This is a genomic window from Paenibacillus sp. 01T424 (genome assembly GCF_056398745.1).
This window is the reverse complement of sequence record NZ_JBFTPZ010000047.1, coordinates 1-57,671: the sequence shown is the minus strand read 5'-3', so window position 1 is coordinate 57,671 and position 57,671 is coordinate 1. Positions and strand designations below refer to the sequence as shown.

The following is a 57,671-nucleotide window of genomic DNA, read 5'->3' as shown; positions in this document are numbered from 1 at the left end:
TCAGTTATGATTGTCAAAATTAAAGAAAGGGGTTCTTATGAAATTACCTGCAATTAAATTATTTGTAAGTTTGAATATTATGCTATTCCTGATTATGGGTTGTAATAGTAGTAATGAGGAGAGCGATGTTAATGAATTCTCCATCTATTTAGTTAAAGAACTATCTACAACTGATGCGATGAGTAAAGAGCTTAATGATCTACCTTTAGAAACTATACCTGTGCTTACAGCCAATGAAATGAGAACATATAATTGGATCGAACATGAATTCATAATGAAGGAAAGCATTAGTCTAGAGGAAAAGTTAGAAGGAAAAGTACCTGCAAGCGGTAAACCTTTTGTTGTAGTTGTGGGTAACGAAAGAATATTTTTAGGTAGTTTTTGGTCCAATTTATCATCTCTATATAGTCATGATATTGATATTCCAAAAATCTCTTCTAATTGGCTTAAAGGAAGTGATAAGGAAATATACCAAATTCGCTATGGAAAAAATCCCGATCCTAGAGATGATACTAAAATATTTGAGGTATTAAAAGGAATGGGGAAGATTGTTAATTTCTAACTACTGAGAATAAAGGTGAAATCCATGAATCTTAAGCTTGAAACGATTCAATCAACCAACGATAAGCTCAAAGCAACAGAGAGAGCACTTTCAAATAGTAAAAAACAATATGAAAAATTTCTCTATTCACGAGTGGAGGTGTGTAATTGAAAACTCTATATCTAATACTAGGTGGAATCATTAATTCATTTTTAGCGCAGATGTTTCCATACATTATAAAAATCAGTGCATCATGTATATATGTAATAGGTTATTTTATGGGATTTCATGATGGTTCTGATATGAGAGGTGAAGAAGATGTAATAATCGTCCTTCTACCCATAACTCTTTTATTATTAACTACATTTCTAGCTATTTTAATATTTAGCAATCGAACAATTTTCAGAAAAATAAATATAAGAAAATCACGGTTCGTTTTGTTCAGTTTTGTATCCTTTATACTTTTTTTTAGTTTAAGCATGATGATTTTTGACCCTCCTAATCTTACATAACGAAGAGATAGAATTGATAATTATGGAGGTTTAAAAGTATGGATGAAATAGTAGGAGAATGGTCTGCAGATGCTTTATTTGATCCGGGACCTAGTGATGAGATCATTTATTTTCTAGAACACGGAGATGGGTGGATAGAATACCTAAATTGGTCACTCTCCGCAATCGAAACATTTAGATGGTGGCGTAATGAGGAAGGGAGAATTAATATTAAGGGAGAAACCATCCATTCAAACTCTGAACCTCTGAGAAAGTCAAATAAAGTACATTCAAATTTATTAATAAGTATTCAACAAGGAATTACCACATTAGATAAACCCATAACTATCCTTACAGTAGAAAACGATAAGCTATATGAAAAAAATAAGTATGGCCTAGTGAATAAAACAATAGAAAAGGATTATTTGGCTAAAAGACTGCTACTTTTAAATAAAAGATAGTTTAACTGTGAACGACAGTTTGAGTTAATGGGTAAATAGTTAAAAAAAACAATGAGCAGTTTGTTGTGATACTGCTTACTTGTTGAGATGTCGGGGGAAAATATGAACGCTTTTGAATTGGAGAAGTTCGCTAAGCAATACAATTCTTTTGAAAAAGTACATGAGGGATTCTGGGTATATGTAAACTCTTGGCTTAGTGATGAGCCTGAAGAATTTGTTGAGGCATTTAACAGTAATGATATCTCAACTTCGACAAAGCTTTCAAATGAGAGAATAGCCCTAGTTATTAATTATCGATGGGACGATCCAATATATTTTGTTCAAACCACATTGAATGTTGAGATAAATGAGAGAGAAATTGCTCAGTATCATTTATTACAAACCCTTGATGGCGAAGATATGGATGATGGCCTCAGCTTTTCTAACGTATGTTTCGTACCAAGAAATATAGATTGAATACATTCCTCAAGTTATACGAGTAGGGAATGCGTACGGTGGCTAAGCATATCGTGGAGCGATATGCAGCTTATCCGGTGCTAATCGCAGTGTGCGCCGAAAAAATCAACTCGGATGAATAACGCCAGTATGATCAATCGATGTTAGGCATAAAAGAGGAATGAATGGAAAGGCTTCCGGAATGTTTCGGAGGCCTTTTATTCTGTTTGTGTAAAGTGCCAAATTGTAAAAACCGACTGATTTCATAAACAATGAGTACCATAGTTCAGCAATCGCAAGAATGAGGGGAACAGCAGGAAACAGAAGCCATCATGAGTCAACTGGCATGGTAATATCTTGTGAAGGTATATCTATAAATTTGGTTGTATACAATCAAATTGATATGATAAAAAAGTAATTTGTAATAGAGTTTGTATGCAAACTGTACAATCCATAAAAATGCAGTACAATGGAAGCTATGTGCAACTGATGAAAAAGTGATGACACGGTATTAGTCGGTGTCCATCAGCTTGGAGCGGCAAGCAATCCAGTGGATTTATTAATGATCTGCTTATTATTAAAAACATAATAGTAATATGATGAAGAGGGGGACTCCTTGATGACAAATAGTGGACTGAATCTTAAGGTTGATGGATTTATAGGTAAATCTAAAAAGTGGAAAGAAGAATATAAGAAGTTGAGAAATATCGTACTTGACTGTGAGCTGACTGAAGAATATAAGTGGATGCATCCTTGTTACACGTTTCAGAATAAAAACATAGTTTTAATCCACGGATTTAAAGAATATTGCGCGCTTCTGTTTCACAAAGGCGCCTTGTTAAAAGATCCCAATGGCATCCTAATCCAACAAACAGAAAATGTACAGGCGGCACGCCAAATTCGGTTCACCAGCGTTCAAGAAATAGTTGAAATGGAAGCTATCTTGAAATCCTATATTAATGAAGCCATTGAAGTTGAAAAATCCGGTTTGGAAGTGGTTTTTAAAAAGAATACAGAATACACAATTCCTGATGAATTTCAAAACAAATTAGATGAAATGCCTGCCTTGAAAAATGCTTTTGAAGCATTGACGCCGGGACGGCAAAGAGCGTACATTTTTTATTTTTCTGAACCCAAACAATCCAAAACTCGCGAGTCAAGGGTTGAAAAATATAAGCAGCAAATTCTGGATGGAAAAGGTTTAAACGATTAGGATGTATATTTGTTTTCCTGTTCAAAAGAAATAGAAGAACCCAGTCGCTAAATACCATTTAGCAGGACTTATAATGAAATCTAATGGCTTTTTAAACTAAACGGTAAAAGAGTGGTTTTATGTTCATTGTTACTGTGGAGATGACTCAGGAGCGAAAAGATCAGTTGCTTAACTGGATTGACTCATATCTGAAGGCTACATTGGAAAATGATAAGGGAACCCTAGCAGGGCTGAAATGGATGGTTGATAAGTTGGATTTAACTGACCTTCTCTACTCAGAGATGGCTGTAACAACTCCTATTATTATTAACCAAACGATTATTGATGAATGCAAGAAGAAGTTTGAAGAAAATTGGATTCATGCGTTATGGAATAGCGGATTTGCTTTGGCAGTTTTTGCGGTTTTGGATCTATTTAGCATTCAAATTGTGGAGTTTCCAACAGCAAAAAGAAACTAAAAATGCTTGAAATACATAGATGAGATTTGCGATTTGGAAAATGAATTAAAGATAGTGCTAAATATAAAATAGTTAATTATGATTTTGCAGATAAAGAACGGATACTAGCGTTGCTCCGCCAGCATAGGTATAGACTAAATTATTTGAACTTATCAGTAAGTTGGTTATAATAGGTTTATATAATTAAACGAATGAACGGAAGTGGAGTGTATGAGCCAAAATACTGAACATATTGTACAGCAATTTAAAGATTCCATTCCCTTGCTGGATGTCCTTACAGACGAAAAACGTCAAGCCATAATTTTGCTGCTTGCACAGCATAAAGCTGGACTTAATGTTAATACTATAGCGGATCAAATTGACTTGTCCCGGCCTGCCGTCTCCCATCATTTGAAGGTATTAAGACAGTCTGGTTATGTTAGTTACGAGAAAAAGAGCGTAGAAAATTACTATGTCCTGACTCTCCGCAAACCATTAGAGCAACTTAAATCTTTAATTGAGGCTATTGAAGCTCAGTGTAGCGGATCTTTGCAATCTTCAATGGAATAAAATGAATTTTTTCGCTTTATACGTTTATATGTTTAAACGAATGATCTTAATGGGAGTGATAATAATGAAGGCTATAACGATAGAGAGATATGGGAAAAATGTGCCCTTAATAATGATGGAACGACCAATGCCTACAATGGGAGAACATGATGTACTAGTAGAGATTTATGCGGCAAGCTTAAATCCTATCGATTTCAAAATAAAAGAAGGAAAAGTAAAATTACTGCTAACGTATGACTTTCCTTTAGTTCTCGGAAATGATTTTTCTGGGGTAGTAACCAAGGTTGGTGAACGCGTGAGCGCATTTAAACCCGGTGATGAGGTTTATGGAAGACCACGCAAAGACAGGATCGGAACGTTAGCTGAATATATTGCCATTCATGAAGATGATATTTCTCTTAAACCAGAAAATCTAAATTTTGAAGAAGCGGCGTCAATCCCACTGGTCGGACTTACGACATACCAAGCCTTTTACGATATTTTGAACCTTCAAAAAGGGCAAAAGATTTTGATTCATGCAGGATCTGGAGGGGTAGGAACATTTGCTATCCAACTGGCCAAATTGATGGGCGCTTATGTCGCCACAACAGCAAGTGATAAAGGCTATGATTTGGTCAACTCACTGGGAGCCGATCAAATCATTAATTATAAAACAGAGAATTTTGAAGAAATGCTTACAGGCTATGACGCGGTGTACGATACCTTAGGTGGGACAGCATTGGAAAAATCATTCCAGGTACTGAAACCAAACGGTAAAATAGTATCGGTCTCCGGCTTGCCCAACTCCAGATTTGGCAAAGAAGCAAAATTAGGCTGGTTGAAGACGGCCGTTCTATCCATTGTGAGCCGTAAAATTACAGCCCTAGAGAAGAAAAGCGGTACGAGATATCATTTCCTCTTTATGAAACCAAACGGAGCGCAATTAAAGATCATTAAGAAGTTTATAGAAGAGGGTCACATTATTCCGGTTATTGATAAAGTGTTTGATTTTAAAGATACAGGGCAAGCCTTTCAATACCTTGAAAGCGGAAGGGCTAAAGGAAAGGTAGTCGTTAAAATAAAGTAAGTTTTACCAAGTAAAATAGTAGAATGACAAAAGGCAGCCGATATCGGCTGCCTTTTCCGCTCAAGTACATATTCAATAGTAGGCTGTGGGGATCGGTTCGCTGATTGGATGTGGGAGGCATTATAGCACTTATCTCTTTGCGCTTCGCTTCTCATCCAACTGTTTCTGTATTTCGTTTCGCACCTCTTCGATACCTGCTTGTTTTAGCTCCTCGTTAAATTTGGGGAGGATTGTGTCAACATCAACAGTACCGGTCATAAGGCTTGGATAGTATTTTTTCCAAATCATCTCGATGTTATCGGTTTGGGCGGTCAGCTTAGATAGATCAGGCGTGAAGCCAAGAATGGTGGACTTGATTGCTTCAGCGTTGTATTTGCGGAATTGATCCCACTTATCGAGCGGTTCCGGGTTATCGCCGCCTATAGTTTTCAAGATAAACCAGTTACCCTGTGTATATTGTACTCCTGCATAGCTCGCTGGTGCATCCGGGATCAGGTTGCCTTGGCTGTCTTTGCCGGGAATGGGGATCGCTTGCCCATGTTCACCTAGCGTGTAATGCAATCCTTCAATTCCATAGTTAAATAGGTTTCGTATTTCAGGGTCTGTATTAAGCAGGTTCAGAAACTTAATAGACTCAACAGGATGCTTGGTGTTGGCATTAATAGCCATGATTCCTCCACGGACGGATTCCGTAGTGACGACACTATGGGTTACAGGATTCGATACAACCTTGTAGCCGCGATCCTTACTCCAATTCGTATCCGAGAGTGGGCCGCCGCCTGAGGATTTCCAGAATACCTGATCCCCACGCTTAAGTCCGCCAGGCTCCCGCAGTGCAGCATCCTTGTTAATGAAGCCCTCTTTATAATACCGTCGCATTGTGTCTAATATCTGCCGGGCTTCCTTTGTTTCAAAAATATTCACGACCTTAGAGTTAGGGTCCAGTGATTTCACCATTAACGGAACTTTATGATTCAAAATATACTCGTAGCCATAGAGAGCGAAGAAATTTTGTGAATCCCGATCTAATTCCATTGGTATATAGGATGGTTCATTCTGCTGAATCATCCGGAGCAATGGTTCTAGCGATTCCAGCGTATTATACTTGGTGATATCGATATTGTACTTTTTTACGATCGAAGCAGGGTACATCCAATGATCACGTACAGCCAGCTCTTTATTGGTCGGTACACCATAAATGCCTCCATCATTCATTCGTACCCCTTGCCAGAAGGTGGGGTCAATCGTGTCGTACAAATCCTTACCTAGACTCAAAAGATAGTCATCAAGTTTCAGCCATGCGCCGCGCATAGCGGTAGTTGCATAGTTGGGGGCAAAAGCAATGTCGAACGGGCTACCTGCGGATATGAGCGTGTTCAGCCGATCCTCATACTCCTGCCAACCAACCTTAATATAGGTGATGGTCACGCCAATTTTACGAGCCATAATTTCATTGATTTTATCATTTACGAGCTTCAGATCTTTGTCAGGCTCTCCAATTGTGTAATAGATCAGATTTACCGTGTCCCCATGATATTTATCATTGTTGTTTTTGCTAGCTTGCAGGGAGCAACCGGTTGTATACGCTGTGAGCAGCAGTATAATACTGAATGTTATGAAGATATATCTGTATCTAGAGCGCTTTTGCATCGATATCCGCCTTTCTGCCGAGTTCGTTGTTAACCTTTTCCCCGCAGATCAGAGGGAGATTTTCCGAAAAAGCTTTGAAAATGTGTATAGAAATAATTGAGATTGTTGTAGCCGACGGAAAGGGCGATAGAAGAAATTTTCTCATCTGTCGATTGAATTCGTTCTTGTGCGAGCAGCATACGGTAAGCCATTAGATATTCTGAAAATTTCATTTCGGATTCTTTAAGAAATAATTGTCCGAGATAGGTACTGTTCATCTGGAAACGTTCTGCCACTGATTTTAAAGTAATATTCTGAGCATACTCCGTCTTGATCATGAGCAAAATGCGGTTAACCAGCTTGGATAAGCTGTCATAACTTACACCGAGTACCGGGTCCTTGTTCAGGCTCTCGCAGCTAGCATTACCTATCGTACCATGGAGATCCTCAACAATAATTTTCTCAATCACTTGCTGCAGCTTTGTACGATCTAATGGCTTGAGCAGATAGTCTTTAACACCACAGCGAATGGCTTCTTGGGCATACTTGAATTCACTATAGCCGCTCATAATCACATATTTGGTAGGGATTTGGAGCTCATTAAGTCTATGAATCGTTTCATAACCAAGATCCTTGCCAACACAGACATCAAAAATAGCGACATCAGGCAGCAGGTCTACAACCTTGGACATGGCGGCTTCCGTAGATTCGCACGTATCTATTCGACTGAAACCGTATTGTTTCCAGTCGAGGATTCGCTTCATCCCCTCCAAAATCTGTGGTTCATCATCCATTATCAGCAGTTTGTACATGTTCAATCACCTCTTTTGGAATCCGTACAGAAATCTTAACTCCAGCTTCCTCATTATTTCCAATCTCTATAAAAAAGCTTTTCCCGTAAAAGAAGTGCAGCCTCGTGTAGACGTTGCGCAAACCGATACTCTCGGAAGAAGTATCATCCTGGTTGGATATTGTGCTTCGCACTGCATTTAAACGCTCCGCCCCAATACCACGCCCATTATCCACAAATTCCAATACATAATAATCTTCAGCTTCCCAGCCGTTAACGATATACAAATTAAACTCGTTGCTTGCGCTAAAGCCATGGATGAAAAAGTTTTCAGCCAAAGGCTGCATCCAGAACTTTACGGTAGGGATCGAGAGGAGCGCAGGATCTACATTGACCTGATAAAAAAAACGTTCTGGATATTTAAACTCCATAATTTCTAAGTACTTTTGCAACAATTCCAGCTCACTTGCAATCGAAATAATATTTTCCTTTTTGACGATTTCGCGATAGAGCGCCCCTAAGGTAGCAATGGCATCAGCGGTATCTCTGTCCTGATTAACTAAAGCAGTGGAGCGGATGACCTCTAACGTATTATAAAGGAAATGTGGGTTGATTTGATTCTGAAGCGCTTTCATCTCGGTTTCTTGCTGCTTTAGTTTAAGTAAATATTCATTGCGGATATGCTTATCTAACTGCTGAATCATATCATCTAGTTCCCTTGCAATCATGCCGTATTCATTTCGACGATAACGAGCAGGGCGATTAGGTGTGAAATTAGCTGATTTCACGCGACCAATCGATTGAATAATGCGGTGCAGGAAGCGGAAATCATCCCGCATATTATACACAATGAGCAGTAGTACACTTATCATGGTCGTTATTACGATCAGAAAGATGGTAAGCAGCATCCTGGCATGCTGCTTAATCAGCATGGATAAATCAACGATGCTAACGAACTTGAAATTGAACTTGGTGGATGGAAAGGTAATATAAAATATATGCTTGAACAAGCCCTGTGAAATAACGCCATGACTGCGTCCATTCGCCGCTGCGAGACGCGATAATTCCTCTAATTTCTGATCCTGCCCGCTGCCGATAAGGTAGACCTCACCAGAGGTACTGACTGCAGCAGCTTTTCCCAAACGATAATTTTGTATAGATTTAAAGACTTGATCGCTGCTGACCAAGAAGCGCAGCTCCCCTAATTCCTTAGAGCCCAGTGATGTATCCGATAGTTTCTTGCGATATACGAAGCCTTTTAGAATCGTATCGTGAAAAGCTTCGTCTGTATTTGGAAGACCGAATATGAAGCTTGCAATTCCGTTTTCGTTAAAGCGTACAACATTGCTATACTGATTGGTATGCAGACTAACCTGCGTAATTTCACCCTGCGCCCAGCTGTACAGGTAGGTTTTAATATCCTCTGGGAAGGATACCAACGGCTGTGAGAACTCGCTGTTTTGCAGACTATTGGTTAAATAGCCTTCAACACTGCTGTTCAAAAAGCTGCGAGCATCTTCCATTAGACTATGATTGGAGTATATACGCTGCATGTAAGCCTCAATTCGGTCAGCATCGTACTGCAGCTCATTCTCTACACCTGCGAACGCATTTGCAGCCTCTAAACGAGCATCACCAACCCACTGATTCAGCAGCATGACACAGGTCAGAATGCCAAGAGCGAGTCCGATAGTTACGACAAAGACGACATAGGCAATAAACTTGTAACGATAAATTTTGATTTGTAAAAAAGAGCTCATATGGCACCTCAATTGCAGCAGCTCGCCTTAAAGCAAGTGGTTTCCATACCACTTTATCATGATTAAGCGAAGCTTCATAGATAGCAAGAAATAAGCATCCCATACAGAGTGACTCAATAGGGGATGCTTATTTAACTTACTTAACTTACTTGAAGTAGTTATTAATTTGCTCTTGAGCCGCTTTCATAATCGTGTCCATGCCAGCGGACTTTAATTCAGCAGTAATTTTCGGAATCATTTTCTCCGGATCGGATGCGCCTGTAATGAGTTCATATTTGTATTTATCCCATACGGATTGGCAATTTGCCACTTCAGTCTGAAGATTGCTGATGTCCAGTGCGAAACCTAGCACAGTGGAGGATGTCGCTGCGTCATTCAGCTTTTTAACTTGATCCCATTGATCCTCAGGAGCACCTTTGGTAACTGCTAGATTAAAGAATGTACCTTGGGAGTATGCAGCCAGCGGCCAAGTATCAGAAGTACGCTCGATAACCTTTTCGCCATCCACATTTTTGTAATCTACGTCTAGCTCGCCGAATGCAAGCATATTGCGTAGTTTTGGATCAGTATTGACTAATTCGAGGTACTTCAATGCTTCTTTCTTATATTTCGAATTCGCAGAAATCGCATTCAGGGAGCCTTGGATCGTGCTTGTTGTATAAATAGGGCCAAAGTGTTGAACCATATCATATTTTTCAACAGCATCATTGATTTGCCAGCTTACTTCTGCACCTGGAAAAGCCTGGGCTGCAAAGAATGGTCTGCCTTTTTCATTCTCTGTTTTAGTCGGAGCATCTGGGTTGATGATGCCATCTTGGTACCATTTATGCAGGAGCTTCAGATCGGCTATGACATCAGGCTGTTCAAGAACAGAGACAACCGTGCGTGATGCATCGTCAGCTTTTACGCCAACTGGAGTGAAGCCTAGTGTTAAATCATCATAATTGTTAAAGAAACCATTCAAGCCTTCACCTTGCGTCATCGGCAATGGGTAGAAGCTCTTGCCTTCGCCGGACTTGATGTTGTGAAGCGGTTGATCAAGATCCTGCAGGGTTTTGATGTTGTTGATATCAATATTGTACTTTTGCACGTATTTATCATCGTACACCCAATATTGCGTTAGTGCCGAATCCTTATAAGTAGGAACGGAATAATATTTGCCGCCAATTTTTGTGCCATCCCAAACCTTTTCAGGAATCAATTTGTATAAGTCAGGCGCATCACTTTGAACTAAATCAGTGATATCGGCAAAAGCTCCCATAGCCACTTGCTTGCTGTATTTACCGCTGTTTGTGAACATAATGTCGAAGGGTTCGCCAGTATTTACAATTGTGTTGATTTTGGTATCCCATTCACCCCAGCTGGCTACTTTGATGTCAATTTTCACACCAATTTTTTCCGCTGTATATTCATTCATGGCATCAATCGCTTTGCCGAAGTTATTAGGCACTTGGCCGCCGATCGTCCACCAGATGAGTGTCGGAATATCCTTGCTTGGTGTTTCGCTGTCCTTTGGTGCGTCTGTCGTTGACGGAGCATTTGTTGCAGCTGGAGAGTTTGAGCCGGAGCAGGCTGCTAAGCCACTCACCAGTAGTGTGAGAATACAAAGCGTAGAGATGAACTTCCAAGATTTCTTCATTTCATTTCCCCCTTATTGAAGTTGTGTCACCGTAAGCGTTGTACAGTGATCTATCATAAACCAAGCAAGCTTGGTTTATTTCGTTGATTATCCTTTAACTGCGCCAATCGTTAACCCGGAAATGAAATATTTCTGGAAGAACGGATAGGCGAAGGCTACAGGCAGAACAATGATAATCGCTACAGCCATGCGGGCAGATTCCTTCGGCATCGTTGCGACGAGCACGGCATAGCTAACGCCCATACTTGCAGCGTTTTTGGCAAGCGCATCGACATTGCTCATCAAGCTGTTAAGCAGTGCCTGCAAAGAATATAGGTTCTGGTTATTGATGTATAACATCGATTGAAACCAGTCATTCCAATAAGAGAAGCAGAGAAATAGTCCAATGGTTGCAATGACCGGCAAGGAAATCGGCAGAATGATGGAGAAAAAGATTCGCAGCTGGCTCGCACCATCAATTTCAGCTGATTCAATCAGCCCGTCAGGAATCGTGCTTTTAAAGAAGGTTTTACAAATGATAACGTTAAATGAAGAGACGGCAAGCGGCAGAATAAGTGCCCAGACGCTGTCTTTTAGTCCTAATAGATTAGTATTAATGAAGTAGCTGGAAACCAGACCGCCATTGAATATCATGGGGATGAAAACGACCCAAGTTAGAAAGCCCTTCAGTTTGTAGTTTGGGCGAGAAAGGACATAGCCCATGGAGGTGGTAAGAAATATACCGAGCACAGTACCAACCACCGTAACAAGAGCGGATACGCCGAGCGCTCGCAAAATCATCGTTCCTTGCTTGATCACATAAGCGTATGCTTCGCCTGATAATGCAACCGGCAATATATGATATCCTGTCTCACGTATGGAGTCCTCACTGGAAAGTGAAATGGATAGCACTACAATTACGGGTATGACGCAGATCAGCGCCAAGACGATAAAGATCAGGTTGAAAAATAGGTTTACAACGTTGCTTGTACGGTTGAATTTCTCAAGGCCTGTTTCGTAAGTCCTTCTCGTTGACATGGTCTTACCTCCTTACATCATCGCGCTATCTGGATCGATTTTGCGAACAATCCAATTAGCGATTAGAATAGTTGCACAACCCAGAACGGACTGTACGAATGCGGCAGCAGCTGCCATTCCTAAGGTAGCGGATTTCAGTTGTTTATACACCATGACATCGATGGTGGTAGACACGTTAAACAATGAATTGGAATCTCGCGTGACCTGAAAGAACAAGCCGAAATCGGTGTAGAATATACGTCCAACTGACAGAATGAACAGCATGACGATAACGAGTTTGAGCATAGGCAATGTAATAAAGCGTGTTTGCTGCCAAATGGAAGCGCCATCAATTACAGCTGCTTCATAGTACGTGCTGTCAAGGCTTGTGATGGTTGCCAGATAAATGACCATGCCATAACCTAAGCCTTTCCATACATTTAAGAGAATTAGAATGTACGGCCAGTAAGCCGGCTCCATGTACCAGTTAACAGGATCGCCGCCCATGTTGACGAGCAATTGATTAAGAATCCCTTTATCAAAGCTTAGGAACGCCCAGCCTACAGCAGATACGACAACCCAAGATAAGAAATAAGGGAGGAACATCATCGTTTGATAGACTTTACTTGCTTTGCGGCTGTGGAGCAGCCCGATCATAATAGCGAAGAGAACGGGCAACACAATACCTAGAACGATAAAAATAATGTTGTATCCAATGGTGTTTCGAATAATGATCCAAGCGTCATTTGACTTGAATAAGAACTCAAAGTTTTTGAAGCCTACCCAAGGACTATTAAATACATTGCTCAAAAACCCGCCGCTAATTTTGAAGTTTTTGAAGGCAATAATGATCCCGAACATAGGTAAGAAACAAAACAGGATGTACCATATCGTTGTAGGCAATGCCAAGAGGGTGAGTTCCGTATCCTGCTTGTGCCAACGAATTCGTAAGCGCTTTCTTTTATCTTGAAGTTCAACTGTCGATTTCATGCCTTTTACTCCTTTCGGTGTCTTCTCGGATGTGTTGCACTTGTTAAGCTCATTGTATAATAGGAGGATTTGATGCTTCTAGATAACAAACTTGATACTATAGTCAACAAACGTTAGATTCGATCATTCTGTTTTACAGAACTTTAAGAATGGACTCTAGGCTTAATTCCAATATGTGTTAAAATAAATGGATAATTACGTGAATGGGCTTGAAAAGTTAAGTTAGGAGTGTGGATAATGGGTACATTTCTTTCAAATATCCAGGTTTTCACCGGTGTGCAGGATAGCACAAAGCTGCTCGAAGAACTGGTGCTTGCTGTAAGAAATAGGCTGGTAGGGGACGAATATGAGGAAACAGACAACGCTGAATCGGTTGACCGCTCCCTTATTTTGCAGATTTCCTCTGATCGGTGGATTTCCGTCTACGACCAAAGACTTGACGAACAGGACATGGATGCGATGGACACGCTTGGCACTTCCATCTCGGCATCTGCTGGAGTGCCTGCTATTGGTTCCCTCGTACACGATAGCGACTTGCTCTTCATGCGTCTGTACCGAAATGGCAGGATGGCCGATACGATAATCAATGACTTGGATCTATTTAATGAGATGTTCGAGGGGAGTCGTCCCCGAAAACGGAACGGGCTGCCTTCAAAATGGGCTGAGGTTTGTTCACCTGGTGTGAACCCTGCCGAACTAAAGGCGATTTGGGAGAAAGAAAGGGTCTTTGCTGAAGACGCGCTGGTGCTGGCGGCGGAGCTGCTGGATATTCCAACTGAAGCGGCAATGCGGGGTTATGAGACGGATTCAGATTTTAACCAACATAAGAAGGTACTTCATTTGCGCAGCAAGATTCGCTTCACAGATCATGTTGAAGAAATCAATGCACCCAAACTGGCATTCTCAAGCTGGAACTCCTTCGCAGCAGGGGATGTTGGCATTTCGTCAAAGGTTTTATACGGCCTAATTAATCAAGGGCAAGCCTTTACTGGACTTGATGTGCTGCTTTGGGGGACGGCTCTTGAAGAGAGGTTAATTGAACCAGGACCGGGGATTCTGATTTGCACGTCGAACCAATCCCATACCCGGCGTCAATGGAACAGTGAACCGCAGCCGTATGAGTTCGAAGTAAAACAGTCGGGGATGGAGCAGCTATCGCAAATTAAAGGATACCGCTATGAATATCCAGAAATGTCCTTTCCTGATGGGTATATACAGATGATGAATCCAGAGACAGCTGCCAAGCTAGGTCTCATGCGTAAGTGGATGGACAGTTTTAATCAAAATGGATATTCGTTTCAGCTTTCGTTTACAGGAAAAAGGGTGGGCAAATCCGATCTCTTCATAGCATTTTTTCCGAGAGAGATTGGGGAAGGCCAGCTCGTAAAAAGCTTGCCAGTATTTATTGGTGTAAAACCGGATAAAGGTTCAATTTAAAGAAAAAGATTGGTACGGACGGACGGCAAATGTAGTTAATGACGTCGATCCTGATCATAGTTCCTTTTGAAATAACCGGGATTGACCCCAGTTATGGACTTGAAAGTTTTGGATAAGTGATGAACATCAGTGAAACCGCAATATTCACTCGTCTGCTGAAGGGACATGCCTTCCTTCAACAGCTCCTGAGCATGCTGGATACGCAAGTTCAGTAAGTATTGATAAGGTGTCATATTGAATTGTTTCTTAAATAGTACTGTGAATCGAGAGGGAGAAAGGTCTGCTCTTTTGGCCATATCGCTAACATTGATAGGTTCTGAGATTCGAAACGCTAAATATGACGTAATCCAGTTCAAGAAAGGACGACGAGATGACGAGGCAGCTTGTGGCTTCATATAACTTTTGAAAATCACGGTCAGAAATTCATAAGCCAGCTGATTGGCTTCCATGATGCCTAGATAGGTTTGTGACTGCCAGCATTCGATGATCTTGAAGACGAGGTCACGCAGCTTAACGGAGTGCGGAGTTTTAAGTTTAAATGGAATGAGTAAGGAATCGCATTCATGCAATCTAGGTTGTGAATAGGTGGAGTAGGGGGACATGTCCAATTGTCCTGGTCGCGTGATAAAGCTCTTATCCTTCTCTGGATTATAAAAGAAATCCAGATGCACGTAAGGATTGATCGTATCGGTAATGCCTTTGATTGTATGTACGTCTCCGGGCTGAAGCAAACAGAGATCTCCTGCATTCAGGAGATGAACGTTACCGTTGACCTCGATTTCAAACGAACCCTCCTGCACGTAAAAAATGATATAATCCAGCAAATTGCGCTCGCCAAGGAAAAAGGGCGGACGGATCGCATAATCTGATTCGCGAACATAGGGAGCGATGGCGTAGTCCTCTAATCTCATCGTAATCTGCCTCTTTCATTATAAATAATCGTTTTATACATAAAAAATAGATCTTATATATACAGGATTAAAGCTTATATTCCATTAAGATGAAGGTAGATTGTTGTTCAAGTATACCATGATCTTAAGGGAGGTAATAAGCATGAAAAAGGCGTATAAGGGTACTAAAATGAGGGAAATAAGTTTTCCGCTTGGAGGAATCGGCAGCGGAAGCATCGGTCTTGCAGGCAATGGCCGGTTGGTGGACTGGGAAATATTCAACCGTCCGAACAAGAAGAGTTTCAACGGTTTTAGCCACTTCGCAATAAAGGCGGAGCGGGAGGGTAAAGTACTGGATGCGCGGGTGTTGAACGGCGATTTGCAAGCGCCTTACGTCGGTGAAAATCTTCGCGGCGCACCGCTGCATAGCGGATACGGATTCGGACCAGAAAGCCAGACGATGGCGGGTATGCCGCATTTTCGGGAAGTGGAGTTCAGGGGCGAATTCCCGTTGGCAGGCATGTCATTCGCGGAAATCGATTTCCCCGGGCGCGTCGAATTAGTGGCCTTTAATCCGTTCATACCGCTCCAAGAGGATGACTCTAGTCTTCCCGCGGCTTTTTTTGAGTGGGAAGTTGAAAATACAAATCATGAAACGATTGCATACACGTTATGCCTCTCGGCTGGCAACCCCATTCCGACGGAAAAGGTAAATCACCGATACAGCATGATGGAAGGCACCGAAGGCGAATGCATACACATGATTAAGCTAAGCTCTGACCAGCATGACGATGCGCTCGCTCAGTTCGGCGATATCACACTGTCAACTGATGCACCAGATGTCAGCTACCAAGAATTCTGGTATCGCGGCGGCTGGTGCGACAATCTCGAGATGTTCTGGCATGATTTCACGCAGCAAGGACATTTGCAAAATCGTCAGTATCCCGTGACTGAGCCGCCTTTGGTACGCAAAGACACGGCATCACTTGCCGCTCATATTGAGCTGAAGCCCGGAGAGAAGAAAAAGATTCGATTCACGATCAGTTGGAACTTTCCAAACGTGGAGAACTATTGGAATCCCAATCCGTTAGGCTCTAACAGCTGGAAAAATTATTATGCGACGCTGTTTGAGGATTCCAGCGCATGCGCGAAATATGCGTTTGACCATTGGGATCGTCTTTACAGTGAGACCGTAAGGTTCAAAGATGCGTTGTTCTCATCGACTGTGCCCGATGTCATCAAGGATGCGGTGTCCGCAAATTTATCCGTGGTCAAAACGGCAACAACACTTCGTCTAACCGACGGTTCCTTCTATGGATTCGAAGGCAGCATCGAAGATGCTGGCTGTTGCGAAGGTTCCTGTACGCATGTATGGAATTATGCTTATGCACTTCCCTTCCTGTTCCCACGCTTAGAGCGCAGCATGCGGGATTTAGATTTTAAATACAACAAACGCGAAGACGGGAGAATGTCATTCCGGTTAATGCTCCCGCTCGGACGCGAGCGGATGGATTCCCGTGCTTGCGCGGATGGACAATTCGGCGGTGTTATTAAAGCTTATCGAGATTGGAAAATATCGGGCAATACAGAGTGGCTTACGTCCGTCTGGCCAGAAATCAAGCAAAGCATTACGTACGCTTGGGCCGATACTAACGAGGACAAATGGGATCCAGATAAAACGGGCGTATTGTCGGGCAGGCAGCATCACACTCTTGACATGGAGCTATACGGACCGAATGCTTGGCTGAGCGGATTTTACTTAGCGGCCCTTAAAGCGGGAGCGGAGATGGCGGCATTCTTGGGTGAGAGTGAAACTGCTGACGAATTTGACAGCCTGTTTCAATCGGGGAAACGATGGATCGACGAGCATCTGTTCAATGGCGAGTACTACGTGCAACAAGTCGATTTATCGGATAAATCGCTGCTCGATAAATTCGACACGGATACCGTCAGCACGTATTGGAACAATGAACGAGGGGAAATCAAATACCAGATTGGGGAAGGCTGCGCCATTGACCAAGTCATTGCACAATGGCACGCTAATTTATGCGGTTTGGGCGAAATTTTCGATAAGGAACAGATGCGTACAGCTTTGAAGTCGTTGTATCGGTATAATTTCAAATCCAGCATGAGGCGGGAAGCGAATACTTGGCGCTTGTACTCTCTTAACGACGAGGGCGGACTCGTGATCTGCACTTGGCCAGAGGGCCGACATAAGCCGGCGATTCCGCTGACTTATAACTCGGAGACGATGACCGGCTTCGAATACCAAGCGGCTGCGCACATGATTCAAGAGAGTTTCATCGATGAGGGGGTTTCCATTGTTCAAGCGATCCGGGAGCGTTACGACGGCGAGAAACGCAATCCGTGGAACGAGATCGAATGCGGCAGCAACTACGCGAGATCTATGGCCAGTTACTCCTTGCTGCAAGCCTTCAGCGGCTTCGAATATGACATGGTCGAAGGCATGATCGGATTCAAACCTGTTCAGTCGGATGTGGATAAGTTTCGTACGTTTTGGTCGCTTGACATGGGCTGGGGCGTCTACGAGCAAAGCGAGACACAGACTCAGCTGCAATTACTGGGCGGCAAGCTGGTCGTAAAATCGATTGGATTACCCGAAGATAGAATCGAAACGATTAAACAAATCGAATTAGGCGATGCTAGTTTGGTTTATATCATCGTAGAAGATAGGATTCATTTTGAACCGCCGATTATCATTGATGCGGGAAACATGCTTGTAATTAAGCATGCTTAGAGGCAAGAGGTATGGATTTAACGAGTATGCAGAACAAATAACATCTGATTAGTTAATTTGTAAACAACATCCGATTACTACTTTGTCTGGCAGTACGTATTCTAATTATGTTATCTACTTCGGCAAAGTCGGCATCCATTCGTTAGCTGTATATGCGCTTTAACATCCAGACGAGCACTATTTTATGGGTTTATTCGAACTTAAAACTATAGCCACTGTTCTCAAAAACGGTGGTTTTTTGTTTTGCTATAAATTTGATTATCAAGTCTAGTATTCTGATATTTTTGAATGAACTAAGAATGAAAAACACTTGAACAACTCAGTGAAAAGTATAATATGGAAATGAAGCTATATTTAATAAGAACTTGGGGACTGCGTGAAGCAAGCTGGTAAGGTATCGTTGTGCAAATAAAGGAGGGGCGTGCATGAGGATGAGTCAAGACGCTGCTGTTAAAAGCCAATGGGTGGTGGAGGTTCGATGAGGATTGACGATCAAGAGTATATTTCGAGCGAGCTTCTTTTAATTTTGGAAGCGGTTGCAGATCAACTGATTCCAGGAGATGCATGGCCGTCGGCGACCGATGGAGGAGTTATAGCATACCTGAAACGTATTGCTGCTCAGGATACCGCTGCCTGGACGGATCTAATAGAACCAGGACTTCGTGCATTGGAAGCAGAGGCATTAGCTCTCCATGACCAACCTTTTTCGGAACTATCGCCTCATGAGAAGGATCGATTGTTGCGCGACGTTGAGCATGATTCTTTTGGCGGCTGGCCTGTTTCATCCAAACGTTTCTTTGACACTTTATTGTGTCTGGTCGTTGAAGGATACTATGGAAGCCCGGAGCTTGGCGGGAATAGTGAAGGCAGATCATGGGAAATGATCGGGTTTCGTCCGGGGACTGTCCCCGAAAGCATTGACACGGCCCCAGAAATAGATTTACCGCAAAAAAACTTCGATCAGCTTCGGGAGAATTATGATGTGGTCATCATAGGTGCTGGCGCTGGCGGCTCAGTAGCGGCGGCTGTATTAGCTGAATCAGGGCTTCAAATTCTCGTTATTGAGCGTGGAAGCTGGCTTCGTTACAGTCAGGTAGGCAGTGATCATTTGCGCAACCATCGCTTTAGCAAATATGGTCATAACACAGGACCAGGAATGGAAGGCAGCCCTCGTACGATTCTATTGGCGGGCGGAGATGAGCGAATTACGTCGCCTATTGATGGGGACTATCATAATAATGCAATGACGCTGGGTGGAGGGACACGGGTTTACGGAGCGCAGGCATGGCGATTTCATCCAGATGACTTCCGCATGGCGAGTCGCTATGGAATACCAGATGGGAGCTCGCTGAGCGATTGGCCGATTAGCTATGAAGAACTTGAACCGTATTACATGCAGGCGGAGTGGGAAGTTGGCGTCTCTGGTGATGGGAATGCCCATTCTGGACGCGGGAAGCGACGACAGGATTATCCAATGCCAGCGCTGTCACGTACGCTGGAGGCAGAACGTCTAGCAAGAGCAGCAGAAAAGTTGGGATGGGAAGCGGGTCCGGTGCCGCTGCTCATCAACTCCGTTGATAGGGATGGTCGGCCAGCTTGCGGCCGGTGCGGACAGTGTGTTGGATTTGCCTGCCCGACCAATAGCAAGAATGGCGGGCATAATACGATGTTAGTGAGGGCAATCGCAACTGGTAACTGCGACCTGATCTGTGATACCACTGTGGAGCGCATTGAAACCGAGGGTGGAAAACATGCTACCGGGGTTCGTCTCGTGCAGCAATTGGAGGGCTCAATCCAGCGACGGATAATACGTGCGGGGCATGTTGTAGTTGCTGCCGGAGCTATCGAAAGCGCACGCCTCCTACTCAACTCGGCAACGGAATCAGAACCGGATGGAATCGGCAATCGGAGCGGACAAGTAGGAAGAAACCTTCAAGGGCACGTCTACTCTGGTGCATACGGCCTCTTTGATGAACCGATTCAAGACGGTCTTGGTCCGGGAGTGAGCATTGCCACTTTCCGCTTTGACCATAGTAACGAGGGCATTATCGGGGGAGGGCTGCTTGCCAACGAGTTCACTCGGTTGCCGCTTATTCACTGGTATCGAGCACTTGCCCCGAATGCGGCACGATGGGGGAGCGCAGGCAAGGAAACCATGCGGCAGAGCTTCTTGCGCACCAGCCAAATTCAGGGGCCGATCCAAGAGATCCCGAGCGCGGAATCCCGAGTGCGGCTATCGAATGCGGTAAAGGATCGCTTTGGYATACCTGTTGCTCAGCTCTCGGGTAGCGTCCATCCTGAGTCGCTGCGAGCTTCAGCCATGCTGGGAGAGCAAGCAGAGAAGTGGCTCTGGGCTGCTGGGGCAAGTGAAGTTTGGCAAACTCGGGCAGGTGGCGGGCTTAGCGCCGGACAGCATCAGGCAGGTACACTTCGCATGGGCAATGACCCTTCTACTTCCGTGACTGATCCCTTAGGTCGTGTACATGGATACGACAATCTCTGGGTGAGCGACGGATCTGTTCACGTGACCAATGGCGGTGTTAACCCGGTGTTGACGATCATGGCTTTAGCTTTCCGTACTGCAGAGAACCTCGTGAAACAAGGGTAGCGAAAAATTATAGAAGCATAGTAACAAAAAACTGAATCATAAAAAGACTCGCTAAACCCTCGGATGGTCATCTTTCTATTAGAGAAGCGTAAGGGAAGAACTGCATCTGTGCAGTTCAAAAAAGGGAGGTAATCATGTCCATTATACGCCTTGCTACTCTGGAAGATATCGATGAACTTGTTCGAATGCGCTGGGAGTTCTCGGAAGAGGAGAACAGCGATAGTACACTAAACTACGAGGAGTTCCATCAGACTTGTTATGAATTCTTAGTTAAAGCAATGAAAAGCGGAGACTGGTATATTTGGGTAGCAGAAGACTCAGGAAGCATAGTGTCACATATGTATCTTCAACTCATTCATAAAGTACCGAGACCCGGTAAATCCCCGGACCCTTATTATGGATACGTGACCAACGTATATACGCGACCTGCATTTAGAAATCAAGGAATCGGCAGCGACATTCAATTGGCCATGGAGCATTGGTCAAAAGAAAATAAAGTCGAGTTCCTTTTGGTTTGGCCGAGCAGCAATAGTGTACAATTTTACTCCAAAAATGGCTTCTTTCGCTGCGATGAAGCGATGGAAAAGCATTTTTAATTTTATAATAAGAGCAGGAGCTGCGATAGCCTGCTCTTCTTTTTTTGCTCGATCAGAAAATAATCAGATTTCTCTATTCGTATTCGTCCACATCCGCTAAGATGGGTTAGTACTTAAAAAGATTGATAGCGGGGGTTCAGCACCCCAATCGAAAAGGAGCACTAACCATGATTAAGCAAGTATTAGGATTACAACAGAAAGAAGGATCTGCTGAAAAGAAGGTTACCTGGCTGGAATTGTTTTATGATTTGCTTTTTGTAGCGGCAGTTTCAAAAGCAGCTCATGTGCTGCTGCATGTCGAGAATGGCACCATTCCAGTAGAATACTTAGGGAAATTTGTTCTAATCTTTGTTCCAATCTGGTGGGCTTGGGTGGGGCAGTCGCTTTTTGTAAATCGCTTCGGACAAGATGTCTTGTCTCACAGAATATTTCTGATTCTACAATTATTTTTTGTATTAATAATGACCGCCAGCTTATCGGTTGATTTTGATCAATATTATGTTTCATTTTTAATAGGCTATATTGGTTTAAGAGCTATGACGGCCATTCAATATTTAGCGGTACATAAGACAGAAGAAGCACATAAAAAAATCACTGCTCAGTATTTAGGGAGTCGCTTTTGGATTGGTTTGGTCATATCTGCATCATCATTATTTTTTGACTCGTGGATACGTTATGCCGTTTTGTATGCGGGAATAGCTGTAGACATATTGCTGCCTTTAATCGGTCGAAAATATTTAGTGAAAAGCCCGGTAAATACTCATCATTTATTAGAACGGTTCTCTTTGTTTACCCTTATTCTGCTTGGCGAATCCGTAATCAGCATACTAGCCGTATTGCAGTCCAGCAACTGGACGTGGCAATCTATCTTATTTGCGTTAATTACTTTTGTGTTAATCATCGCTATGTGGTGGCAATATTTTGATAACGTCGAGAAGAAAGTAAACAAATCAATAGAGACTGCAGGACAAACGATCATTTATGGGCATTTATTCATTTATTTATCGATGTGTATGATCGCAGCTTCGATTCAGTTGTTATTTTTGAAACAATTAGATTATTTATTTATGTTAGGTTATATGTTTGGATCTGTATTGCTCTACTTTTTTTCAACCTCATTAGTTTTCCATAAGTATAGACATGAACATCAAAGATTGGGCATATCACATTTAATGCTTTTCTTAGGGCTGCTGATCGCTTTTTTTACATTGGATTTGTTTCTTGTACTTCCCAATTACATAATCATTGGAGAAGTGATGGTGTTTTTTGTTGTATATGCAAAATTAACAACGCAAAATGTACGAAAAACACAATAATACTTTGGTCAAAATTTTTAAAATAACAACTCTTTATGATGAGGCTGCCTGCACGGAGCAGCAGCCTCATCATTCAGGAAAATTCTATTATCATAGCCCTTGGAGGAAGATGGTTATCAAGCGATTTCTACTCATTACGCTGTTACTTTAAAGCCGCAGGTAATTTCACTGCGACTAACCTGTCTGGCGTCTGTATGATAAGGAATCCATCCTCTTTAAGGATTTGTTCATATTTACGCGCACCAGTTTTCACCCGAAACAGCGGTTTGCTAGTATCAAAATCAAGCGCGTGCATGATGCCATCGGTTTGGGCAAGATAGACTCCTTTACCATAGACCACCGTCAATGCGGATGGGTTGTCTCCAGTCCAGCTGAGGTCTTGTCCGTTAATTGTTTTCATGCTTGTGAGTAAACCATTCTGTGATTTGCCGAATAAAATGCGACCACGGTGAACTTTACTAAGAGGGTAAACTTCTCGATCATAAATGGGCTCACTGTAGGACTTTAGAGGTTTGCCTTCCGGTTTATAATTTTTGAAATCATATACCTCTATAATGCCATTATGATGAATATAAAAATCATTTCCATCAAAGTAGGTCGATATACGAGTCTCATATTTATCGCCCGAACCTTCGGCTATGCTCCAGCGATAAACACGGCTTCCTTTTATTTCACCCGTCTTTACATTGATAACGGATATTGTAATGCTGCGCTCAGGACTTTCATCTATCGGTTGACTATTATATTTAATAGAGTATGCAAGTCCGCCTTCAATCTTAATCGGAACGTTTTGATCTATTATCCCCCAAAGCTTTTTCCCTGTTTTCTTATCGATGGCATTAAGTTGATTATAGGTGTTTGATTCTCCATTTATTGTAAAAACACGCAATGCGACTTCTCCCGCATCCAGAAGTCCTGAATATCCGTATTCTGCAAGGGGCTCGCTATTTACCCAGAGCTGCTTTCCCGTCTTCAAGTGGACTGCAACGATATAATTGCTTAACAAGTAATACACTGTATCGCCGAAAACCTCGATCGCGTTTGGTTTCTCAATCTGGACGCTCGATGTCCATAGCTTCTTCCCGTTTGAAGCAGAAAGAGCATAAAGTCTCCCGTTATTCAAAACCCCGAATATATTTCCCCCATGATACACAAAGGTGGGTTGTACATCATCTTCAAAAGTCCATAAGATCTCGCCTGTCTGAGCGTTCAAAGCGATTAACTTTCTGTCTCTTAATGTGAAAACCTTGCCCTCACCTGCTACTGTAGAGTTAGTAGTTAAATAGTCGTCCCAATTATCGACCTTTACGGACCAAGCTTGCTGGACAATCGGTGACTGAATCCCAGGGTTTCCTATACCGAAGGATATTACAGGAGTCTCGGCATACACTTTATTCATTCCAATAGGGTCTGACGTTTGCCCGATCTGAATGGTTGTGAGCAAGATAGAAGCTGCAAGCAATGATCGAAATATTAATTTTCTTATCATGGATGAACCTCCTATTACTTTGATAAAAAATAACAGCCATGAGTACGGATCATTGCTGAACGGTGCTCATGACTATCGACTTGTCTGCTGCTTGCTATGGGCTGATGATACCTTTGGCCCGAGCGTCTTTCAGCCACTGCGGGTATTCATTGAATAGTCGATCATACAGATCTTCATCACTTACTTGGTCCAAATCATCCAGTGCAAAAAAATCGGCGTTATCGAGTACTCGTCCCCTCAAATCATCGAGCTTGCGCAGCACGCCGAAGTCGGCATTACCGAGGCCGACAAATTGCCAAAATATATTTTGACCGGAACTATCAATAAGAAGCTTCGAAATTTTCTTCGTTTCATAGATGCCGCCATCGCTGAAGAAGACAATGTAGGTTGGCATTTTTGAAGGCTCTTCTTGTGTATACTTCTTGATTATATCGGCCATAACAAGAGGTTCATTATTACCAGCGCCGAGGCCGCCAAATAGGCGAGGGGCCGGATATGTATTTTTAACGTAATTTTCGTATTCATTTTCGTTTACGCTCTTCATTCGTTGACTCTTCGAGGCAAAGAACCAGACATCCATCATGCCATCGTCATCCATGCTTGCAGCTACTGCAAGTACCCGCTCAAATGCGCGCTGCACCACGCCTTTTTCGTAGAGAGCATACATGGAGCCGGAGGCATCGAATATAACAGCTACGCGTGCTTTTTGCTGATCGATATTTTTTTTGCGAAGCGATATGGCCACCTTTTGCTTCAACAAATCAATTTTGTTCAAATTAATTTTAGATGGCGCATCACTTGCCGAGGAACTCGCTGCGCCTGAGCGTGCAGCTTTGATTTCGGATACAGCTTTGGAGCGTGCCTGATCGGCTTGAATCGTCGGAACTGCTGGCGATGGGGGACTGCTTGTATCTTCTTCCTCAGCAACGTTTACGCCATGAGCTTCTGCGAGCGGTTTCAAACCACCGTGGAAACCTTTGCCAACCGCACGAAGCTTAAAGCCGCTTGAATGCAGGTACAGCTCGGCGAGCACTAGTGAGGTTTCAGCATTTCCTTCTGTTATTTCATATACAACTTTTTTCACCGAGGTTTCGGCAGTGATTTGACATCCCTTTACATCTGCGAACGTTCCCGGTCCATCAAGGGTGATCGCAAATACGCATTTTTGAACCTTCGATGACTGGAGGGCTGTAAGATTAATGATAAATTCACTATTCCATTTGTCTTGTGGAGTGAATTGCACGATGCGCCCGGGATCCGCAGGCTGGTTATAAAATACGAAATAATCATCGGATGAAACTTTACCGTCAGAGCCTACCATAAAGCAGCTGACATCGAGATCTGCTGGCGAATGCTTGCAGGAAATGGAAACCTTCACCGTGGCCGCCTCGCCAAGTGGAGCATTAGCGCCTGTTATTAATTTAATCGTAGAAGTACTCATACGTTCACTCTCCTTGTCTCGTACTGAGAATGTGAGGGATAACCTGCATATTATGGAAACCTTACACTGTAATGGTTGAATTATATCATAGGTTTGAATAGAGAACTATTTTAATAGATAGGTGTAATTTAATAGATTATCCATGCTTAACAATCAATCTGCTTAGCTTGGTTTGGTGTCCGGTGAGAATGGGTTTGGTTGTTGGAATTTAAAATGTTGATTCTATGTGCTTCCAAGCTTTGCTCATTCTTTCTATCCCGACTGTTAAATCATCGTCAGTGAGGTGGGAAAAGCCGAGGCTTATACCAATCCGATTACGGTTCATTCGATCTTTCACCCACTCGACGCCTGCTTCCCTGCAAGCCTTCTCAAAAGCATCATAATCCTCTTGTGCTCCTGTCCACCAACCGAAAATATGCAAACCTGCATCTCCCTCAACCCAGCGAATCGGAATGGTCAATCGTTTCAACGCGTCGCGCAAAAGAGTGAATTTGTGGCTGTATATTCGCTTCATTCGTCTCAAATGCCGTTCATACAGCCCGCTATTCATGAACGAGGCGAGTGCCCGCTGCTCAAGAATTGCGCTTGGATGCGGCTCATATAACGCCTTTGCTCTAGCAAAGGGCACGACTAAAACTCTCGGCAGAACAACAAAACCAAGCCTTATATCCGTCATCATCGTTTTGGAAAATGTTCCTGTGTATATGACGAGATCAGCTGAAGTTTCCAAACTTTTGAGCGTCTCAATCGGTTTGCCTCGGTGGCGGAATTCACTGTCATATTCATCCTCGACGATAAATGCACTCTGATCAGCGGCCCATTGGAGCAGCTGCTGCCTTCGCTCCATGTTCAACACAGCCCCCGTTGGGTATTGGCGATTCGGTGTAACAAAAAGCAGCTTGGCATTCCATGGTTGCGGAACTAGTCCTTGATCGTCAACTTCACCTTCAATCAACATTGCTCCTGAAGCAAGCACAGCTTTCCGAATCCCATAATAACCGGGGCTTTCGGCTACGACGGCATCCCCAGAGCCTGCTAAAAGCTGTGTCAACAAGGCAATTGCTTGCATCGATCCGTTTACGATCGCAATTTGCTCCGAATTAGCAACAATACCCCGATAGCGCTGAAGATGCTTAGCGATGGCTTCGCGCAAAGTTTCCACACCAAGCGGCTTGTGTGCATCGATATTAGCTTTTTCTGTCATTTTCCTTGTTTCATCATACAGGCACCGATTCCAGTCTTCCTTCGAAAACGAGCTCATGTCGGTTATTCCCAGTTGAAAGGATATTTTCTCGGAACATTTTGATTGATCTGAACCATCATTTACTAATGTCTGATGGCTATCCGTCCCATCAATGTGGGTATCTGTTTCCCTGACATGAACTGCCATGCCTGCAATCCGCTCACCCCATTCAGACAATTGTATTTCTCTCTTGGCAAAAGGGAGCAAAGAAAGGTTCGTTGTCTGATAACTAACGTATGTTCCGCTGCCGGTCAAGGGAGCCACATACCCTTCAGCTGCGAGTGCTTCAAGTACATTCGAAACTGTACCGCGTGAAAATCCATACATCCTCGCTAGTTCCCGGCTTGAAGGAAGTTTATCCCCATGGACAAGCTTGCCTTCCATCAAAGCATCCCGCAGCGCATGGTACAACATCTCATATTTGGTGGTGTAACGTTCCTTATACGGCTCTAAAGCTAAATAAATAGTCATGTTTGCTTACCTGCCGTTTCTAAAGTGGTCTAATGAAATTTATCGAAAATGGATCTATTACTAATCCGATATGCATCATATAATGACAACAATCTCACATTTCAAGTAAACAAGCAATACGGAATCCATACCATAACAGAGATACTATTCTTATATAAAATCGGAGGTCACGGTAATGAATACAGAAAAAAACACATTGCAAGGCACGCGCGCAAAGCTGACCTTGTTGGAGGAGCATCATGCTGGCATGCTGCTGGAAGCGGCAAAGGACACACCGATTTGGGGTGTGTCTTTGAAAGGGATTTCTTCGTTAGCTGATGCCGAGCAGTATATTGGGCAAGCCAAAAAAGAAGAGGCGGCGGGAACCTGCATTCCTTTTGTTATATGGGATCAGGTACAGAATAAAATCGTTGGGAGTACCCGATTTTTCGATATTTCAGCAGAGCATCGCGGTTTGGAAATCGGCTACACCTGGATGAACCCCAGCGTTTGGCGGACAAGGGTGAATACCGAATGCAAATATTTGCTGCTGCGCGAAGCATTCGACAATCACAACATGATCAGAGTACAGCTTAAAGCGGATCTTCGTAATACGAGGTCACAGGCAGCTATTGAGCGCATCGGTGGCATTCGAGAAGGGGTGCTGCGCAACCATCGCGTGTTAAGTGACGGCTATATTCGCGATACAGTAATGTACAGCATTACGAATCAGGAATGGCGGTCGGTTAAGGCAAGGCTGGAGTCTTATCTCTCTAAATAAGAATGGAGTTAGACCTTTTCATTTGTAGATAATGAATAATTTCTTGACAGCTCACCTCGAGTCGGTATACATTTGTATACATAAACCGTTTGTATACAAATGTATACAACTTGAGGGGGAGTAACAATGCGCGAGGGAAGACACGGACACATAGGGCATCACGAACACAGAGGACACAGAGATCGGGGACATGAACACGACGGTAGAAGACATGAGCGTACTTCAAGCGCTCAAACCTTTCGCCGAGGCAGAGCGATTGCATTCCTGGAGAGACTTCAAACGAAGCGCTCAACTTTACTGCATCAACTGAATCAGCCAGAATACGACGCCATCAAACTAGTTATAAGTGGTGAATTAAAAGCTACAGATGCAATTATTCAGGAGTTTATCCAGTCGTTTGAGCTTCGCGAAGCAGCTCCTGAAAGCGACAATAACAATATTGGAGAAGATGAGAAAAATGACAGTAACTGAAGCAATAAGAACCCGCAGAAGTATTAAATCATTCAGCCCTCAGCCTATTTCCGAAAGTGATTTGATTTCTTGGCTAGAGACTGCCAGCTATGCGCCAAACCATCGCTTTAACGAGCCTTGGGAGCTCCTGTTTATTGGACCAGAAACAAGAACTAAATTAAATCATAAAACGGACTTTGGCAAAGCGCCTGTCGTTATTGGAGTATTGTCTAAACCAGGTTCGACTTCATTTGAACGCGACGAGAATGTTATGGCTGTCTCTYGTTTTGTACAGAACTTCTTATTAGCCGCTCATGAAGCTGGTGTTGGTGTGTATTGGGCTTCTCTGGGGGCTTTGGCTCATAACCGCACCATTTTAGATGTGCCGGAAGATTACGATGTTATTGGTGTATTGGGAATTGGTTATCCAGCAGAAGTTCCAAATGCTAAGCCAAGAACATCAATTGCTTCCAAGATTACGTATCTCTCTTAAAAATATACCTCTCTACAGTATTGCTTGTCTGTGGGGAGTTTTTTTGTCATTAGTGAATGATCTAAAGCAAGAAATATTCACTTTGACTAACCAATTCGTAACGTTATATTTAAAGCAATTCCACAAATTGAATTTCAAACAACAAATAATTAATATATAAAGGTTGTGATTCCATGCTAACACCAGTCACCCTTCGAGGGAATCTAGTCCATCTCGAACCAATGACAATGGACCACGTCGATGATCTCTGCTCCGCAGCCTCGGAAGATCGGTCACTTTATACGTATACGAATGTGCCAAATGGGCGGGTGGATACCGAACGATACATAGAGAGTGCATTAATGTCCTACGAGAAAGGCCGTGCAGTGCCATTTGTGGTCCGTCATATTGAAACAGGGCGTATTGTAGGAACTACAAGATTTCTGGATTTAGAAGTTTTCTCATGGCCGCCTCCATGGCCTCCAGGGGTTGCGAGTGGACCATCGCCTTCGGATGAGAAACCGCCAACCGTGGCCGAAATCGGCAGCACTTGGTATGCAGCATCAGTAATTCGTTCAGGAGTTAATACACAATCTAAGCTTCTTCTGCTTACCCATGCGTTTGAAACGTGGAAGGCGACTAGAATTTCGCTCAAAACAGATGCTCGCAATTTACGTTCTCGTTCAGCGATATTACGGCTTGGTGCTGCTTTTGAAGGTATTCGAAGGGCACATGTCCCTGCAAGTGATGGGGGTATTAGAGATACAGCTTATTATTCGATACTTGCCGAGGAATGGCCAGGGGTGCGAGGCAATCTTCACGAACGTCTTCAAAGAGGCCCAAATCGTTAGGGACTTGTACCAATTATATTCAATTGAAAAGTGATTTTTTATAATATAACCTCTCTAGCGTGAAGATACACGGTGTAGAGGTTTTTTGTGTTTTTGTAGTCAATAGCGTTGAACAAAAAGAGTGAGCTCATTTGTTGAGAAAATTTGGATTTAATGATACTCTAAATTTAGGCAGTGCCTAATTATTTTAGTTGCTGCCTAATGTGGTGTCGAGGGGTGTTTAACTTGCTTGAATGGATGCTCAGAAAAATGATGGCTGATCGAGGAATATGGACGGGTGCAGCACTGGCTCGCCTGCTGGAGGATAAGGCTAACTATAACCTTTCTGCTCCTTCAATCAGTGCTCTAATTTCAGGGAAACCGAAACAAATGAAGGCTGAAACGTTAGATGCACTTTGTACTGCATTAGAATGTAAACCTAATGATCTATGGGTACATACCCCAACTTTGCAAGTAAAGGAGGCTTAGTTTGTGACTATAAAAGCAATTCTGCCTTTTGGTGATCCTGTTCTTCGAAAGAAAGCTAAGCCAATTGAAAGTATTACTCCGAAAATTTTAAAGCTTTTGGATGATTTGGCTGAAACACTCTACGATTCGAATGATGGGGCTGGTCTAGCTGCTCCTCAAATAGGCATTCTAAGAAGAGTGATTGTTATGGATTGTGGCGATGGGCTAATTGAACTGATTAACCCGGAGATCGTCTATCAAAGCGGTGAACAAGTTGGCTCTGAAGGGTGTTTATCTCTTCCTGGATATTATGGCATAGTTAAAAGGTCACAACATGTGAAAGTGAAAACGTTAACTAGATCAGGTGAAGAGCTCGTTATTGAAGCAGAGGGTTTTCTGGCGAGATGCATACAACATGAGGTGGACCACTTAAATGGTGCGCTTTATATAGATCTTATCCAAGAGAATTCTTTTTTTGTAGAGGGGACGAATGAACGGGCAGATCTTATCGAGGCATGCAAGTTATCCTATACGAATTTGTAATAGAGGATTGTTAAAATTCAAAGTTATTTCAACCTAAAACGAGCCACTAGAAGCGATTCTAGGGCTCGTTATTTTTTTGGATATGACCTTCAAGTTGCGGGTTATCGTTAAGACAGGCTATTTGGTATTACAAGTGCTGAATCAGTTGCTTAACGAGCTTCTCCAAGTAAAGCTGGTCAACCTCGTCAAAACGATTAAGCTCAGGGCTATCTATGTCGAGAACGCCGAACAACTCGTCGTTTATAATAATTGGAATAACGATTTCGGATTGGGATGCGGCATCACATGCGATATGTCCCGGAAACTCATGCACATTTCCAACTCTGACAGTCACTCTTTGGCTGGCAGCTTTCCCGCAAACGCCCCGATGTAGAGGAATGCGGACGCAAGCGGGTAATCCTTGAAAAGGTCCTAGGACTAGTTCTTCGCCCCGATACACGTAAAATCCAACCCAATTAATACGATCTAAAAATTGATTAAGCAATGCCGATGCATTGGAAAGGTTGGCAATTACATCAGATTCACCCTCCAGCAAAGCTTGAAGCTGCCGGATGGCCAAATCGTATTTTTGCTCCTTTGATCCTTCGTATTGTTCTGGATGAAACATCGTTCGACTCCTTTATTGTAAATGGGATTAGTTTATCATTTTTTGTTGTACATCACATTTTAGCATACTCCCTAATAAGATTTAAACATTTCGAAATAACAGGCAAATGAAGCAGTGGAAATCAAATGGATTAATTTTCAATGGGAGAACGCATACTAACAAAAAGGAGTGATTTTTATGGAAAATAATAAAGACAATCCGAAAAAAGACTACAAGCCAGACATTACGAATTACGATTATGTTTGGGGCAGTGACCAAGATGAATATGTGAAAAACGACCAACCAGCTGACGAAGCAACAAAGCAAGAAATTGAACTTTCGGAAAAATGATTTAATGGCACGTATATTTAAATCATAAAAGAGGCTGTCCCTAAAGCAATTTTCGAATCATTCAGCCCCACTTATCATGTAATATTTTGGAAAAAAAGAACCTTCAGATTCACTTTCATAGTGGTTTTGAAGGTTCTTTTGCACATACTATGGGATTCACTCACTCAGGTTTACCCTGTTGGGATATCCCCTTTTCTAATTCGGCAAATATGCACTTCTACATTGTTCTTAATTATTTTCTATCCTGCATATTCGCAGGATAGCGGCATCTTTCTCACACTTACGTGTAGCTATACTGTATTCCCTACAATATAAGCGCTTTTAAAGTGCTAAAATGGCAGATCATATAGCAAGTTATTGCATAAATACAACATAAATCTCCAACACAGCTAAACATGGCCGAAGTTCCTGCTATTGTGCAGGATAGCTGGACGTTGATCGCTGAGAATAGTGTTGGAGACTTCTCAAAATAGCATCAAAACAAAGAAAAAGTGTAAGGATATGCGTTGTCGGTAAGACGAATGATTGAACCCGAAAGTATATTCGGGCAAATCAAGAATAACAGGGAATTTAGGCATTTTCTGCTTCGCGGCTTGCCAAAGGTAAGTCTAGAGGTCGGGTGGCTTTCGCTTGCCCACAATCTGATGAAGCAAGCAAAATAGAGCAGAACAGAAAAATAGACGTACAGGAATAGCGAATAGCTCTCCTGACGGCTATTTTTCATATTTCCTAATATTTCCGTTCAACGTGAGCTATCCCTTCAGCGAGCTAAACGCTGTTGGGACAGCCTCTTTTTTGCTATTTGCAACGATTAAAGATGATTTCGCCAATTTTTCGGTATCCTATGGAGTTGGGGTGAATCAAATCCTTAGACCAAAAGGTATTGTCTTCAGCTATTGGATGATTCCAGAAATCGATAGGCATTAATTTGAACACGCTGCTAAGTGAACGAACGACTTCATTTGCTTGCAGCAGCTGTTCTTTTATTACTCGTTTTTTTTCATCAGGCAAAGGCAATCTAGCTGTAAAGTCGGGAAGATTTCCGATTATAACAGCAACACCTGACTTGCTTAACCCATCTATCATGAGCTCCATTTCCGACTTATACTCATTGAAGTTCCAGCGGCCTTTTAAAATATCATTTGCGCCTGCGATTAGGCTGACTAAATCAGGCTCTAGTGCTAGAGCCTCTTCCAGCTGCTTTAAGCGAATCTCTTTGGTTATCAATCCACGTTTAGCCAAATTGGTGTATTTTAATGCGGGCTCATGCAGCTCGGCGAAGTGATGGACCCAGCTCTTTAATGGGGTCTCCTCAACTTCATCACCAATACCTTCCGTAAAGCTATCACCCATAGCTACAAAGTGTTTCCACATATCGGGCACCTCTTTCTATTTTATGTATACCTATAGTATAAGACATCGATGTAATGGAGTCGAAGACTAGATGAATCAAGCTATTGATTTATCTAGTCTTTTTTCTGTCCAAATGTTAAAAACGTCAATGTTGAAAGCACATGAAATCGCTTAACATTAAACTAGTGTTTGTATTGCATTTGAGCACAATCTTCTAAATAATGAAAAAGTGTATACGGTGAAGCTGCATCATCTGCAAGTGGAAACAAAAAACGAGTCTAAGCTGCTGCTTCATGGCAATCTTAGCAAAAATGGAGGCGGTACTTATCCGTACAGGGTTTAGCAGAATAAAGAGCTCACTGTTGCTTCGCTTCGCGTTATTGCTGGCATTGTTGCTGATTCCGATTATCTTGATTGGGAACAACTTTTATTCTGGAGGCAGGGAGCTGCTGCGAAGGGAAATATCCAACTCGATGGAGTCGAGGGTTGATGCGAATATACGTGCGATGGAGAAGGAAGTCGAACGGATTCAACTGCTRCAGTTTGAATTAATTAACGACGAATCGCTGAACAAGCTGGCGGTTATTCCAGACTACATGAATCAATATGACAAAAGCCAAGCTATATTAATGGTACAGGACAGGCTGTTTGCACTAAAAAACAGCAGCGTATATATATCGGATGTGTCCGTACATATTCCCTCCCTTAACCGTACGATTTCCGCTATGCAGGGAACGGGCGCGATGATGCATGAGCAATTTAATGCTACTAGTGAGCTGGCTAGAAAAAGTCCGGGAAAAGCGATCTATTTCCTCAATCATATTCCGTATATTGTACTTGTTCACGAGGTGCGTGGTTTGTACGAAGCGGAAAATGCGATGTATTCCATTATTGTGGAGCTCTCACCGAATGAGCTAAGCAAATCACTTTCCTCTTTAGAGAGCAGCGAGAATAGCGGCTCCGTTCTAAGCGATCCGAACGGAGATTTTATTATTCGCACTCATCATTATGAGAATCCCTACTTGGATCAGTACATCGATCAATATAAATCGGGTGCACCTAATGAATACGAGAATATTAGGAGTGTCGGCGAGGGAGATGATAGAGTGCTCGTATCCTCTCGGTTCTCTGAGCTTCTCGGGTTCTCACTCATTCATTTTGTTCCTGAGAAACATTTGTTCAATAATTTACATCGTTACCAGCAGCTGTTCTGGGTGTTAATTGCCGAATTCCTCTTCTTTATTATTGTTTTGTGTCTTTCCTTGTACCGTATGATCCATCGGCCGTTGCTTGCGCTTCTGCGCGCATTTAGGAAGATGGAGAAAGGCGAATTGGACGTAACGATTACCGAGAACAGCCGCAGCGAGTTCGGATATTTGCTCCAGGGCTTTAATAAAATGTCCCGTTATATGAGGGATTTGATTGAACAAGTATATACGCACAAAATATTAGTTCAACGAGCTGAGCTGAAGCATCTACAATCACAAATTAACCCGCATTTTCTATATAACAGCTATTTCACGCTGTATAACATGATTGCGGTAGAAGATCATGACAGTGCTAAGCAGTTCGCTTCACAGATGGGCAGCTATTTACAGTACATTACCCGCAATTCCTCAGATGAAGTACCGCTTTTCGAGGAGGCCAAGCATGCCACAATTTATGCTGAAATTCAGGGTAGGCGCTTTCGTCTGCGGATGAAGGCCAAGTGCGGCGAAGTTCCAACTGCTTACCTTGAGGTTAAGGTACCGCGCCTTATTCTTCAGCCCTTAATCGAAAACGCTTTCGAGCATGTATTTGATCATATAGAGGAAGGCGGACTTCTGTCTATCACTTTCGAAGAAGCAGAGGATTGTTTGTTCATTCGTGTGGAAGACAATGGCCTATTATTGGATCAGGAACGGCTGGAGACGCTAGAGAAGCTGCTGAGAACGGATGAAAGTACGATTGAAACGACCGGCCTTCTAAACATACACCGAAGATTGCGGATGAAATACGGGGAGCGAGGCGGACTTGTTGTGGAGCGCAGCCGCCTTGGAGGATTGGAAGTTCGTTTGACCATATGGAAGGAGGACAAGGAGTATGCTTAGATTGTTAATTGTTGATGACGAGCCCGATATTGCAGACGGCCTCTATACGCTGCTGCAGGAACGTTTTCCGATCGAGTTCGAATTATATAAGGCTTATTCTGGAAAGAGCGCTCTCGAATGGTTAAGGAGGGGAAGATTTGACATCGTAATGACCGATATTCGGATGCCTGTTCTAAGCGGTCTGGAGCTTCACAAGCATATTCGCAGGTTATGGCCTAGATGCAAATTTGTTTTTTTGACAGGGCATAGCGAATTTGATTATGTATACGAGGCTATCCATTATGACAATACCAGCTATCTTCTTAAGACGGAGGGCCATGAGAAAATTTTGGATACGATTGGCAAGCTGGCAGAGGATATCGCTGGAGAACAGCAGATTGAAGGTCTTATGGGCAAAGCGATGCAGCAGATGGAGCAAACGCTGCCGCTGCTTCAAAACGAGCTGTTAAGCGAACTGCTCTATGATGAATCATTTGATAGGCGCAGCAGATCCAATCAATTCGAGGAGCTCGGTATTCCGCTCGATCCGAAGCGTCCAGTTCTCCTTATGATGGCTAAACTGATCGGATTGGATTCTGGATCGCGGCAGTCTGGAAAAGCGCGGCTGCACGCAGGGATGAAGGTAATCGAGGAGCAGTATGGTTATTCCCACCTGCATATGAAGTATATATTTGTGGACAAGGAAACAATGGTCTGGTTCATACAACCGGCAGCCAGTCATCTAAGCGAACCGATTGAACTTGAACAATCTGCTTTGTGGAGCGACACTCGACTAGCGGTTAGGGAATATGCGGAGAATGCAGAGGCTGTCTTTCAGCTCTCTTTCCATATTTCACTATTTTTTCTGCTGGACAGGTCTCCTTGCGAGTGGGATGACATTGCCGACCGATGGGCGATGCTGGAGCATGAGTATCATCGTCAATCCGGTGATCGAAACGGTGTTGTTCAAGTTGAATTCGACGAGTCCGAGCTTTACCTTGCGAAGATGCTGCGCAAAACGGATTTGTTTGGCGAATATTTAGCAAACGGCCAAGCCGAAGCATTCGATTCGGCCTGGGCTCGCTTCAAAGCTGAGCCTATGCGAATGGAATCGGTTTACTCTGCGCTATCGCTTGTTTTCCTGCGCCATATTCATCGTTTTAATTTGCAGGAGCGCCTATCGGTACGCATTGATTTGTCGGTATTAATGCAGCCGGCAGCTGATCAAGTGAATCTGGCATCATATATGGATTATTATTATCGACTTGCAATGACGATTTTTGAGATGCAGCAGCAGGACCAGGCTGAACGCCGCGACCGAACCATTGATCTTGTGAAGAGCTATATTCACGATCACCTAGGAGAGGATCTCTCTTTGGTGCGTTTATCTGAGATTGTACAATGGAATCCGTCTTATTTATCCAGAGCTTTCAAAAAGGTGACAGGTACGAACGTGCTCACTTATATCCATGAGGCTAAGCTGAAAGAAGCGATGCGGATGCTGCTTCAACCAGATCTGAAAATTCATGAAATAAGTGCCGCGCTTGGCTTTATTTCACCGCCCCATTTTACACGATTCTTCAAGAAAGCAAGTGGTTATACCCCACAGGATTACCGATCGCTGGAAGAACGATGATGGATGGGCTTGCTCGGCAAATTTTTGCACAAAGGTAAAAAATAGATAAGCAGAAGTAAAGAAATGGCCTGTTACGGAAGTCGATGTAACGGGCTTATACTTTATTTATGCAAGTGATAGCGTTTACAACAAAAGGGGGATTAAACATGCAACACAAAAGCTTGAAGCGATATTTAATTCTCGCTACAGCAGTCATGCTTCTCTTAACATCAGCATGCAGCACTACGAATAACGGTGCGAGTGGAAACAAGGGCAAGCAAGAAAACACTGCAAACACAGGCGACAGCAAGGGCGCAGCGAATTCGACAGACAAACCAGCCGATGGTGTTCCGCTGGGCAAATATGAGCCTGCAATTGAGGTGACAACCGTAAGATCGCTGCCGCCGTCGATCAAGTTCGAGAAGGGCGACAGCATAGACAACAATATTTGGTATCGCTCTTATGAAGAGGAGCTGGGTATTAAGCTGATCAATAAGTGGAGCGTTCCACAGACACAGTGGCAGCAAAAAATGAATGTGACCATCGCRTCTGGCGATATTCCTGATATTTTGACGGTGTCAGCTAATGAGCTGAAGCGCCTTGTCGATGCCGATATGGTCGAGGACATGACGGAAGTATTTGAGAAATACGCTTCGGAGAAAACGAAGCAAGTCATAAGTAATGATGGAGGCAACGGAATGAAGGCCTCCACCTTCGAAGGCAAATTGCTTGCGCTGCCTGGTGTTACCTTCACAGGTACCGGTGCGCAGATGTTATGGATTAGACAAGATTGGCTGAAGAAGCTTAATTTGCCTGAGCCCAAATCGATGGAGGACGTATATCGCATTGCCGAGGCGTTTGCGAATCAAGATCCTGATGGCAACAACCAGAAGGACACGCTAGGGCTGGGCGGAATCCATAAGGATCTGAACTCCTTAATGGGCTTCTTCGAAAGCTTCCATGCTTATCCGGGACGGTGGGTCAAAGATGACTCAGGGCAGCTTATCTACGGTGACATTCAACCTGGCCTTAAGCCAGCGCTGCAGAAGCTGCAGGATCTGTTCAAAGCAGGTCTGATCGATCCAGAATTTGCGGTCAAGGATCAGTCTAAAGCATACGAATTAATTGCTGGTAACAAAACGGGCATGTTCTACTCAGGCGAGGGTGCCGTGTGGTGGCCTTTGACGGATCATTATAAGAAGGAAAAGTCGGATTGGAAGCCGTATCCACTCATTTCCTTTGACGACCAGCCAGCAAGTACCTCAGGCGGCATTCCGGTTGGGAATTATTATGTCGTTCGCAAAGGGTTCGAGCATCCGGAAGCGCTCGTGAAGCTGCTTAATTTTGCAGTAGAGAAGCAATATGGTCCGGAAGGACGTCTGGACGCCTATTGGTACGGGGGAGAAAACAAGGAAATTAATGTTGCGGCATTTGCAGCTGTTATCATAAGTGATCCACTGGAGCTGATAAATATTCACCGAGGTGTTCAGGAATCGGTTGATGCAGGGAAGTATGTAGATAATCCGATTGCCGATGTAAAGCATCATTATGACCTCTACCAGTTGTGGTTATCGGGGAAATTTATAGACAGCAACGAGGAAGGGCAGGCCTGGTCTTCCTATAAATGGGCTGGACCAGGAGGCGGTATGAATGTAGTCAGCGACTACGTGAAGGATAAGAAGTATCTGGTTGATGAATATTCGGGACCAAGCACGCCAACGATGACAGCCAAGAAAAGCACACTGGATAAGATGAAGCTGGAAGTGTTCACGAAAATTATTATGGGGCAATCGGATGTAAGCGAGTTCGATAAGTTTGTAGCGGATTGGAAGAAATTTGGCGGAGATGCAATTACGGCTGAAGTAAACGAATGGTATAAGGCTAAACAATAACCTGAGAAGGGAGAGGAAGCAGCTCGAATGGCTTGCTTCCTTTCTTACTCTATCAGCTTAGAAAGGAATGATCATGTTGCAAGCGGCGACCGTCAAAAGAAGACGATCTTGGAAGAAGCATCTACCTCTGCATCTTATGCTGGTGCCCGGAATTCTATTGTTAATCATGTTTCATTATATCCCTATGGCAGGAATCGTCATTGCCTTCCAGAATTTCATTCCTGCTAAAGGCTTCTTCGATTCCAAATGGGTGGGTTGGAACAATTTCGAGTTTATGCTCCAAATGCCTGGGATTGGCCAAGTATTATGGAACACCATTTTTATTGCTTTTCTGAAAATCATCTTCGGTCAAATTGCCCCTATTGTGACGGCATTGCTGCTTAATGAAGTGCGGAAATCATCGATCAAGAGATCGGTGCAGACTCTTATTTATTTGCCGCATTTCCTATCGTGGGTCATTCTTGGCGGCATTCTGATTGATATTCTCTCACCATCACAGGGACTACTGAATGAAGTGATTAGCTGGTTTGGAATGGAACCGCTATTTTTTCTTGGCAATGATAAGCTGTTTCCTTATGTGCTCGTTGTCACGGATGTGTGGAAGGAATTCGGGTTTGGCACGATTGTTTATCTCGCTGCGCTTACAAGCATTAATCCTACATTATACGAAGCCGCCATTATGGATGGGGCAGGCAGATGGAAACAAACGATTCATGTGACATTGCCAGGCATGCTTCCCATCATAGTGCTGCTGGCGACACTCGGGCTTGGGGGCGTGCTGAATGCTGGCTTCGATCAAGTATTCAATTTGTATAACCCGCTTGTCTATCGTACGGGAGATATTCTGGACACTTTTGTGTATCGACTAGGTCTTATAGATGCTCAATATGCGGTTGCGACAGCTGTCGGCTTGTTCAAATCGGTGGTATCTTTGATTTTTGTAGGAGCATCGTACTGGCTTGCTTATCGTATTGCTGGTTACCGTATTTTTTAAGGAAAGGAGAGACCGTTATGGACTTCAATGATTCACTGGGAAGAAAAGTTTTTCTTATCTGCAATAATGTTTTCCTTATTACGTTAGCTGTTGTTTGTTTGCTTCCTCTCATTAATATATTGGCTCTGTCGTTTAGCTCAAGCTCGGCGGCGACGGCTGGGGCGGTCAAGCTGTGGCCAGTTGATTTTACGCTGAGCTCCTACAAGTACGCTCTGTCCAAACCGGAATTTTTACAGTCGCTTTTTGTTTCTATTGTACGGGTTGTTCTGGGTACGATCATCAGTTTGTTGGTGGTTGTTATTTCCGCGTATCCGTTGTCGAAGGAACGGACGGAGTTTCCAATGCGAACCTTCTATGTGTGGTTCTTCTTTGTAACCATTTTGTTTAGCGGGGGATTAATCCCAACCTACATGGTCATTCGAAATTACCATATGCTTGATACGATCTGGGCACTTGTACTTCCAGGCGCTGTGGCGGTGTTCAACATCGTGCTGCTGCTGAATTTCTTTCGCGGTACACCGAAAGAAATTCAAGAGGCTGCACTTGTTGACGGATGTACCCATTGGCAGCTGCTTTGGAAAATGATGGTTCCGATATCGATTCCTGCACTTGCGACAATTCTGTTGTTTACATGCGTAGGACAGTGGAATTCTTGGTTCGATGGACTGATCTATATGAACTCGCCTATGAATTATCCGTTGCAGACGTATCTGCAGACACTTGTTGTAAGTACGGAATTATTTACGGCAGGGGGAAACCTGACAGCGGAAGATATGAAGGCGCTTGCTGAGGTATCAGACCGTACGACCAAAGCCTCGCAAATTTTTCTTGCAGCACTGCCTGTGCTTGTTCTCTATCCTTTTTTGCAAAAGTATTTCATGAAAGGCATCGTACTTGGCAGCGTGAAAGGTTAGATTTAAGAATTATCATGACTTCATATCGGGAGGAATGGTTTGTGATGAAGATGAAGCTGTTGCTTGTGCTCTTTTTGATAGCAACTTTTTTGAATGTTGGGGAGGCGCATGCTGTGAATCAGGAAAATAAGCAGAGCACTTCAAAAATCGTTACTTGGGATACGCCTGCTTGGCAGCAAAAAAACAATAGTTTTTCGGTTTGGATAAGAGAGAGCGGCCAGAAGACGTGGAAAGAGCTTTATGTTTATAACGTAAAAAACGGCGAGCAGAAGGAGCAAGATGTGCCAACGGATGCAGCCATGGTTAACGTAGACTTTTCAGGTACAGCAGAGTTTAAGGTAACGTATAACAAGGAAAAAATCAAAAATTATGAAATACGCCCTTCGGCTTATGGAATTAATGCTAAAAAAACAGAAGGGAAAACATTAACCTTTTCGCTCACGCAAAATAGCATAGCTCCATTAAAGCCCACCATTATGGTGAATGGCAGCTGGAGTGAGGGCAATTTGCATATCCTTTCAAACATGCCTGAGAACGATGCACCTTCACAGAATGCCGCAAACGTTTATGTTATAAATCCTGGCGACCCGATCCCGCTTTATTTGCCAACGGGAAAAGATACGTATTATTTTAAGCCGGGCGAGCACGAGCTGCCAAAAGGGATGTGGGTTGAGCTTGATCTCGAGGAAACTGTTCAACTGGAAAAATTTGATTTGGTACAGCAGCTAACCGACTCCCAGTGGTTTGCAAAAGGGCCCCAACGATTCGTGATTGAGGCCAAGGAGAGAAAAGACGACCCGTATGTAAAAGTCTACGATGGGTATGAGAATAATAAGGAAGGAACAGTCACCGATTTATTGAGTAATGTGAACGCGAGATATGTAAAGCTTGTCCTACTAGGTAATACCGGATCAAGTCATTATGTAATGACATCATTGGCAAGCGAATTTAAGCTTTATAAAAAGGGAGACGATTCTACAAATATTGCAAAGGGCAAAGCGGTAAATGGGGCATTCCCCAGTTACTCCAAAATGACTGACGGCAATGATTCTACTCATTATATGTCGTCTACCGGTTATGGCAATTGGCATGCAGGAGAAGCGTTTTATATCAGTCAGAGCGATACGACTGTTTATTTGGCACCAGGCTCGCTTGTCAAAGGGTCAATTTCTGCAGATGATTTGAGCAACATTACAATTAAAGGCCGAGGTATCATGTACGGTGGTGATCTTTTGCGGCCTAGAAATTACGCTGAGGGACGAAGCGGGGCGATATGGATTACGAGAAGCACTAATTCAAAGGTAGAAGGCATTACACTGATCGATTATCCGATGTGGTCAGTCGTTATGAACTTTACGGATCAAACGTCGATCAAAAACATAAATTTTTTCGGTTCGATGGTTAATGCTGATGGCATTCACCTCTCAGGCAGCAAAAATGCGCAGGTTTCAGGCGTATTCATAAGAACGACGGACGATAATTTTGTCATTTATCATTATGGAGAGAGTTCGAATATATCGGTGAAGGATTCGATTTTTTGGGCAGATAATGCCCGTCCGATATTGCTTGGGCTTGGCGATACGCCAAATGCGACGATCGATAAGGTTAACTTTGAGAATATCTATATTTTGAATCAACGAGGCGTATGGGATCTGAATAAATATAATGGTGCGATTCAAATTTGGGCAACAGGAGGGAACAAGATAAGCAATATTGCCTTTAAAAATATTCATATCGATGAGTTCGAAGCTCCGGGGGACTCTATGCTTTTTCAAATCAAGACAGATGAGATGGCTGCTGGAATTGCGCCTGGTTCTGTGAGCAACGTCTCCTTTAACAACATTATCTACCGCGGCAAGCTTCCACGAAAATCTCTTATTAGTGGCGTTGACGACAGCCATAATGTGAGCGGGATCGTATTTAACCGTTTTAAAATAAACAATACATTATTGTCTTCTACTAACATGAAACAGTTTATCGAATTTAAGGGGAAGTATTCGGATATAAAATTTAAATAGCATCAAAAAAACGGAAAATAAGCTGCTGACCTGCCTGTTATGGGCAGGTTTTTTTGTGTTTGCTATCAGGAAGGATGCATGCGTTCACGGAAAGCGGTAGGGCTAATTTTCTCATATTGTTTAAATAGTTTACTGAAATAAAAGGTGTCCGAGATTCCGACATCTTGAGAAATTTCTTGTACGGTTCGATTCGTGCTTTTCAATAGAAATTTGGCTTTTTGAATTTTTAACATGTTCGTATATTTGATGATGTTTGTACCTGAATATTTCTTAAAGATTTGACACAAATATTCATACGTACGATCCATGCTGCGTTCTATTTCTTCTTTTGACAGGTTGTCGGTGTATGCTTCATCTAATAGACGAACCAATTTGCGATAAACAACAAATGATTCGGGAATGTAACGCTGATTTTTGGATTCGACTAAAATGGATAAAGCAATGGATTCCAAAATTTGCGCAAATTGCAGCGTGGAGCGAAAGCGAAAATATACTTCTGGCTTAGAGAAGGTCTCCAGCAGCTTTTCGAATTGGGAAAGAAGCTCGTAGGGACGAGGGAATTGAAAATGCCGCGGAAGAATTAATTCATCGACATGCTCATATTCAAAGGTACGTAAATCCTGATGCTCCAGCAGCGAATAATCGATGCCAGATGCCAAGTCTCCGACTTCCTTCAGAGAAGGCGTGCAGGAAAATTGAACCCAGAAGAAATTCGCTTTGGGGTTCGTTTTTTTCCAGCTGTAATGCCGCTCCCATGGTTTTAAAATGAAGATGTCTCCGGAGTTCAGCTCGAGCTGTTCGGATTCCACTTGCAGGTAAATGGGCCCTTCGGCAACGACCATCAGTTCAAAAAAAGGATTGGAATGCTCCATCATATAGAGGTTATCATTGCCCTGTTGTATGCCAGCCCATCTCACATCAAGGCTCGCGAGCCTTGACATTGTAAAAAAAGACATGAAATCCCTCCCATACCTATTAAATAGGATCAATTAATTATAGGAGATTATGGTATCTCTGACAACACTATGAGCATACGGATATGAACCGATAGAATCGATGAAATGGAACGGTTTTTTTTAACATTATTTATTTTTAAACCTTAACAATGTCGATGTTTCTCGTACTGTTTCGTTGATAAACTCATTGATGTAACCACTATGAGAATAAGAGGTGCAAAGATGAAAATTTCATTAGACCAGTATAAGAACAAAGTGCGCGGATGTTGGATCGGGAAAAATGTCGGGGGGACGCTCGGAGCGCCTTTTGAATGCAAACGCGGGGTGCTGGATGTCACTTATTACACCCATGATCTGACGCAAGGAGTTCTTCCTAACGATGATTTGGATTTGCAATTGGTGTGGTTGAATGCAGCAGAGAAACACGGGAAAATGATTAATTCACGAATATTGGGCGAATATTGGCTGTCTTACATCGTTCCTAACTGGGCCGAATACGGTGCAGGGAAAAACAATATGCGGATGGGGATCGTGCCGCCGTTATCCGGTTATGTAAACAATAAATTCCGTGACAGCAATGGGGCGTTTATTCGCTCGGAGATATGGGCATGTCTCGCACCCGGCCATCCGGATATCGCTGTGAAATATGCTTTTGAGGATGCAGTTGTCGATCACAGTCACGAGGGTGTGTATGCGGAAGTGTTCTTCGCAGCCATCCAAAGCGCCGCTTTCGTAGAGAGCGATACGTATAAGCTAATCGACATCGGACTTTCATACCTTCCAGATGATTGCGGATCTGCAAAAGCGGTTCGGACGGTTATAGAATGTTATCGTTCGGGTATGAGCTGGCAGGAAGCTCGAATTCGTGTGCTGACAGAACTTCCTGGCAGCTTCGGTATTATCGGGATGACTCCGGAACTGTTGACGGATGAAGTCCCTGTCGGGGATATGGGCTGGGATGCGCCAAGCAACGTTGGAATTACAATCATCGGCTGGCTTTATGGAGAAGGCGACTTTGGCAAAAGTATTTGTATCGCGAATAATTGCGGTGAAGATACCGATTGTACAGCGGCAACACTTGGCGCCATTATGGGGATTATTGGCGAGCCTGAGCGTGTGCCGTCGGAATGGCTGGAGCCTATTGGGGACGAGATCAAAACCTTATGCATCAATCTGGGAGATCAAGGCTTAAAGATCCCGAAGACGGTGACGGAACTTACGGATCGCATATTAAAGCTGACACCGATTTTTCTTGGAAGCGAGTATTGTGACTATGTAAATGCGGAACGCGGATATACAATCGAGACTAAAGAGGATAAGGATTTATATAATTATCCGAAAAGAGTAAACTGCTGGGTTTATCGTGAAACCTCCGATTTGTTCAAGCAAAGCCCATTTATGGTCCAATACGACTTTCAAATCTTTTCGGTCTATTTGGATTATCAGAATGAACCCTTTGTATCGGAGGCTCAGCCGAAACGGTTCCGCCTTGTCTTGGACAACCAGCTGTTTATACAGCAGTGGTTAAGCGTCAAATGGYATTTGCCGGAGGGTTGGACCGTGTCTCCAGGACCGAATATTAGCGTACCGCTGGAGCAGTATCATTGCAATGTCGGCTATAACGAGCTTTTCTTCGAGTTGACGCCCAATGCATTAAAGGAGCCGCGGTATGATCTGATCGTCGAGATTACTTCAGCTGGACGGCCTACGAAGGGTCTAATTCCTATCGTTTTATTGAATGTGCCTCAAGCTGCCGGAGAAGAAACGGGATCTATTGCGGATTCAAAGGCTCCAGCAGCCCATATGATTCGATCAATTATTTAAACTAGCTGCTAAAACATAACCATAACAGCTTGGAGGGTATACATTGACAACTCCGATTGTAATTTGGCCAAAAGGTGCACCGCATCTGATTAGCGAAGAACCGCAGGGAGATCCAACATTAACTCCTTATTTGGTTGATAGTGATGTTCCTGCAGCAGCTGTCATTGTATGCCCGGGTGGTGCCTATGGCATGCTCGCAGATCATGAAGGCGAGCCTATCGCTCGATGGTTAAACAATCTCGGCATTTCTGCTTTCGTGCTGAAGTATCGGTTCGCGCCTTACAAGCATCCTGTTCCAATGCTTGACGCTCAGCGTGCCATCCGTTATGTACGTCATCATGCAAAAGACTGGAATATTGATGCGGAACGAGTAGGTGTGATAGGTTTTTCCGCAGGCGGTCATCTTGTGTCCACAGTTGGAACACATTACGACAGAGGGCGAATGGGGGATCTTGATCCAATTGAGAGGGAAAGCAGTCGTCCTGACTTGCTTATCTTATGTTATCCCGTTATCAGTTTTGGAGAGTTCCGTCATCATCATTCCATGGTCAATTTGCTTGGGGAATTTTCTTCTGAGGAGCAAAGACGTGACTTATCCAATGAGCTGCAAGTAACGGCGGATACACCACCTGTTTTTCTGTGGCATACGGCAGACGATGAGGCCGTTTCGGTGGAGAACAGCCTTCTCTTCGCACAGGCATTAAATAGGCATCATGTTCCTTGCGAACTGCATATGTTCGAGAGTGGTCCGCATGGTATGGGATTAGCCGAGAACGATGCAAGTGTCGGAACGTGGACATTGCTGTGCAGGGAATGGTTGAAAAAACGAGGCTGGAGAGTAGCGGGAAAAGCTCCATAAATATAGTTTACAACGTTGAAAACAAGCAACAGCTCCTATCGAATGATGATAAGGAGCTGTTGCTTGTTTTTAGTTGATTTCTAATAGATGGTGGCCGAGCTGGAAAAGGATCATGGTATTGTAGTACGCCCCGCCTACTCTTATAGACTTGATTTTCTCATTAATTAAACATTATTATATATTAAGTATATGAATATAATAGTGATAATGAAATAAAACCATGGGAGGATTATATGAAAAATTTTATTATTTTTGGAGCGAGTAAAGGACTCGGTGAGGCATTCGTTAAAGGATTACCGGAAGCGGGAGATAACGTATGGATAGTTTCCAGAAGCTGTCCGAATGGTTTGGGACTTAACGATGGTGTTCATCGCTATTGGATTGAAGCTGATCTAGCGTTGAATGAAGCAAGCGATAGAATTGCGAGTAGATTACATGATGTCGTCATAGACGTATTCATATATAATGTTGGGATATGGGAAAGCAAAGGATTTATGGATGACTATGATTTTGAGAAGGATGATCCTAACGAAATTGTTAAAATTATAAATGTAAACGTGACCTCTGCAATAACTTGTGTCCAGAAGCTGCTGCCGAATTTAAAAAAATCAAACAACGCAAAAATTTTCTTCATCGGATCTACATCAGGTCTTGAAAATAATGACAGTACACAAATTTCATTTGTTGCCTCGAAATTCGGATTGCGTGGAATAAGCAATTCTTTGCGTGAGCATGTGAAGAAGTACGGAATAGGTGTAACCTGTATAAATCCAGGCGAAATTGCAACTCAGATCCCATATGAAGATGGAATAGAGAAGGTTTTATCGGCTTATAATGGGACACAGATCCCCCTTCAGGATATTGTATCCTTGGTTAAATGTGTGATGAATCTCTCAAGGGCTTCCTGTGTGAAAGAAATAAATATTCCAGCCATGCTCAGCTCGAGTGTATGATTGTACGGACAAAGCATGTTAATGGGAGAAAAGAGATGACAAATCAAGATGAATATTGGAATTGATGCTGGCGGGACACTTATCAAAGTCGCATATATGAAAAATGATCTGCTCGAATTTGAAAAGTTTCCTATTGCTGATTTGGAGCATGTGGCATCTTGGATAAACGGATTAGATAACATTAAGATCTGTACGACAGGCGGTAAAGCCACTTTTTTGAGATCGTTATTAAGTCAAAAAGCTGAACAAATCGTTGAATTTGAAGCAACATCGAGTGGTGTGCGACATCTTCTTGCAACAAGTGGAATAACGGAGGAGTCATACATATTAACCAATGTTGGCACCGGAACTTCAATTCACCGTATAGACAAAAGCGAGCAGCAGCGCGTCGGCGGTACCGGGGTCGGCGGCGGCACCATGATGGGGCTATCACAGCTGCTTACAGGAATAACTGACTATGACAGCATTGTACCTTTAGCTGCTAAAGGTATACGAGATCGTATAGATTTGAAGGTAAGTCAAATTTATAAGGGGACAGTGCCCCCTATACCAGGAGATTTAACAGCCAGCAACTTCGGGAATGTTGACCCCATGGTATCGAAAGCAGATTTGGAAAAAGAAGAACTGCTAGCTTCTGTCATTGGAATGGTAGGGGAAACGGTGGCGACCGTTAGTGTTCTTGCGGCTGGACAATACGGCGTATCCTCTGTCGTATTCATCGGTTCGTCGTTTATTCGAAATGAATTTCTTAAAGATGTGGTACAAAGCTATACGAGGCTTAGAGGGGCAAATCCTATATTTCTCGAAAATGGGGAGTATTCAGGTGCCATCGGCGCTTTGCTGCATGTGAGTAAATAAACTCAGCTAGTAAGTATGTTATTTATGAAAACATGGTTCAACGAGACATCTATGATAGCGCTAACAAAAGTGCTTGCCAGTCCTCTGAAGTTGCAGTAAGTTAGTAGTATAAAGGAGGAATGAAATGATGGAACGGACTACTCTTCATTTACCCAGAAGTCAGCCGGAAACACAAGGAATACCCTCCGCTGCTGTAATTGCCTTTTTAAATACTGTAAAAGAGAAAAAGCTGGAACTGCATAGCCTTATGCTGCTTAGACATGGACAGGTAGTAGCAGAGGGATGGTGGAAGCCTTATGCATCGGATATTCCTCATATGCTGTTCTCGCTTAGCAAGAGCTTTACCTCAACTGCCATGGGTCTCGCTGCTGCAGAAGGGAAATTGTCGTTAAACGATGCGGTTGTATCGTTCTTTCCGGAGGATGTTCCAGCCGAGATAAATTCTAATTTAGCTGCGATGGAAATCCGTCATTTGCTGATGATGGGAACAGGCCATGATCAGGACACAACAAGTAAGCTTCAGCAGTGTGAAGATGGAAATTGGGTCAAGGCGTTTCTGGATGCTCCTGTAGAGCATGCACCTGGTTCACATTTTGTCTATAACAGCGGGGCTACATATATACTGGCAGCCATACTGCAGAAGGTGACTGGTCAAACGCTGCTTGAATATTTGCAGCCGCGGTTGTTTGAACCGCTTGGCATTGAAGGTGCGACATGGGAATCTTGTCCTCGGGGAATCCATGTTGGAGGGTGGGGGCTAAACATTACCACGGAGGATATTGCTAAGTTTGGCCAGCTATATTTGCAGAAAGGCTTGTGGAATGAACAGCGTCTGCTACAGGAAGATTGGGTTGATGAAGCGACGTCAGCACAAATATCCAATGGAGACGGTGGAGTGAGTGACTGGGCGCAAGGTTATGGCTACCAGTTCTGGCGATGTCGGCACGGAGTGTACCGCGGTGACGGTGCATTCGGTCAATTTTGTGTCGTGATGCCCGAGCAGAATGCGGTGCTGGCAATGACAAGCGGTACAAATGATTTGCAAGGTATTCTGGATGTGGTCTGGGATCACTTGCTCCCAGCAATGGAATCATCATCACTTCCTGCAAATCAGGATGCATATTCGAAGCTTGCGGATGAATTGCAGCAGCTAGCGCTACCGCTGCCGCAGCTGCCGCCGGATTCACCATTGGAAGCCATCATTGACGGCATTGAATATACGCTAGAACAAAACGAACCGCTTTGGAAAAGCATTTCTATATCCTTCGAGGCTAATAAAGCCGTCTTCCTTCTGAGCAAGGAGGATATTGAATATACGATTAAGCTTGGTCGAGGTGCCTGGGTAGAGGGAACGACGCCTCTGTTTCAGGGAGAATATCAACGCTTCGTTGGCAGCTTTGCCTGGGAGCAGGAAAACACGCTTCAGTTGACCTTGAGGTTAATCGAAACGCCTTTCTCTATTCATGTCCACATTCTATTTGATGGGGACAACATTGTATTAAGTCAAAACTCAAATGTATTAGCTGAAAAGTCTGAAATTCGTGGACGGAAAACGGAAGTGAAATAGTTAAAAGCCGCATTGAATGCGGCTTTTTTTTTTGAGATAACTGTGATTAACGTGACATTATTGATAAGTTGTTTGATATTTATCTTTTATGCTAGCTTCGGGAACAATCCGCCTTGTATGCGGTCCCCAGCTGCTAGACCCAATCCTTCCGTACAGCTGTGCGGCTTTCCGCTAAATATTGTGCCATCCGGCATGAAAATAATAGCAAGCGCGCGCCGCGGTTTATCAGTATGATTGGCATTCGCATAATGGAACGTCAACCCGTCATGAAAGGTACAGCTTCCGGCTTTCATACGCACGACCACCGCAGTGTTTCTATCCACGTCTTGAGCTCCTGCATCGGCAAATATATCATTTGGAGCAACTAAGTCGATGCTTTTTAAATTTTTTATTTTTTGCGATTTTGGAACAAACATCATACAGCCGTTGTTCTCATCCACATCATCCAGCGCGATCCAAATAGAGAATGCTCCGCTTTCCTGCATCGGCCAATATGGCCAATCTTGATGCCAAGGCGTTGGTTTGGAATCATTCGGCATCTTCAAGAGGGCATGATCATGAAATAAACGGATTCCTTCAAATCCAGTAAGCTGCTTGCCCATATCTGCAAAACGATTGCCTAACACGAACCGGGCCATCCCGCCATGATCTCTCCATGTGTTTACACGCTGATTCAGCACTTTGAAGTAAGAGCCGCCAGCTTGGTCCGTCTGAATGGAACGCCCTGTAGTATCACTCATTGTTTCTTCCAAATACGTCCTCAGTTCTTGCAGCTCGTCCTCGGAAAGCACATTATCCACTTGAACAAAACCGTTTTCCCGATAAAAAATGATTTGCTTTTCCGTCAAAACCCTCTTATCATTCAACATAACCATTCTCCCTTTTATAGAAAGTACTTAGGTTTACTTTACGACAGGGAGCCGTTCGAATTCTTGGATGATCTACAAAAAAAGTAGGACGATCTGCTAAGGAGGATGGACTTGAATTGTCTATTCTAAATGGAAATGCTTTTTTCGAGGACAGAGAGTTTCCTTTTTTTATACAGCGCTATCAAATTAAAAAAGGTGAGGTCATTCCTGCGCATACACATGATTTTGTTGAGCTTGTGTATGTGGTTAAGGGCGGAGCGCTGCATGAAATGGCCGATCAACGATATCCGCTAGCAACCGGTGATGTATTCGTCATAGAGCCGCAAACCTATCATGGCTACTTTAATACCGATGGGGAAGAAACGATCGTATACAATCTGCTATTTGAGAAGCAACTGCTTCAGAAGGAATTGGGCGTCCTGCTGCAAATACCCGCCTTCATCAATTTCTTTTATCTCGCTCCTTTTCTAAGGAAAAATGCCTCTTTTGTACCGTATATTTCATTGAACGAGCATCAGCGGGGGCAATTGGAATTTCTTCTCCAAAAAATTCACAAGGAGTTTTATGAAAAGCCGGTAGGTTATCAGCTCGTCATAAAAACAAATTGGATCGAGTGTTTGGTATTGTTAAGTCGTTATCAGGATAACAACGAGAACAATACTAATAGTCCGCTGCCGAAAGAGGAATGGATGAGTTCTATTTTGCATTTCGTAGAACAAAATTATCGACAGCCGTTATCGTTGAATCAGCTATCCCAAACCTGCGGCATGAGCGTATCATCCTTCACGGCAAAATTTAAGAAAGCGACAGGCATGAGCCTCATGGACTACAAGCATTCCCTTCAAGTCAGGCATGCTTGCGAATTGTTGAAGGATCATCGCAACAAGGTTGTACATGTCGCATATAGTTCCGGATTTCAAGATGTCAGCTTCTTCAATCGGATTTTTCGCAAACACATGAGTATGACGCCAAGACAGTTCCGCAATGGATTGTAGCGTTATTATGGCGGAATTGGTTGAATATCTGGAAGCAAGAGTGTAAGGTTAATGATGCTGGACTAACTGGCTGATCAGCATAAGAACAATAGTGGAGGTAACTTTATGAGTCAACGCTATAGAATTACAAGGACAATGCAAGAGCAGAACCATTTGGAGCAAAACATATCTTTGGAAGAGTGCAAAAGTTATTTTGCTGACAAACCTGATTTTTCGTATACATCCGTTTTCACTGTAAAAGGGGAAACTACGATGTCTATTGATGGTGATTTTTTTATGTGGAGCTATGGCGATATCACAATCCCGTTCAGGCATTATCAGGGAGATATATATGTGTCCGGAACGAATGAAGCCGTGATCCCTAAGATGATTGAGGTTGCGAGCGAATTGGGTGCGGACGTGGTGGAAGGGTAAGAAGCAATATTTTATGTAATATCGTGAAAAATAAAGCCTCCTATCCGTAAAGTAATTTTACTGGCAGGAGGCTTTTTTTAATTGATGATTGAATGGATAACTTTATTGTACAATCGTTTTTGCAATAAAGGCTAGATCAACAATATCGATGACGCCATCATGGTTGATATCTGCTTTTTTGATCGCATTCCAATCAGGGCTAGTTGAATTTTTGCCATAGCTGGCTGCTGCAATACCAAGATCACCAACGGTCACTTTTCCATCTGAATTCGTGTCTCCTGATGTTGGGACATGGACTGCGTTTTTAAATGCTTGCAGTGCTTGATTCAAGGCGGTAACCGCTTGATTAATTTCCGCTTGGTTTACAGCTTTATCGGCTGCTGCTTTGGATGCATGAATCGCTGCTTGCAAAGCGGCTTTGGAACCAACAGGGTATTGTCCTGGCGAACTGCCTTCTACAGCTGCTTGAACGGCTGCCTCTGATTGTGTAATTAAGGCATTCAAAGCTTCTTTGTTCAGCTCAATCGTGCTCGTGACTTTAACATTATGCGTGACAAGAGCAAGTGTGGTCTCCACGCCTGCTGAATTGGCAAGCTTCGCTTGTGAGAGAGTGATATTTGTACTTGATGACTCTTTAATTGCTTTCCAGTTTAATTTAAGCAATTCTCCATCGGCGGTGACAGCATGGTCTGCACCTTGACTTGCAAGCAAAATCCGAATTTGTCCGGGAACGTCCGTTTTAGAATCAATAACGATAAGACCATTCTTTATGGACTCCGCCGAAACAAATGCGAGCTTGTCGGCATCATAATCAAATGTGAGATCCTGAGCATAAATGGCATCCTCTGATTTAGTCGACACATGCGTTAACCCGTAATTTACTTCGAGGCTTTCGCCTAATGAAAGGTGTGAAGCACCTGTAAGTGTCCCCGTTAATTCGTCTTCAGCAGGGGGATTGAGGTTAGGAACATCGGCTTTATACATCGTCAAAAAGTCCAAATTCACATTGCCAATCGAACCATTATCAATACGATAACTGATCACATTTTTGCCAGCCTTTAAGCGTAAACGCTCAGAAGCGGTAAACCATTCATCCCAGCTGATCGCCGTTTTATCTGGGCCAATCGTTTTTACTTGTATGCCATTTACATATACATTGATGTTTGCTCTTGCGGGCAACTGTGTCGTAGGATTATTTGTAGATTCACCATCGACCTGCACACCATAAGCGTATCTAACACCCACGATGTAATCACCATCTTCAGCTGCATTCACTACAAAACTGGCTTCTGCACCAGCTTTTTTGGGCAGGTTAATATAACCTGTTCCTTGATAATTTGCATGACTGTTGTCTTTCGTAATCTCACCATAAAGAATAGCATCTTCAGCTTGATACATATCTCCGAGTCCTAAATCACCAGAAGGCAAGTCCTGCCATTCATATGGCGATACAGGGATACCGAAATGAGGTGTTCCATCTGCATTCCAACCAAATTTTTGAATATTGACCTGCCGCCACCAGTTGCGCCCAGTATCTTGATATACGCGCGAATGATAAATCATCCAATCTTCCTTGCCATCTGCCGATTTGACAAAACCTGCTCTGGCAGGGCCGGAAACATCATCTGTAGCAACGAAAATATCATTTGTGCGCGTCCAAGAATCCGGGTTCAAAAAATCGCCATCGGTATTCATAAAATAAGATAAACGATAGCCATTTGATGCATAATCACCTTCGGACATGGTAATAAATACTTTCCCATCCTTTTGCAATACACGAGGGCCTTCACCGCCGCCGCCTGGCAGGAAGGAGCGGTCTGCTGTAATGGTATAGGGGTTATCCATTGGCGCAATTGCCGGGCCAATAGGTTCGCCGGAGCCTAACGTGCCCCAAACTGCATACAGTTGTCCTTTGTAGTCGAAGACCGTGAAATCATTGGCTTGTTTATAAACGCCGTTTTCACCTGCATAAATGGCGCCTTTATCTACGTACGCTCCTTGCGGGTCGTCTGTCACAGATTCCAGAACCGTCGCCATATGCTTGTAATCAAACTCTTTTAAGTCAGCACAATAATAGATATACCATTTGCCATCAAAGAAGAAGAGTTCAGGTGCAAAAATCCGAGTTTGTGTTCCTTGGGAATCGAATACCATAATTTTTTCGCCTTGGTCTAACAGGGTACGAGACTTGGATACATAAACTTTATTGTTGGAGTCTAAATTGCTTGAAGAAACAAAGTAATAAAAACCATCTTTGTACGTGACAAAGGGGTCCTGTCCTTGATACAGCGGATTGTTAAATTTATCAGATACGGAGGAGCTTGTAACTCCCATCTCTTTCATAAAGTCAGAACGGGCAATCGATACGCTCTTAATGGCATCATCGAGCAAACCAACCTTATCTAAATCACTAATTTCTTTGTCATCAATAGTGGCAAGCAGCTCTACCGCAGTTATTTTTGCAGAGCTTAAGTTGTTTACTACGCTTTCTGCTACTTTGTCCGCAAAGTTTTCTGTTAAGTAATCTACCTTTTGAATTTCTGCGGTCAAATCAGCTTTTTTAGTCGTGAGTACACGATCTGTAGGCAAATAAAGTGCTGATTCAGGCACGACCTCTCTGCTTTGGCTAGCGCTTTCCCATTCCATCTTAAGCCAAGTGCCTCCCCAGCCTTGCAAGTATTCAACTTTAATATCGTAATGCTTGCCTGCTTCCAATGAAATGGAGGTGCTAACTTGTGGTTTTTCCCATGCCTGCTGCCAGAAGTCAATGATCAATGCTCCATTAACCCATAGTCTGAAACCATCATCACCAACCATATGGAAGGTGTAGTCTTCTGAATATTTTGGAACAATTGTACCTGTAAAACGTGCTGTATTGAAATCGGGTGTTCCTGAGAGCTGATTGAAGATGCTTGCAAAAGAGTCGCCGTTTAGATTGGAGACCGCTCTTTCTCCTCGAAAATCATTAAAATTAAAAATAGTAATATCTTCACGATTGTTAGGGTTCTTTTCACATTTAAAAAACTCGCCCAGCAATCCGTGACCGTCCACAGCTGCATTAGCAGCACGAGCATTTGCGGGTATAACAATCGTGCCTGCAAAAACAAACATAGCCAAAAGTATTCCTAGTACTCTTTTCATCGTTAAGCCTCCTGATTTCTCATTCTTATCATGCAAAGTAGGGAAGTATTGCTCCACAGCTGCTTCTCAAATTACCTCCTTTTCTCGTCCTATTGTTTGCTTCAAATTTACCATTTTTTATCGATTATAGATTTGTGAAATACGGGCTTTTTTTGCGTTTTTCTGTCCTTTTATTTATCAGATGGAAGGTTTGTGTTAAAGTATGGAATATTAGCGAAAGGTGGAGTAATGATGGAAATAGAAATTGATCAGAAGGGGAATTCCAAAGTTGCGATTATAGAGAGCACAGAAATTGTAGTAAGCGACGTGCAAGGGGCACTGGACTTGATGGCAACAGTGAATTATACAGATGGCTGCCATAAACTATTGATCCATAAAGCGAATATAACAGAGGAATTTTTTGATTTAAAAACAAAGCTTGCCGGGGAGATTTTGCAAAAGTACACGAATTATCACGTTAAAATCGCAATCGTTGGAGATTTTGATGGTTATGAAAGCAAAAGCTTGAAGGATTTTATTTATGAATGCAATAAAGGCAAGCAGGTTTTCTTTCTAAAAGATAAACAAGCTGCACTCGACGCACTGCACAATGTCAATTAATGCTATAAAGAAAAAGGCAGCCAAAGGTAATTGGCTGCCTTTTTCTCATGAAACAGCTAGCTGCTTCTGTTTCTTATTGCTACCGTGCCATCCGGATACGAGAACACCGAGTAATACAAGCGCTGCGCCGATATAACCTTTGAATGGCAATATTTCATTGATGAACACAAACCCGAACAAAGCTGCAAACAGCGGTTCGAGCGAAAAAATAAGCCCGGTTCGGATAGGAGTCGTATATTTCTGAGCCAAAGGCTGAACCACATAGCCAAATGCACTGCACACGATACTTAATACGAGTACGGCTACCCATCCTTCTGATGTATGAGGAAGTTTGGGCGTTTCGAATAGAAAAGAGAAGAACAAACCATAAGCACCTGCGAATCCCAATTGTAAAATGCCTAAGTTCAACGTATTCGTTGTTTTCGCCGCAGAATCGGTAATTAGAATATGTATGGCATACAATAGGGCCCCCATAATACATAAGAAATCTCCCGGATATATTCTCAGCTCGCTGTTTAATGTAAGAAATCCAATACCTATAATAGCAAGGCAAACCCCAATGACGAGGCTAAGCTTAAGTTTTTTCTTGAACACGGTGACATAAATTAAAGGGACAAATATAACGGTTAAGCTAATTAAAAATCCGGCGTTAGAAGTTGTGGTCGTTTTTAGACCAAACATAATGCCTGTAAATACACCAAATAATAATAATCCAAGCAATGCTGCATATTTTAACGTCTTCAGGTCGGTATGACGCAAGCTTTTGTGGAAGAGGGCGGCCGATAAAAGGAACGCAAACCCGCAGCGAAGAGCAATCAAATTAAATTCTTCAATCGAATTCAGTCCCAGCTTCATAAAAATATAGGATGAACCCCAACATAACGTAATCATTAAAATAAGAAAATCGGCTTTCAGCGGCTTCAATCTGTACCATCCTTTGTTTAGCAAGTGTTAGTAATCGAACCGGGTGGATACCAAGTACTAACACAGTATACTAAGGAAGGATTAACAAGTATATTGAATGTTTGTTATGATATACATTAGTAAATCTCATGTTAAAGGCGGGCTATCGATGAGTATAAATAAATACGAAGTTTTCATGAAAGTAGTTGAACAAGGGAGTCTGACTAAAGCTGCTGATTTGCTAGGATTCACGCAATCGGGCGTAAGTCATATGATCAAAAGCTTGGAAATAGAATTGGGTTTTGCCCTGCTGCTCCGAGGACGGTCGGGGATAAAATTAACGGCAAATGGAGAGCAGATGCTAAAGCCAATTCGTGAAATATTAAACTGGAACGAACAATTGAAGCAGGTCGTGTCATCGATTCATGGTTTGGAGGCAGGAACAATTCGTATAGGCACCTTTACGAGCGTATCGGTTCATTGGCTTCCTGGCATGATTAAGCAGTTTCAGAAAGAGTATCCGACCATTGAAATTAAGCTGATGGAGGGCGATTATCAGGAAATAGAAAGCTGGATTGAAGAAGGTCAAATTGACTGTGGCTTCATATCTATTCCAACTCGCGGCACATTTGAGGTTATTCCTCTAAAGAAGGACCGAATGCTGGCTATTTTACCGCTGGATCATCCTCTAAGTGAGCTGTCCTATTTGCCTTTAGCCAAACTCGAAAATGAGCCGTTCATCATTTCGAGTGAAGGTTCTGATTATGATGTCAGACGGGTTCTGGATCACGCATCGATTAAACCCAATATTAAGTTTTCGCTAGGGGATGATTTTGCGATTATTGCCATGGTGGAGAATGGGCTTGGCGTCAGTATCCTCCCTGAGCTTGTTCTTCAAGGGCGCGACCATAAGGTGTGCGTGATGGAACTCGAGGAGCGCAGCTACCGTTCACTCGGAATTGCCGTCCAATCCATGAAAAATGCATCACCTTCCGCAAGGCGATTCGTGAATTATGTCCAGCAATGGTTGGAGAATTGGGAGCAATAAGAATCAGGCTGATCGAACGAAAGAACAGGAAGATAGTAGAGTTTAAAGGAATTTCATAGTAAAATATACTAAAAATTAAATAACCGAGGGGGTTGCTGGCTG

Annotated in this window: 50 protein-coding genes and 1 pseudogene; 35 read left to right on the top strand and 16 right to left on the bottom strand. The window is 43.1% G+C overall.

The window, feature by feature from the left end; all coding sequences use genetic code 11:
- The first annotated feature begins 37 nt into the window (after positions 1-37).
- From AC1DPK_RS27750 to AC1DPK_RS27720, 7 genes are all read left to right on the top strand, one after another.
- Positions 38-562, top strand: coding sequence for a hypothetical protein (locus tag AC1DPK_RS27750; protein WP_477512297.1), 525 nt, complete (start codon positions 38-40; stop codon positions 560-562).
- Between the two features lie 529 nt (positions 563-1,091).
- Positions 1,092-1,493 (top strand): hypothetical protein, encoded by a 402-nt coding sequence (locus tag AC1DPK_RS27745; RefSeq protein WP_477512296.1) that lies wholly within the window; start codon positions 1,092-1,094, stop codon positions 1,491-1,493.
- 102 nt (positions 1,494-1,595) lie between these two features.
- Positions 1,596-1,949 carry a hypothetical protein gene (locus AC1DPK_RS27740; RefSeq protein ID WP_477512295.1) on the top strand — a complete coding sequence of 118 codons (354 nt, stop codon included), beginning with the start codon at positions 1,596-1,598 and terminating at the stop codon, positions 1,947-1,949.
- 598 nt (positions 1,950-2,547) lie between these two features.
- On the top strand, positions 2,548-3,141 hold the full coding sequence (locus AC1DPK_RS27735; RefSeq protein ID WP_477512294.1) for a YdeI/OmpD-associated family protein: 594 nt from the start codon (positions 2,548-2,550) through the stop codon (positions 3,139-3,141).
- Between the two features lie 119 nt (positions 3,142-3,260).
- Entirely contained in the window at positions 3,261-3,599 is a 339-nt protein-coding gene (locus tag AC1DPK_RS27730; RefSeq protein ID WP_477512293.1) for a hypothetical protein, read from the top strand.
- Positions 3,600-3,809: 210 nt separating this feature from the next.
- A complete protein-coding gene (locus AC1DPK_RS27725) occupies positions 3,810-4,148 on the top strand; it encodes an ArsR/SmtB family transcription factor (protein WP_339208387.1) in 339 nt (112 codons plus the stop codon).
- A 64-nt stretch (positions 4,149-4,212) separates the two neighbouring features.
- Positions 4,213-5,214, top strand: coding sequence for an NADP-dependent oxidoreductase (locus AC1DPK_RS27720; protein WP_477512292.1), 1,002 nt, complete (start codon positions 4,213-4,215; stop codon positions 5,212-5,214).
- A 129-nt stretch (positions 5,215-5,343) separates the two neighbouring features.
- On the opposite strand, the gene AC1DPK_RS27715 is transcribed toward AC1DPK_RS27720, so the two are convergent.
- The 6 genes from AC1DPK_RS27715 to AC1DPK_RS27690 form a co-directional block, all read right to left on the bottom strand.
- Positions 5,344-6,864: an ABC transporter substrate-binding protein gene (locus tag AC1DPK_RS27715; protein ID WP_477512291.1), complete on the bottom strand. Its 1,521-nt coding sequence runs from the start codon at positions 6,862-6,864 to the stop codon at positions 5,344-5,346.
- 29 nt (positions 6,865-6,893) lie between these two features.
- Positions 6,894-7,655, bottom strand: a complete 762-nt coding sequence (locus AC1DPK_RS27710; RefSeq protein ID WP_076270578.1) for a response regulator transcription factor — start codon at positions 7,653-7,655, stop codon at positions 6,894-6,896.
- On the bottom strand, positions 7,630-9,393 hold the full coding sequence (locus AC1DPK_RS27705) for a sensor histidine kinase (protein WP_477512290.1): 1,764 nt from the start codon (positions 9,391-9,393) through the stop codon (positions 7,630-7,632). Before AC1DPK_RS27705 ends, AC1DPK_RS27710 begins: the two co-directional genes overlap by 26 nt.
- A gap of 145 nt (positions 9,394-9,538) precedes the next feature.
- Positions 9,539-11,032, bottom strand: a complete 1,494-nt coding sequence (locus tag AC1DPK_RS27700) for an ABC transporter substrate-binding protein (RefSeq protein WP_477512289.1) — start codon at positions 11,030-11,032, stop codon at positions 9,539-9,541.
- 87 nt (positions 11,033-11,119) lie between these two features.
- Positions 11,120-12,049 carry a carbohydrate ABC transporter permease gene (locus AC1DPK_RS27695; protein WP_076270576.1) on the bottom strand — a complete coding sequence of 310 codons (930 nt, stop codon included), beginning with the start codon at positions 12,047-12,049 and terminating at the stop codon, positions 11,120-11,122.
- Between the two features lie 12 nt (positions 12,050-12,061).
- Positions 12,062-13,018: an ABC transporter permease gene (locus tag AC1DPK_RS27690; protein WP_076270575.1), complete on the bottom strand. Its 957-nt coding sequence runs from the start codon at positions 13,016-13,018 to the stop codon at positions 12,062-12,064.
- Between the two features lie 237 nt (positions 13,019-13,255).
- Between AC1DPK_RS27690 and AC1DPK_RS27685 the strand changes: the two genes are divergently transcribed.
- Positions 13,256-14,455: a hypothetical protein gene (locus AC1DPK_RS27685; protein WP_477512288.1), complete on the top strand. Its 1,200-nt coding sequence runs from the start codon at positions 13,256-13,258 to the stop codon at positions 14,453-14,455.
- 35 nt (positions 14,456-14,490) lie between these two features.
- Here the strand turns inward: AC1DPK_RS27685 and AC1DPK_RS27680 are convergent, their stop codons facing one another.
- Positions 14,491-15,366: an AraC family transcriptional regulator gene (locus AC1DPK_RS27680; protein ID WP_477512287.1), complete on the bottom strand. Its 876-nt coding sequence runs from the start codon at positions 15,364-15,366 to the stop codon at positions 14,491-14,493.
- A gap of 142 nt (positions 15,367-15,508) precedes the next feature.
- On the opposite strand from AC1DPK_RS27680, the gene AC1DPK_RS27675 reads away from it, so the two are divergent.
- The 4 genes from AC1DPK_RS27675 (at position 15,509) to AC1DPK_RS27660 (ending at position 22,623) form a co-directional block, all read left to right on the top strand.
- A complete protein-coding gene (locus tag AC1DPK_RS27675; protein ID WP_477512286.1) occupies positions 15,509-18,103 on the top strand; it encodes a GH116 family glycosyl-hydrolase in 2,595 nt (864 codons plus the stop codon).
- Positions 18,104-18,581: 478 nt separating this feature from the next.
- Positions 18,582-20,711, top strand: coding sequence for a GMC family oxidoreductase (locus AC1DPK_RS27670; RefSeq protein ID WP_477512285.1), 2,130 nt, complete (start codon positions 18,582-18,584; stop codon positions 20,709-20,711).
- Positions 20,712-20,845: 134 nt separating this feature from the next.
- Complete coding sequence (locus AC1DPK_RS27665; protein WP_477512284.1) at positions 20,846-21,307, top strand: GNAT family N-acetyltransferase; 462 nt, start codon at positions 20,846-20,848, stop codon at positions 21,305-21,307.
- Positions 21,308-21,474: 167 nt separating this feature from the next.
- Positions 21,475-22,623, top strand: a complete 1,149-nt coding sequence (locus AC1DPK_RS27660; protein ID WP_477512283.1) for a low temperature requirement protein A — start codon at positions 21,475-21,477, stop codon at positions 22,621-22,623.
- Positions 22,624-22,765: 142 nt separating this feature from the next.
- Here the strand turns inward: AC1DPK_RS27660 and AC1DPK_RS27655 are convergent, their stop codons facing one another.
- The 3 genes from AC1DPK_RS27655 to pdxR form a co-directional block, all read right to left on the bottom strand.
- Positions 22,766-24,112 (bottom strand): outer membrane protein assembly factor BamB family protein, encoded by a 1,347-nt coding sequence (locus tag AC1DPK_RS27655; protein WP_477512282.1) that lies wholly within the window; start codon positions 24,110-24,112, stop codon positions 22,766-22,768.
- 94 nt (positions 24,113-24,206) lie between these two features.
- On the bottom strand, positions 24,207-25,553 hold the full coding sequence (locus AC1DPK_RS27650) for a VWA domain-containing protein (protein ID WP_477512281.1): 1,347 nt from the start codon (positions 25,551-25,553) through the stop codon (positions 24,207-24,209).
- Between the two features lie 208 nt (positions 25,554-25,761).
- A complete protein-coding gene (pdxR, locus tag AC1DPK_RS27645) occupies positions 25,762-27,267 on the bottom strand; it encodes a MocR-like pyridoxine biosynthesis transcription factor PdxR (protein WP_477512280.1) in 1,506 nt (501 codons plus the stop codon).
- A gap of 175 nt (positions 27,268-27,442) precedes the next feature.
- Here pdxR and AC1DPK_RS27640 point away from each other — a divergent pair, with 175 nt between their 5' ends.
- From AC1DPK_RS27640 to def, 6 genes are all read left to right on the top strand, one after another.
- Positions 27,443-28,027: a GNAT family N-acetyltransferase gene (locus tag AC1DPK_RS27640; protein WP_477512279.1), complete on the top strand. Its 585-nt coding sequence runs from the start codon at positions 27,443-27,445 to the stop codon at positions 28,025-28,027.
- Between the two features lie 126 nt (positions 28,028-28,153).
- Positions 28,154-28,498, top strand: coding sequence for a hypothetical protein (locus tag AC1DPK_RS27635; protein ID WP_477512278.1), 345 nt, complete (start codon positions 28,154-28,156; stop codon positions 28,496-28,498).
- Positions 28,485-28,970 carry a nitroreductase family protein gene (locus AC1DPK_RS27630; protein ID WP_477512277.1) on the top strand — a complete coding sequence of 162 codons (486 nt, stop codon included), beginning with the start codon at positions 28,485-28,487 and terminating at the stop codon, positions 28,968-28,970. Before AC1DPK_RS27635 ends, AC1DPK_RS27630 begins: the two co-directional genes overlap by 14 nt.
- 173 nt (positions 28,971-29,143) lie before the next feature.
- Positions 29,144-29,800, top strand: coding sequence for a GNAT family N-acetyltransferase (locus AC1DPK_RS27625; protein ID WP_477512276.1), 657 nt, complete (start codon positions 29,144-29,146; stop codon positions 29,798-29,800).
- A gap of 225 nt (positions 29,801-30,025) precedes the next feature.
- The gene (locus tag AC1DPK_RS27620) at positions 30,026-30,268 is read left to right on the top strand and encodes a helix-turn-helix domain-containing protein (protein WP_076270562.1); all 243 of its coding nucleotides are present in this window, start codon (positions 30,026-30,028) and stop codon (positions 30,266-30,268) included.
- Between the two features lie 3 nt (positions 30,269-30,271).
- Positions 30,272-30,790, top strand: coding sequence for a peptide deformylase (def, locus tag AC1DPK_RS27615; RefSeq protein ID WP_477512275.1), 519 nt, complete (start codon positions 30,272-30,274; stop codon positions 30,788-30,790).
- 127 nt (positions 30,791-30,917) lie between these two features.
- On the opposite strand, the gene AC1DPK_RS27610 is transcribed toward def, so the two are convergent.
- Positions 30,918-31,397, bottom strand: a complete 480-nt coding sequence (locus AC1DPK_RS27610) for a GAF domain-containing protein (protein ID WP_339208422.1) — start codon at positions 31,395-31,397, stop codon at positions 30,918-30,920.
- A gap of 177 nt (positions 31,398-31,574) precedes the next feature.
- Here AC1DPK_RS27610 and AC1DPK_RS27605 point away from each other — a divergent pair, with 177 nt between their 5' ends.
- Both AC1DPK_RS27605 and AC1DPK_RS27600 read left to right on the top strand, forming a co-directional pair.
- Complete coding sequence (locus tag AC1DPK_RS27605) at positions 31,575-31,727, top strand: hypothetical protein (protein ID WP_339208423.1); 153 nt, start codon at positions 31,575-31,577, stop codon at positions 31,725-31,727.
- Positions 31,728-32,224: 497 nt separating this feature from the next.
- Positions 32,225-32,389, top strand: a pseudogene (locus AC1DPK_RS27600) (transposase); the annotation flags it as partial.
- Between the two features lie 136 nt (positions 32,390-32,525).
- On the opposite strand, the gene AC1DPK_RS27595 reads toward AC1DPK_RS27600, so the two are convergent.
- Positions 32,526-33,101 carry an SGNH/GDSL hydrolase family protein gene (locus AC1DPK_RS27595; protein WP_477512274.1) on the bottom strand — a complete coding sequence of 192 codons (576 nt, stop codon included), beginning with the start codon at positions 33,099-33,101 and terminating at the stop codon, positions 32,526-32,528.
- A gap of 272 nt (positions 33,102-33,373) precedes the next feature.
- Here AC1DPK_RS27595 and AC1DPK_RS27590 point away from each other — a divergent pair, with 272 nt between their 5' ends.
- The 6 genes from AC1DPK_RS27590 to AC1DPK_RS27565 all read left to right on the top strand — a co-directional run bounded on the left by AC1DPK_RS27590 (position 33,374) and on the right by AC1DPK_RS27565 (position 42,582).
- Entirely contained in the window at positions 33,374-35,170 is a 1,797-nt protein-coding gene (locus AC1DPK_RS27590) for a sensor histidine kinase (protein ID WP_477512273.1), read from the top strand.
- Positions 35,163-36,785: a helix-turn-helix domain-containing protein gene (locus AC1DPK_RS27585; RefSeq protein WP_477512272.1), complete on the top strand. Its 1,623-nt coding sequence runs from the start codon at positions 35,163-35,165 to the stop codon at positions 36,783-36,785. Before AC1DPK_RS27590 ends, AC1DPK_RS27585 begins: the two co-directional genes overlap by 8 nt.
- 146 nt (positions 36,786-36,931) lie before the next feature.
- The gene (locus AC1DPK_RS27580) at positions 36,932-38,656 is read left to right on the top strand and encodes an extracellular solute-binding protein (RefSeq protein WP_477512271.1); all 1,725 of its coding nucleotides are present in this window, start codon (positions 36,932-36,934) and stop codon (positions 38,654-38,656) included.
- 73 nt (positions 38,657-38,729) lie between these two features.
- The gene (locus tag AC1DPK_RS27575) at positions 38,730-39,650 is read left to right on the top strand and encodes an ABC transporter permease (RefSeq protein WP_139991467.1); all 921 of its coding nucleotides are present in this window, start codon (positions 38,730-38,732) and stop codon (positions 39,648-39,650) included.
- 17 nt (positions 39,651-39,667) lie between these two features.
- Positions 39,668-40,564, top strand: coding sequence for a carbohydrate ABC transporter permease (locus tag AC1DPK_RS27570; protein WP_477512270.1), 897 nt, complete (start codon positions 39,668-39,670; stop codon positions 40,562-40,564).
- Positions 40,565-40,608: 44 nt separating this feature from the next.
- Entirely contained in the window at positions 40,609-42,582 is a 1,974-nt protein-coding gene (locus AC1DPK_RS27565) for a glycosyl hydrolase family 28 protein (RefSeq protein ID WP_477512327.1), read from the top strand.
- A 65-nt stretch (positions 42,583-42,647) separates the two neighbouring features.
- On the opposite strand, the gene AC1DPK_RS27560 is transcribed toward AC1DPK_RS27565, so the two are convergent.
- Positions 42,648-43,538 (bottom strand): AraC family transcriptional regulator, encoded by an 891-nt coding sequence (locus tag AC1DPK_RS27560; RefSeq protein WP_477512269.1) that lies wholly within the window; start codon positions 43,536-43,538, stop codon positions 42,648-42,650.
- A gap of 222 nt (positions 43,539-43,760) precedes the next feature.
- On the opposite strand from AC1DPK_RS27560, the gene AC1DPK_RS27555 reads away from it, so the two are divergent.
- From AC1DPK_RS27555 to AC1DPK_RS27535, 5 genes are all read left to right on the top strand, one after another.
- Positions 43,761-45,362, top strand: coding sequence for an ADP-ribosylglycohydrolase family protein (locus tag AC1DPK_RS27555; RefSeq protein ID WP_477512268.1), 1,602 nt, complete (start codon positions 43,761-43,763; stop codon positions 45,360-45,362).
- A gap of 43 nt (positions 45,363-45,405) precedes the next feature.
- Positions 45,406-46,221 carry an alpha/beta hydrolase gene (locus AC1DPK_RS27550; protein WP_477512267.1) on the top strand — a complete coding sequence of 272 codons (816 nt, stop codon included), beginning with the start codon at positions 45,406-45,408 and terminating at the stop codon, positions 46,219-46,221.
- Positions 46,222-46,454: 233 nt separating this feature from the next.
- Positions 46,455-47,174: an SDR family NAD(P)-dependent oxidoreductase gene (locus AC1DPK_RS27545; RefSeq protein ID WP_477512266.1), complete on the top strand. Its 720-nt coding sequence runs from the start codon at positions 46,455-46,457 to the stop codon at positions 47,172-47,174.
- 48 nt (positions 47,175-47,222) lie between these two features.
- On the top strand, positions 47,223-48,032 hold the full coding sequence (gene coaW / locus AC1DPK_RS27540) for a type II pantothenate kinase (protein WP_477512265.1): 810 nt from the start codon (positions 47,223-47,225) through the stop codon (positions 48,030-48,032).
- Positions 48,033-48,156: 124 nt separating this feature from the next.
- A complete protein-coding gene (locus tag AC1DPK_RS27535; RefSeq protein ID WP_477512264.1) occupies positions 48,157-49,599 on the top strand; it encodes a serine hydrolase domain-containing protein in 1,443 nt (480 codons plus the stop codon).
- A gap of 86 nt (positions 49,600-49,685) precedes the next feature.
- On the opposite strand, the gene AC1DPK_RS27530 is transcribed toward AC1DPK_RS27535, so the two are convergent.
- Positions 49,686-50,468, bottom strand: coding sequence for a phytanoyl-CoA dioxygenase family protein (locus tag AC1DPK_RS27530; protein WP_477512263.1), 783 nt, complete (start codon positions 50,466-50,468; stop codon positions 49,686-49,688).
- 116 nt (positions 50,469-50,584) lie between these two features.
- Between AC1DPK_RS27530 and AC1DPK_RS27525 the strand changes: the two genes are divergently transcribed.
- Positions 50,585-51,463, top strand: coding sequence for a helix-turn-helix domain-containing protein (locus tag AC1DPK_RS27525; protein WP_441881947.1), 879 nt, complete (start codon positions 50,585-50,587; stop codon positions 51,461-51,463).
- A 105-nt stretch (positions 51,464-51,568) separates the two neighbouring features.
- Positions 51,569-51,877, top strand: a complete 309-nt coding sequence (locus tag AC1DPK_RS27520; RefSeq protein WP_477512262.1) for a hypothetical protein — start codon at positions 51,569-51,571, stop codon at positions 51,875-51,877.
- Between the two features lie 102 nt (positions 51,878-51,979).
- On the opposite strand, the gene AC1DPK_RS27515 is transcribed toward AC1DPK_RS27520, so the two are convergent.
- Entirely contained in the window at positions 51,980-55,018 is a 3,039-nt protein-coding gene (locus AC1DPK_RS27515; protein WP_477512261.1) for a family 43 glycosylhydrolase, read from the bottom strand.
- A gap of 231 nt (positions 55,019-55,249) precedes the next feature.
- Here AC1DPK_RS27515 and AC1DPK_RS27510 point away from each other — a divergent pair, with 231 nt between their 5' ends.
- Positions 55,250-55,618: a DUF4180 domain-containing protein gene (locus AC1DPK_RS27510; protein ID WP_430063168.1), complete on the top strand. Its 369-nt coding sequence runs from the start codon at positions 55,250-55,252 to the stop codon at positions 55,616-55,618.
- Between the two features lie 45 nt (positions 55,619-55,663).
- Here the strand turns inward: AC1DPK_RS27510 and AC1DPK_RS27505 are convergent, their stop codons facing one another.
- On the bottom strand, positions 55,664-56,542 hold the full coding sequence (locus tag AC1DPK_RS27505; RefSeq protein ID WP_339208446.1) for a DMT family transporter: 879 nt from the start codon (positions 56,540-56,542) through the stop codon (positions 55,664-55,666).
- Between the two features lie 148 nt (positions 56,543-56,690).
- Here AC1DPK_RS27505 and AC1DPK_RS27500 point away from each other — a divergent pair, with 148 nt between their 5' ends.
- Positions 56,691-57,569, top strand: a complete 879-nt coding sequence (locus AC1DPK_RS27500; RefSeq protein ID WP_339208447.1) for a LysR family transcriptional regulator — start codon at positions 56,691-56,693, stop codon at positions 57,567-57,569.
- Positions 57,570-57,671 lie beyond the last annotated feature (102 nt).

Coding starts and splice junctions, on each gene's coding strand:
- AC1DPK_RS27545 (WP_477512266.1), top strand. CDS start 46,455: ATGAAAAATTTTATTATTTTTGGAGCGAGTAAAGGACTCGGTGAGGCA.
- AC1DPK_RS27500 (WP_339208447.1), top strand. CDS start 56,691: ATGAGTATAAATAAATACGAAGTTTTCATGAAAGTAGTTGAACAAGGG.
- AC1DPK_RS27530 (WP_477512263.1), bottom strand. CDS start 50,468: ATGTTGAATGATAAGAGGGTTTTGACGGAAAAGCAAATCATTTTTTAT.
- AC1DPK_RS27665 (WP_477512284.1), top strand. CDS start 20,846: ATGTCCATTATACGCCTTGCTACTCTGGAAGATATCGATGAACTTGTT.
- AC1DPK_RS27565 (WP_477512327.1), top strand. CDS start 40,609: ATGAAGATGAAGCTGTTGCTTGTGCTCTTTTTGATAGCAACTTTTTTG.
- AC1DPK_RS27695 (WP_076270576.1), bottom strand. CDS start 12,049: ATGTCAACGAGAAGGACTTACGAAACAGGCCTTGAGAAATTCAACCGT.
- AC1DPK_RS27725 (WP_339208387.1), top strand. CDS start 3,810: ATGAGCCAAAATACTGAACATATTGTACAGCAATTTAAAGATTCCATT.
- AC1DPK_RS27520 (WP_477512262.1), top strand. CDS start 51,569: ATGAGTCAACGCTATAGAATTACAAGGACAATGCAAGAGCAGAACCAT.
- AC1DPK_RS27575 (WP_139991467.1), top strand. CDS start 38,730: ATGTTGCAAGCGGCGACCGTCAAAAGAAGACGATCTTGGAAGAAGCAT.
- AC1DPK_RS27750 (WP_477512297.1), top strand. CDS start 38: ATGAAATTACCTGCAATTAAATTATTTGTAAGTTTGAATATTATGCTA.
- AC1DPK_RS27740 (WP_477512295.1), top strand. CDS start 1,596: ATGAACGCTTTTGAATTGGAGAAGTTCGCTAAGCAATACAATTCTTTT.
- AC1DPK_RS27635 (WP_477512278.1), top strand. CDS start 28,154: ATGCGCGAGGGAAGACACGGACACATAGGGCATCACGAACACAGAGGA.
- AC1DPK_RS27730 (WP_477512293.1), top strand. CDS start 3,261: ATGTTCATTGTTACTGTGGAGATGACTCAGGAGCGAAAAGATCAGTTG.
- AC1DPK_RS27675 (WP_477512286.1), top strand. CDS start 15,509: ATGAAAAAGGCGTATAAGGGTACTAAAATGAGGGAAATAAGTTTTCCG.
- AC1DPK_RS27685 (WP_477512288.1), top strand. CDS start 13,256: ATGGGTACATTTCTTTCAAATATCCAGGTTTTCACCGGTGTGCAGGAT.
- AC1DPK_RS27510 (WP_430063168.1), top strand. CDS start 55,250: ATGGAAATAGAAATTGATCAGAAGGGGAATTCCAAAGTTGCGATTATA.
- AC1DPK_RS27610 (WP_339208422.1), bottom strand. CDS start 31,397: ATGTTTCATCCAGAACAATACGAAGGATCAAAGGAGCAAAAATACGAT.
- AC1DPK_RS27715 (WP_477512291.1), bottom strand. CDS start 6,864: ATGCAAAAGCGCTCTAGATACAGATATATCTTCATAACATTCAGTATT.
- AC1DPK_RS27720 (WP_477512292.1), top strand. CDS start 4,213: ATGAAGGCTATAACGATAGAGAGATATGGGAAAAATGTGCCCTTAATA.
- AC1DPK_RS27745 (WP_477512296.1), top strand. CDS start 1,092: ATGGATGAAATAGTAGGAGAATGGTCTGCAGATGCTTTATTTGATCCG.
- AC1DPK_RS27710 (WP_076270578.1), bottom strand. CDS start 7,655: ATGTACAAACTGCTGATAATGGATGATGAACCACAGATTTTGGAGGGG.
- AC1DPK_RS27735 (WP_477512294.1), top strand. CDS start 2,548: ATGACAAATAGTGGACTGAATCTTAAGGTTGATGGATTTATAGGTAAA.
- coaW (WP_477512265.1), top strand. CDS start 47,223: ATGAATATTGGAATTGATGCTGGCGGGACACTTATCAAAGTCGCATAT.
- AC1DPK_RS27515 (WP_477512261.1), bottom strand. CDS start 55,018: ATGAAAAGAGTACTAGGAATACTTTTGGCTATGTTTGTTTTTGCAGGC.
- AC1DPK_RS27585 (WP_477512272.1), top strand. CDS start 35,163: ATGCTTAGATTGTTAATTGTTGATGACGAGCCCGATATTGCAGACGGC.
- AC1DPK_RS27535 (WP_477512264.1), top strand. CDS start 48,157: ATGATGGAACGGACTACTCTTCATTTACCCAGAAGTCAGCCGGAAACA.
- AC1DPK_RS27705 (WP_477512290.1), bottom strand. CDS start 9,393: ATGAGCTCTTTTTTACAAATCAAAATTTATCGTTACAAGTTTATTGCC.
- AC1DPK_RS27680 (WP_477512287.1), bottom strand. CDS start 15,366: ATGAGATTAGAGGACTACGCCATCGCTCCCTATGTTCGCGAATCAGAT.
- AC1DPK_RS27700 (WP_477512289.1), bottom strand. CDS start 11,032: ATGAAGAAATCTTGGAAGTTCATCTCTACGCTTTGTATTCTCACACTA.
- AC1DPK_RS27625 (WP_477512276.1), top strand. CDS start 29,144: ATGCTAACACCAGTCACCCTTCGAGGGAATCTAGTCCATCTCGAACCA.
- AC1DPK_RS27655 (WP_477512282.1), bottom strand. CDS start 24,112: ATGATAAGAAAATTAATATTTCGATCATTGCTTGCAGCTTCTATCTTG.
- AC1DPK_RS27605 (WP_339208423.1), top strand. CDS start 31,575: ATGGAAAATAATAAAGACAATCCGAAAAAAGACTACAAGCCAGACATT.
- AC1DPK_RS27595 (WP_477512274.1), bottom strand. CDS start 33,101: ATGTGGAAACACTTTGTAGCTATGGGTGATAGCTTTACGGAAGGTATT.
- AC1DPK_RS27690 (WP_076270575.1), bottom strand. CDS start 13,018: ATGAAATCGACAGTTGAACTTCAAGATAAAAGAAAGCGCTTACGAATT.
- AC1DPK_RS27660 (WP_477512283.1), top strand. CDS start 21,475: ATGATTAAGCAAGTATTAGGATTACAACAGAAAGAAGGATCTGCTGAA.
- AC1DPK_RS27560 (WP_477512269.1), bottom strand. CDS start 43,538: ATGTCTTTTTTTACAATGTCAAGGCTCGCGAGCCTTGATGTGAGATGG.
- pdxR (WP_477512280.1), bottom strand. CDS start 27,267: ATGACTATTTATTTAGCTTTAGAGCCGTATAAGGAACGTTACACCACC.
- AC1DPK_RS27570 (WP_477512270.1), top strand. CDS start 39,668: ATGGACTTCAATGATTCACTGGGAAGAAAAGTTTTTCTTATCTGCAAT.
- AC1DPK_RS27650 (WP_477512281.1), bottom strand. CDS start 25,553: ATGAGTACTTCTACGATTAAATTAATAACAGGCGCTAATGCTCCACTT.
- AC1DPK_RS27640 (WP_477512279.1), top strand. CDS start 27,443: ATGAATACAGAAAAAAACACATTGCAAGGCACGCGCGCAAAGCTGACC.